The sequence below is a fragment of the Rhodococcus sp. Eu-32 genome (assembly GCF_003336925.1).
GTDB classification, from domain to species: domain Bacteria; phylum Actinomycetota; class Actinomycetes; order Mycobacteriales; family Mycobacteriaceae; genus Rhodococcoides; species Rhodococcoides kyotonensis_B.
Genome location: NZ_QGNK01000017.1, coordinates 1 through 56,497, shown reverse-complemented (window position 1 = coordinate 56,497; position 56,497 = coordinate 1). Strand labels below are relative to the sequence as shown.

The window sequence follows — 56,497 nt, the reverse complement described above, 5'->3', positions numbered from 1 at the left end:
CATCAGGTCGAACGAACCGGTACCGGCCGAGTCGTATTCGTTCGTCTGGGCAAAGAACCGGTGAACCAGGGTGTCGATGAGCAGGCCGCCCATGCCTACGCCGTTAGCGTTTTTCCATGCTCGGGCCATCCTCGCGAGATGACGCATGTTCGTCGAGGTGCGACTGTTGCACTCCCTTGTCGCCTCGATTTCGGCACGAGGCTTGGTGACCTTCCAACTTTCTGTCGCCGTGTCCGGGTAGTCGAAACTGCCGTCATCGTTCGCGAACGCCGGCTGGACCTCGAACTTGAAGGCGTTGCTTTGGAATTGCACGCGCACGACGCACTGATCGACGCGGATGTCAGTGTTCGAGTAGCGCGCCTTCAGATCGTTCCGGACGCGTTCCAACACTCTCCGCGGACCAGACTCGCTGGCATAGTCGCCCCGGATGCTCGGAGGAAGGATGTAGATCATGTCGAGATCGGAGACGCCTTTGATGGCGGTATGACGGCCGTAGGAGCCCACCATCAGCTTGTGGCCGGTGTCACCGTCTTTGGACCGGAAGTCCTTGTTCAGCGACTTGGTGATCTCGTCCCGGCGCGAACCGACCGTGGTCGCCGTGTCGCCGACCTTAAGGTTCGCAATTAGACCGTCGAAGACCTCGGATGTTTTCACTGCCGCACCTCGCCGCGATTGAGGCGAAGTGCTTCGGGGAGGAAGAGATCGATCTCCCGGGGTGTGAAAGTCATCTCTTCGTTGTGTTTGAGTCCCTCTTGAGCGCGCGTGTAGGCCTTTGCGGTCGTCCTCGGCGCATTAGCGTACGCGGCGCTCGTTGCCTCCTGGAGCTCGTCGCGCCGCGTCCTTGCTTGCTCATCGGAGATGCCACCGGACATCAGGTCGGAGATCAAGGAGATATAGGACTCACGGGCATCCCAGAGCTGGGTGGCAACGCCGCGATGGGCGTCGGACTCGTCCGCGAACTTGAAGGTTTTCGCGCCGAGGCTCATCCAGGTCACGAGAAGCGCAATGGACGACGTCGTCAGGCTGGCCAGGACCGGGTTTCCGAGAAGGCCGACCACTGCAACCAGGAAGGTGCCTGAGCTAATAGCCGTAAGGGCGACAAGGACCCCCTGCTGCAACCGGTGCTTCGTGAAGCAGATGTCAGCCTGCTTCTCTCGGGTCTTGTGACTGTAAACCACGCGTCCGAATGCTTCTCGCACCTGAGCAAGCAGGTATGGATCCCGTCCAGTCTGGCCCGTACTGCCAGGCGCTGTCTCGTCCGTCACGCTTCTCCGATCTTCGTCATCGGGCCGGTGCATCCCCTGTAGGTACCCGCCGATGTATGCCGCCGCCGTACGGCGCCTTACGACGTCGCAGCGGGCATTGCCAAGTATGCCCACGACCACCGACACGAAGGAATCCTGGTGCCGTCGCCAACTTGTTTGACCGACAAGCGGGCATCTAGCAGCCGCAGGTTGGCGGTGCAGGAGCGCCTGTTCGTGGCGAGTTTGATTCCTACTACACCGCTCGTTACCGCTGCGCTGGGTATCGGTTCCATTGTTGCGCAGCGAGTTCGGCGTGCCGATGAACCATCGAATAGCTGTATCCGAGCATCTCCGCAGCGATCGGCGGAGGAACGTGGATGACGAGTTCACGCAGCGCCGCTCTGCGGGCTCCGAGAAGCGGAATGCCGAGCGCCCGGAGACGATCGGTCACCGTGCCGGGATGAAGATGCCTGCCAGTAAACCTGCTGGGGAAGAGCCAACCGGTGTCCGTGCCGGTAACCAAGGTGGTGCGAGTTGCGATGTGCTGCCGGAGAAGTCGAGCGAACGGCTCCGGCACAGACACAGGCTCGGTACCGAGTGCGATCTGCAGCCCGTGTCCGGCTTGGGTGACATGTTCGGCGCGTAGCGCTGCGATTTTCGCGATTGGTTGTGCGTAGAGCAGCAGAAGAACGCCCGCGACGCGGTAGGGAAGGGATTCGCTTGTGCCGATGAGTAGTTCGCGGATCCAGTGCAGGCGCTCGTCCTGGGTGAACGTCGCTGGCGGTTCTGGCTGTCGATGTCCGATGGTGACGGTGCGGTTGATCCGTGCGGCTGTGGCCCACACGAAGAACGTCCGGACGAGGTGCCGGGTGGTGGGGCCTTCGGCGAGCCAGTGGTCGACGTCCTGTTGCGTGCAGGTGGTGGCGTCACGTCCGTGGGTGTCGTGCAGCCAGGTGAGGAATTTGATGGTTTCGGTGATGTCCTGCTTGGAGGCGTGGACAGGTCCTCGGGTGGGCTTACCGGCGGCGGCGATGCCGCGGACGCGTTTGAGGTGGTGCCAGGTCGCGAACTGTTCGGCGTAGCGGAGCACCGAGGTGTGTTCGATCGCCGTGAGCTTGTGGTCGATCCAGGCTTCGAACAGCGCGAGATAGCGATCTCGAGGTGGCAGCAGTTCGTGGTGCTCGAGCACTCGGCGTAGGTGTGCGGTCTGACGGTCGTTGCCGACGGCGTCGAGACCCTCGTGCGTCAAGGGGATGTCTCCTACCGAGAGGCCGATCAGTAGGTCTTGCACCGTCGTCGATCGTTTCCAGGTGTGGACGCTTTCCGGCCGGTCCGCTGCGCAAAGGGCCTCGACCAGTGCGCTCATCGCGACTGGGTCTGCCGCATCGTGCAGGACCAGCGTGGTGAGGTCGTTACGAAGGGCGCAGCGTGCGCAGGTCCCGTGACGGTAGTGCTCGGCTTCGACACCGCATGTGGCGCAGTGAAAGTCGGTGTTGATACCCGCGCAGTCGACGCATACTGCTCGGTCCTCGTCTCTGCCCGGGAGCATCCGTTCGAAGCCGCAGCCGCCGCAGAATCCGTAGGTGCGGACCGCAGCGTGAAAGCAGGTTCCACAGATCGCGCCCTCCGGCCAGCGCGCACGGGGTTTCCCGGCCTCGCGGCCGCACCTGTCGCACACGAACGAACCGTCAGTGCGGGGTCGGCCGCGAACGGTGTTGCGGGGATTGACGTCAATCGCCATCTCGGATCACCCTCGCTCGCCTCGGCCGCACAGTCCTGTTGAGTTCGACGACGTTGGGGGAGGACGTCGATGATACGGCCTTCTTCTTGCGTGCATCGGCCGCGGTGACGGCGACGAGATCGTCGACGCCGCAGCCGAAGATGTCGCAGAGTGCAGCGAGCATCTGCAGGGACACACGTTCCGGACGTTGGGTGACGAGGCGATACACCTGCGGTCGGGAGAGATCGATGCCGCGCTCGAGGAGACGCGGGATCAAATCGGTGCTGTTGTGCATTCCGTTGGCTGCCATCAGTTCGGCCAGCCGCCAGGTGTAGTCGACGGTGCGTTTCACGAGATCTCTCCATCCTCTGCCAGGTCGAGTGCGTCGGCGACGGTGGAGTCGAGCACCCTGCGCAGTGTTCGGGTGCGGTAGTCGCTCGAGACGCAGGTGTACAGCGAGGTGGTGCTGGCGTGTTCGTGGCCCATCTGATGTTGCACGAACAGCGGATCCCAGCCGTCCTCGATCAGATGTGTGGCGTACGACCGGCGGAGGGAGTGCAGATCGAGGCCAGGGGAGAGGCCGAGCTCGGTGCAGTATCGCCGGAATCGGCGCAGAAGCGTCGATTCGGCGACGAGCGTGCCGCGTTCACTCGGGAAAAGGTCGAGTCCTGTGTCGAAGTAGGGCTGGCCGTGGGCGAGCCAGTCGCTGACGATGTCGGGCGTCCAGTCGAACACGGTCAGAACGCTGCGTCGCTTCGTCGGTGAGCCGCGTTGTGCTTTGCCGTAGCGCACGTGCACCACGCCGAAACGCCCGAATTCACGAGCTTGGGGGTTTCGGGCGAAGTCGATTGTCTGGATGTGGCGGAGTTCGTTGAAGCGCAGCCCGTAGGAGTAAGCGAGTTTGAGCATCACCGCATCGCGGTAGGCCGGCAGCCAACCTTTGCGCCGCGAGGCCGCGACGAGCTCGACCTGAGTGTCGGCGTGGTCGAACAGCGACTGCAGTTCGGTCTTGGTGAACGCCCGCTTGCTGGGCCGCGATTCGTTGGCCTGGACGTGTGCCGCGGTGTTCCACTCGAAGAACACCTGCGCGGGATGCGTCCCGAAGCGCTGCTCACACAATCGGTCCCACCCGTAGTCAGGGTTGCTGATGTAGGAGCAGAACAGCTTCAACGACGTCTGATAGCTGCGAATTGTCGAGTGAGCGACGCGGCGAATCGAGCGGAGGTCGCCGAAGAACTCCTCGACTAAGCCTGGTGTCCATCTCCAGGGCAACTCGTTCGTGTAGTCCAGGAAACGTCGCACCATCTGCTGACGTTGCTCGATGGTGTGGAGTTGCAGATTCCGGCACAGCTGCTGGTTGCGCCACCCCGTCAGCATGTCCTCGACCGTCTGCTCCTCGGGATGGAGCGGCGTTACCGCCCCGACCAATATCACGCGACCGCTACCGTCGACCCCCAAGAGATGCCCCCACATCCGTGTCTTATCCGACGAACGAATGATTCACCGGATGCATCATCGCTGTCAATAGCGTTGGAGACAAACAAGGTTCGGAGAGAATCATCTGTGCCAGATCACAGTACGACCCCGCCACGATTGACGTCCTACCGTAAATATCCTGTATGCAGTTGCTGTACAACATGTTTGGAGTAGACTAGCTGGCCAGTCGGTTGATCGGTCGACGCCGAGATGATGCATCTGATGCAATATGCAGTCTTTTAGTTGACATAACGATTATTATCGGCATTTAACCATTACGAATTACAGCAGGTGAGAGCACTCGTCGCTGTGTGCCAATCAGTCTGTAAGCAGCCAGGTTAAGCCATCTCGTCGAAAGTTCGGCGTCACGTTAGACGGCGCGTCTACGACTCTTAGATCTCTGCGCGCCAGCGCTATTGACGTTTATCGATCATCTGATGCATGATTCGATCAGCTTGTCGGTCGGAAGGGCGGTGCAATGGTCGAACGGTGGACGGTGCCCGGTAGCGCCCCGGCCTTGTTCCTTGCCGGGACCTCGAGGTTGTTACGGCCGGATGAGCAGGTGTTCGAGGCGATGCTGGAGGGTTGGCGTGACCAGCAGCTGAGTAGAAATCTAGGCCGGTCGACGATCAAGCCGCGACTCGATCTCGCGCGACGGTTTTTACGCTACACCAACGACTTTCCGTGGAACTGGCGACCGATGGACGTCGACGAGTTCTTCGCCGACCTGCGGGGTGAACGGCGAGCCCACTCCACGCTGCGGTCGTACCAAAGCTCGCTGCACATGTTCTGCGACTACATCGCCGACCCGCGCTATCACTGGACGACAGTGTGCGAGAACTTGTTCGGTACCCACCCGGCCCAAGTGTTCTTCGAATGGAACACAGCCACCCACACGACCGACTACGAGGGCCGGCCGGCCCGGCGCGCGCTGACCAAGCAGGAACTGCAGGACCTGTTCGACTACGCCGACGACCAGGTTCAGATCGCCCGACGCAGCGGCAACAAGGGCTGGTTCGCGGCACTGCGAGACGCCGCTGCACTGAAAACGGCCTATGCGTGGGGACTGCGTCGCCGCGAAGTCGCGATGCTCGATCTCGCGGACTTCGGCAGCAACCCGCACGCGCCCGAGTTCGGCGTCTACGGCGTGCTGTACGTGCGGTGGGGCAAAGCCGGCAAGGGCAGCACCCCCAAGCGGCGGAGCGTCCTGACTGTCTTTCCGTGGTCCGTGCGCGTGATGAGCCAGTGGATCGAGCAGTGCCACGACCTGCAGAGCAGCGGCGCACGCAACAGCGCGTTGTGGCCCAGCGAACGATCACCGCGCGTGTCAAAGGAAAAGCTGGGTGCCCGCTTCGCCGAATACCGCGATGCTCTCGGTTATCCCGACGAACTGACATTGCACTGCCTGCGACACTCCTACGTCACACACCTGATCGAAGACGGGTACGACCCACTGTTCGTCCAGCAACAGGTCGGGCACTCCCATGCCTCGACGACGGCTCTCTACACCTCCGTCTCCTCGGACTTTCGCACCCGTACGCTGCGAAAGGTACTCGACGACAGCATCACCCGCGCTCTGGCACTACCGGATTCAGGAGCCGACTCATGACCCCCACTCGCCGCCTCGACTATCACTGGAAGCTTCGCCAGCAGATGGCCGCACATCAGATGTGGAAGACCACCCAGCTTGCGCCACTGCTCCGTGAACGCGGCATCGACCTGTCCGCAGCACAGGTCTACCGGTTGGTCACCGACAAGCCCGAACGTTTGTCGATGAAAGTGCTTGTGGCACTGTGCGATATTTTCGACTGCAGCCCGAACGACTTGATCACACCGGAGGTGGTCACCGGCCGTGTGCGCAGAACAGCCGGCACGGCTGCCGCCACGGTCACCGCCCTGGACTCCGAGCTGCGGCCTGAACGCGCCCGCATCACGGACCCCGACAGGTGAGCGCCGCCCGCGCGCCGCGGCGCCGCATCCAACAGCCCGACCCGGCCAAACACCCCCGATGCACGCGCTGCCGCGACCACTATCCGGTTGCCGCGCACTGGCCCGAAGGCCCGGTATGTTGTTACTGCTACCAAGCGGCGAAACGCATCGAGGGAACTTGTACCGGATGTGGGCACACAGGAATGACGCCCGGTCTCGACGACGACGAAGGGCCGTTGTGTTTGCGTTGCAGCAAGATTCCGCTCGATCTGACATGTGGCCGCTGCGGGGAGGAAACGTGGCTGGCCAAAGCTGCTACCTGCTGGCGGTGCCTACTCGACGACATCGTTCGTGATTTGTTGTCCGGACCGAACGACGTCGTTACCGCGGAACTGGAACCGCTCGCTGCTGCGATCATCGCCATGCCCCGTGCCAACAGCGGCGTCACCTGGATTCGGGCCAACCCGCAGGTTCGGGAACTCCTCGGTGCCCTCGGAGACGGCGCACTGGCCCCCACACACGCAGCACTCGATGCGTTGCCCGGTGGACGGTCGGTGGAATTTCTTCGGGCGTTGATGATCGAGCACGGCGTCCTCCCACCGCGGGACAGGCTGCTGGCCAACTACGAGAAGTGGGTGACCGACAAGCTCGCGGCGCTCACCGACAGCGATTCTCGGCAGATCATCGAACGGTTCGCCCGTTGGCACCACCTACGCACCCTGCGCGCGCACGCCCGCACTCGAGAGGTCGACGCCGGGCCGTTCTTGCGAGCAAAGCAGTCCACCTCGATGGCGATATCGTTCCTCGCCTGGCTCGGCGAACATGACACGAGTTTGACCGGCTGCACCCAGCACCACATCGACCGCTGGTATGCAAGCGGGCCGTCGACTCGGCAACACACCGAACGTTTCCTGTACTGGGCGCGAACGAACAAGCTCACACCACGCCTCGACATACCCCGACACGCCCGCGGCGCCCACGAGCTGGTCAGCGAGGACAAGCGGCTGCAAATCATCCGAACATTGCTGTTGCACGACGACCTGCCCACCAGCCACCGCATCGCCGGATGCTTGCTGACTCTCTACGGGCAATCGATCAGCCGCATCGTCAACCTCACCATTGACGACGTCGAGATCACCGACCAGGGTGTCCGACTGAAACTCGCCGATACGTGGATCGAGCTACCCGAGCCGATCGCAGCAATTGTGCAGTTGCACATGGCAAATCGTCCCAACATGAATACCGCGACCAACACGAACTCGAGGTGGCTGTTTCCGGGCTTCATGCCTGGCGAACACCTCAACCGCCAGACCATCATCGACACGCTTCGACGAACCGGTATTCCGGTGCGCGCAACCCGCAACACCACCTGGCAGCAGCTCGTTCGCCAGGCACCGCCGCAAGTACTCGCCGACACACTCGGCATCAGCGCAGCCACCGCCATGCAGCATGCCGAGAAAGCTGGTTCCGACTGGACGCGGTACGCCTCAACGCGCTCTCCTGAACCAGGCCCAGCTCAATGCTCTGATCGGCTGAGTAAGAGCGCCGAAACCTAGTTCGATACTTCGAAAAGCTCGCCGTTACCGGCTGTCGAGTCCGTCTGCAGACTCAATGAGCATGCGACCGACTTCCCGAGCCCAGGACGGTGGAAACTCGAAGACACGACGCTCAGCGAACCCGCCACCTGCATCGGGTTGATACAGCGACAGTTCGACGTTGTCCTGTTGCCCAGTTTCGGAATGAGAAACACCAACAGACCACACACCATCTGCGGTGGTAACGGGAACTGGTCCGGTGTATTCGCTCATGCCCCAGAGCCTATCGCTCGCAATCGACGGGCTGCGACCAGGACTTCCGAAGCTTCCATAGGACGCACCAACCACGCCAAATACGGCAAGACGTACCGCCCAAGACTGTCCGTCCTCATGATTCCGGCCCATGGTCAGCACCGCCCTAGGGGTCGCGCTCTAGCCTGCAAGCAGTCGACTCACTGAACTCGTCGCGGTCGTATACGTCGCGTCACCGGTATTAAAATGTTGCGGCGCAACATCTTTGACGCTTGGTTGTCATAGTCTCGGCATGTCAGCCGAGATCGACATGGCGCTGATCGGTCGCTGCTCGGCGCGACTGGTTTCCGCGAAGCCGGTATCGATTTCTCCAATACCCACCTGCTACCACTAAGCCCATACGTAAGGCCATACCTATGGGCGTGCCCACGGCCTTACGACCGCGCACGACATCATCGATGCATCTGGAGGTCGCTGCCGCCCGGGGCTGCCTGACCCTCGAATCGTCACTGTGACGCTTTGAGGCCGAGTATGAGGATGCCGATCCGCGTTGTGTTGCAGCGCTCTTCGCACCGATCGGGCGCCGAACCTGTTCAGTGCGTCAGCGTCACCGAACGACGGCCGGTGTCTGAGCGCGTAGCGGTCAGGTGTCCGCTGTTCCGTCTTCGGGACATGCTTGCGATGTCGCGAGCAGCGCGCGGATCTGTGTCGGGGTGAGCTCGACGGCCGTGTCCAGGGCCGATCAGCCCTGCGCGGTACGCCTGGTTCATCGCCTCCCGGTGCGCCGTGTAGGCGCGTGCGGTGTGCGCGATCAGCGGAGCCACTCGTAATCTGTCGATCCGGTCGTTCAACCGCCCGAACCTGTTGTCGTTCATCGATACTCCTTGTCCAGGCCTACCGCATATCAGCTCGTCGAGGGCCCCTGTGTGGTCGCGGTCGAATAGACCACTACACCGGCCTCCTTTACCCAGGTCTCGTCGTCACCACCGAGGTGCTCGATCAGTAGCTCGACCGTCGGAATATGTTCGGCAAGTGGATGATCGAACGCAGCGCGAGCGTTGCGCGCGCAGATGGTCCGATCGAATCCTGGCGTGTAGAGGGCGTCGATGACGAAGCCGGGAGTGAAGCGTCCACCCATGGGGTCGCCGCCGCCCACTGCGGCGACGCGGCCACGCCACCACCGGGTCAACGCCCGCACTCGGGTGATGTCAGCGGGCGCTTCGACGTCGAGGATCGTGAACTTGTCATACCCGGAGGATGCGAGGTCGCTCAACAGCCGCGGACCGAGCCCGGGCCAGCTGAATGTTCCTTCCAGCACGACGTTTTCGCCTCTGCTGATACAGATGTCGGTGATCGCATCGAGTAGTTTCGTCGATTCGCTGTGTACCAGGGTCGCGAGTTCGCGCGGCAGTACCCGATATCCGTCGGACAGCGTGCGGGCGAGCAGGTCGTCATAGACGCCGGCGTCGAGGGCATCACGCAGGAGGTAGTCCTTGACGCGGTCGGCGTCCAACACCCGCCACCCCCGGCCTGCGAGGTGGCGCCGTTCGATACTCGACGACTTACCGACTCCGGGCGGGCCGGCGGTCGCAAGCGCCAGGCATTGGCGGCCGATACTGACCTCGGTCTGCTCGGACAGGTATGCCTCGACGATCCCGTCGCGGGTCCGTCTCCGCGGAACCGGATCGAAGATGTTCATCGAGGCGCGTAGTCCGTCCTTGTCCAGCACCCCGCCCGGTCGGCACCACGCCTCGAGTTCTACGGAGACCGATGTTGCCGAATCAGCGGGCATTCGCCTGCGCACGTCGATCAGCGGTGGCGTCGAGGAGGGCCCGGTAGTCCTCATCGCTCAACAGCTCGCCGGCGCGTTCGATCTGATCCCAGCTGCCGCGGACGTAGCTGTCCCCGATCGGATCATCGACAGCATCGTGCCCGTAGGTGTAGTCCCATGCGGTCAGTTCGGCCATCATCGCGTCGTGATCGATGAGTTGGGCGGCGTGCTCGAGAAGCACCTCGCGTGGGCTCCGCTGACGCGCCCAGGGCTGCAGCCGGAGCTTTTTGACGATGCGGCTCACCTCCGGCTGGGCGACAGAAAGGTTGGCGGCGATCACTCGCTGCGGGATCCCGGCGTCGGTGGCTTGCGCGACCGCTCTAAGCAGTCGCAGCTGCAGCAGCTCTCGCTGCGCGGGAATCGACCGAAGATCGCGCTCCAGATCGGGCATCAATGCCATCGCTACCACCTCCACAAGGCCTTATACAGAATTGTATCACCATAGAAGGCCGCGGCTCCGTGCCCTGTCTGCGGGCGGTGGCGCCGTTCTCCCCCATCCCACTGAGCAGGGAGTCGTCGCCAAGGACATACGCGACAGCGAGCACTTCCCGGCCGACCACACGTACCGGTAAGGGTCCCACCCGTCGCGGCGCGCCTGCAGCGCGCGCCCGACGATGTATGCGGCGAACAAGACCGAACAATTCACCTCGGCACTCGCCTCCCGCGATCTGATCGGGCAGGCGAAGGGAATGTTGACGGAGCGCTACGAGATTGACGCCGTCCAGGCGTTCGAATTGATAAGAAAGCTCTCGCAGGACGAGAACATTCCCGTCGCCACCCTCTCAGCGGAGATGGTGCGCCTCGGGTCGGAATCGGCGACACCTCACACCTCGTAGCGCCGACGCTCGGCCGCGCTGCGGCAGGGCAGATCGATACTAAAACTAGTGTCGGACAACCAAATCAACGCGTCTAGTGGGCTCACGTGGTAGGCGAACGTGTCCAGCTGTCGCGCCATGGGTCAGGGGTTCAGTGCGGCACGGCGTCGTCGACTCTGGTTCCGTACATGCGGCGCAGACGCGGCAGGTACTGGTGCATGTGTGCCGCGTAATCGGCGTCGCTGCAGACCATCGGAAGCACCGCGGTCAGCAGGAGATGGACGTGATCGAACCGCACGGGTAGTTCACTCGGTGCACCGCGCGGGGTGGTGAACCCGGCGAGCGCGTCGACCAGGACATCGGCCACCTCCGTGAGGCGGGCGTGTACCGAGGTGTCTTCTGTTGGTGAGCCGTCCAGGTCGGTGTTCAGTAACGTCATGAAGTGGCTACGCCACAGACCGTAGATAGTGAAGTGACCGGGCGCGGCTGGGGCGTCGGCGGCGTCGAGGGCGTACATCGCCCGCACCACCGCATCGGTACCCGCTTGCTCGACCAGTTCGTAGAGGCACGCGGCGATTGCGGAGACACCGGTGTCGCGACTTCGTGGAAACTTCTCGCACAACTGCTCGACGCGCTCGTATCCGGTGCGGCGGATAGCTGCAGCGAGTTGGACGCTGTTGCTGTGGATGCGCACCACGCGGCCTTTGTGGATTCCAGCGCGTAGGGCGACCGTCGTCGGGGACAGTTTTTCGATCCCGTCTTCGAGTACGACGTACGCTGCCGATTCGCACACCAGAGTGCGTACCGCTGCCCGCGATTGTCGAGGGGCTCTCTCCGTCATGCTCTGCCACCCCGCTCGGGGCGCGGGCCACAGACACTGCCGGCCACCGGACGGCTGCACCGTGTGACGGCGTCGATGCACGGCCGTCTCTGTCCCGGCGCCCTGCGTGTGTGCTTCACAGTAGGCCCCGATCGACAGCGGAATCGGTTCGTATCGAACAGAACCTGCAGTGCGGCGGTCACCGCGAACGGCTCGGCCGGGTCGCTGCACCTGTGGCCCGGGGTCGTCGACGCGTCGACACCGCATGCAGTACCTCGCCGACGATAAGAATCGGGACGCAGACGGCGACGACGATCACGGAGGCGACGACCATCGAAATCAGAATCGGATACACCTAGGTGAGCTCGTCGTCGTCGGCGAAGACCAATGTTCCCGAGTGCAATGCCACCGCCCATCTACGCGGTGTGGCCCAGTCCCGCCCCAAACCATCATGGACCGTGCTCTGGTCACCGAAATCCTCGACGATCTTCCCCGCCACCGCCGCCTCGTCGCCGCGCCGCAGTTGTACGGTGTCACCAACCTGGCGATCCGTAGTAGAGGTGTTGTTGTCATCTGTCATAACTCATTGGAGCAGATGAGGCACCGCCAGCGGATGGCGACCACGCCGCGCAGCGACACTGTTGGCTTACGCGGCGCCCTCGCGGCAGTGGATTTTCGGTGCGGTGGCAGCGTCGATGCGGTGCTATTGCTGTCTGCGGTCGGGGCGATTCGCAGTGCAGGTTGAATTCCCGGCGAGGGGCGGGAATTCAACCGACGCGCGCCCCGACAATCCCGTCTACACTGTCCTTTCATCGGAATCGATGTCCGACATGGACCCAGACCCTGTCCATGCCGTGGGAACAAGCCCGGCGGTAGACAGATGGGGTCCCGGGCTTGTTCCCACCCACGTCGATGTCTGCGATACCTGTGCCGGTGCGTTCGCGTTGCGCGTCGACCCCGAAGGTTCTCGGTTGCGGTGCCCGTTTCGACCCTTGCCGTACCGAAATCTAGCCGAGGGGATGCGGCGCGTGGCCGCTCAGGCGTGATCAGCGACCCACGAACGTGTCACAAGAAGGATCAACAGGACAGATCGGAAGTGGACCGAAAAATGTTCGCGGACAGTTTATTCGGTGCTCGGGTGCATCCGTTCGAACATGACGTCGAGATCGCCCGTAGTGCTCTGGCGTAGTACCGCGACACGGCTGGTATCGAAGGTCACCGCGGCGAGTTCTTCCAACTCGATGGCGTGCGCTGTGCACAGCGAGGATTCGGTGTCGCTGTAGCAGATGTCGATGGCGGCGGGCGGCGTGAAGCGACCACCGAGGCTGTGGGTTCCCTCTACCCACTGTCGACGGCCTGACCACCAGCGCGAGAGGGCTTGCTCGTGACAGGTGCGTCGGTCGGCGTCGATCGCGATGACTTCGATCGAGCGGTAGTCGGCTTGGGTGAGTTCGGCAGCGAGCCTGGTCGGCAGTCCTTTCCAGCTGAGTGTGCCCTCGATGACGATGTTCTCACGGCGGCTGGTGCAGATACGTCGGATCTGGTCGATCAGCTGTGTCGATTCGTGATGCACCAGAGCCGCCAGCTCGCGCGGAGCGACCGCGTGACCGTCTGCCAGAGGTGTGGCGAGGATGTCGTCGTAGATCCCGTCGCGGATTGCTTGCTCGATGAGATGGTCTTTGACGATGTCCGGATCCAGCACACGGAATCCAGCCAGGTCGTCGCCGCGAAAGCGGTGGAGCGCAGTAGTCTTTCCTGCTCCCGGCGCCCCGGCAGTGACGACCGCCGAATAGCCGTCGCGCGGCGGGTTCTCACGGTCGAGGTAGTCGGCGATGACGCGTTTGCGGAACGCGAAGCGTTCGATCTCGCCGGCGTAGAGCACGCTGCTGTTGTCGCTTGCGTCGGTGTGCAAGCGGCCACCGGGAACGGACATGGCAATGAGTTGCGCGGCAACGCTGCCACGCAAACTGGGGTCGTCTGTCACCTACGCGCTGGCCGCCTTCTCGAGATCGCTGCGATGCCGTTCAACCAGCCGGGCGAACTCGTCGTCGGTGATCCGGTCGCAGTAGTACGCCTGCTCGATGTCATCCCAGTCGCGCGCGGTGTAGGCGTCGGTGGCGACGCCGTCGACGTACTCGACACCGCCGAACTCGTACTTCCAGCCCAGCAGGGTGTCCATCATCGCCGCATCGTCGATCAGCCCTGCGGCGCGCTTGTCGATCACCTCGGCGGGAGTTTCGTTCAGCAAGGTCGGATCGGCCGCGAAGCGGGTCAGGATCCGCTGGATACTGGTGGTGGAGACGTCTGCGACGACAGCACTGATCTGTCGGTGTGTGAGATGGTGATTGCGCGATGCCCAATAGATTTCACGGTTCAGCTCAAGGGTGTCGATGCGGCGGCGCGCTGCTGCCTGCTGCAGCCTGTGCTGCGCCGTGTGGCGTTCGACTGTCGTCATCGCTACCCACCTTCTGGTTCAAAATGGATCACTACTGATGAGGATACGTCCGAGGATGTGCATCAGTCGAGCCGCACCCTCGCGAGTCCAACCGGGCGGCCCCATTTCGTACACAAGTCGCGTAACGGTGCCGGGGATCGTCAATCGCCCGTGCAGAGGAGGAGCAGCCGGCCTCCCCCTCAGACGGCCGACCACCCCTCCGCACTGTTAGATGCAGCGAGGAAACAATCGGTTCCCGTGCGTCCGAGAAATTTTCAGAACATCGCCAGTTGCTCGGCGGCCGGCATCGTTCGAGTGCGGCCGCGGGCGCGTGCTGCCGGGCGTCGAGCAGGCGGCACCGGAGCGGGCAGTGCAGCTGGAGTCTCGGTGAGCCCGATGCCGGCGCGGTTGGCCAGCACCGCCCGCACGTAGAGGCGGCGGGCGTGTTCTCGGCGGCCGTCCTCACTGTCGCGGCCCTGCCACTGCGTCTTCCAGGCCGTCGAGCCTGCTTGCGGCGTCGCGAGTGCGCGGTCGGTGAGCCGGTCGAGTAGAACATCGATCTTGTCGGTCAGAGTCTGTGCGAGCTCGTCGAGCACTGTCTCCGGTATCCCGGCGACCGCGGCAGGCTCCCTCTCGCTCATGACCGCATGCTAGATCGCCCCGCCGACACACACTGTCGCGGCGCGCCGCCCGGGGTCGGGCCGGTGGACGGGTCGGAGCTGGCCCGCTCACCGGCTGACCGTCAGTGATCGGCCGTCTCCGCTCGGCCACGGGAGGAGGTGTTCCGCGCCGGTACGCGGCCGGTTCCCCCTTCAGGATCGGCGTGCGACAGCGCGAGCGCCACCGCAGTGAAGCGTACGATCTCCTGCTGCAGCGGCGGGCCGATCAGGGTACGGATTCGCATGGACACGAGTATGTGACCTGGCACCGACACCAACGCCTGCAGTGTGTGAATGTCGACGCAGACGGAACCAGACGGTCGGGCGGTGCGTCCAAATCGATGTGGAGGACGACCCCGAATATCGGCAAGCCTTGCTCGAGTCCGGGCACGATCCCGACGACCCGCGCGTGCGGACGGCCATCGCCGACGTCGTCGGACTGCTCAAGCAGATCGCCGAGGAGGAACGCTCCGGAGCCGATCCCGTGATCCCCCGCGCCGAGCAGGAGTTGATGCACGACACCATCGCCCGAGCGCTCGACCAGATCCGGTTAGAGTCAACGGCCCAGATCGCCGACACCCCGCGTTCGGACTCGGGTGTGGGCGTCGACAACGGGGACAACCATCGACCGCCGAGGTCGAGCTGGCATCGAGGAGCGTCATGACCGCGTTGATCGTCCTCACCGTCGACTTCGACGAAGCCGACTATTCGGTCATGGCGACCCTCACCGACGGCGGATGGGTTCAGCGCCTGGCCTTGACCCGGGGCGGTACCAACGCGTGGAAGCTTGGCCAGCATCCGAGCGAGGTCATCGACGATGCGTTGTCCCAGTGCACCATCGCTCCCGGTCGCCTGCTCGGTGTGTTGACTCCGCCCGAGCACATCATCATCACCCACCCCCAGTACTGGGCCGCAGGGTGGATCGACGATGCACTGGGCGCGGTCACCGGTGCCGCGTATCCCCCGGGCGCGGTCTCCGTCCACGCCCGGCCGACACCACGCTCCCGCTGACGATGCGACCACACGGTTCCCATGCTCGTCGGCGGGAACCTCTCGGCGCCCGCAGCATCCAACTGACGAACGACACTGCTTCCCCTCAGGTCGCGGCAGAACAGCCCGCGATGCTCGGACTCCCACCCGGCACACCCTGACCACGTACACGCCGCCGCACGGGACACGCTCGCCTTGGCGCACAGCAGGCTCTGTCGACGTTCACCGCCGCCGAGGACGCAGCCCTCGTCGCCCTGATTCACACCTACAGCTAGCTCGTCCGCTGACCTCGTCCCCCGCCCTCTCGGGCGTCGACGGAAACACCCGCTCAGCCACGTGCAGACGGCAGGGCCTCGGATGTCAGTGGTCGGGTGGGCCGGTGTCGAGAACGTCGGCGAGATAGTCCTCGTCGAACTGCTCCCGTCCGACGTCGTCGACCACGAACAGTGACAGCGGCGGTTCGGGTGGGGTGCGGGCTTCCTCGCGGGCGGCGAGCCATTCCCGCCAGACGATGCGTTCGGCGCGGTGCCGCACGACCCGCGCCCGCACTGCTGCGGTCAGACCGTGGCGGTGGCCGATCTCGTCGAGATCCGCCGCACCGATCACCACGACCGCAACGTCCAGAACCAGCAGCCCGGCCACCCGCAGATCACCGAGTGCTTCGTAGCCGCTGGTGCGTCCGATCCCGACCGCGGTGAACAGCTCCTCCGCCGTCATCGGAGTCTCGGTCGCCGCCACGGTGTCGTAAAGCATCTTCTGCCGCCAACCGAGCACGCTCCACGCCGGATGCACCGACTCCACCTCGAACTCCGCTGGACCACCGCTGCGCCGCTCAAGATCGTTCTGGGCGGTCTTGGTCGGGACGAGGGCGTAGCGGTCGGGGTTCTGGCCCACCCCGCGTTCGATCAACAGCAGGGGCGACCCTTCCATCTCCCGCAGCCGTTCGAGCACCGACCAGACTGTCGATTCCGGAAGCATTCCCGCCGCGATCGACAGCGACCGCCCTCCCACTCCGACCGTGGGGATTCCTTCGACGATCTGACCGGACACCGCGGCCGCCCATGCCAACGCTTGGACCACTACGTGTGTGGTCCACCGGTCCCGGCGAGAGATGAATTCGCGAGCGACCCAGGTTTGAGCGTGGGTAACCCAGGACCGTAGAACCGGATCGCCGGTGCCCCCTGTGTGCTTTTGCTTGTGCCCAGCATCCCGGACTGGATCGGGGAGGGTCGATGCGGCCCAGTCGAGGGCGGCGGCGGCGTCGCGGCGGATCGCGCGCGCCGGTTCGGCGTAGTGCGCGTACGCCGCGCGCAGGCCCGCCCAGTCGGGCGCGGCGGCGCGGGCGACGATGTCGTCGGGCGAGCCGCCGGCGAGGACGGCGTGGGTGATGACGGACTGGCGGGCCTCCGACCGGGACGGCCAGCGCGTGCGGTCGCGGCGGCCCGTCGCGGCGAACTCGGTGACGGCTGTCGGCGGCGGTGTGGAGCGGCAGAACCGCGGGTGCAGCCGGGTATCGCCGCCGGTGCCGAGGATGCGTTCGGTGACAGTGTCGGTGTGAATGTGTGCGGCGACCGGGTGCCTGATCGGCGAGCTGCTGCCACCGAGGAGGGCTTCGAGGCGGGTCAGGGTGCCGGGATCGGAGCCGACGGTCAGATGATCAGCGGCCGTGGCCGGGTCCAGATCGGCCAGCCGCCGGTGTCCGCCCTCTTTGCAGGCCGAGCCCGGGACGGTGATGCAGCCCGAGGCCGGGTTGGTCATCGGCGTGATGTCCAACGTGCGAAGCCGGGCGGCGAGCAGGCGCAGTAGCGGCCGAATCTCCTCGGCTGTGACGGTCTTTCCCGGTGCCAGCGGCACCAACACGTGCCGGCCACCGGACGTCGACACGTCGACGACAGCGCGGCCACCGCACTCTTTGAGCCACTGCAGCATGCGTGCAACGTCGTCGACGACCGCTGCCGCGCCGTGAGTTTTGGCGTCGAAGTCGAGCGCCAGAATGCGTGCTCGACCGTGCGTGAACAACGGCACAGCCGCCGGTAGAGCTGGGCGTTTGGTCGTTAACGGTCCCGCTGCGCCGTACTTCTTCGCGACCGGGTCGTACAGCCGCATCGACTGCCGCGCCGCCATGGGCCGCGCGAAACGCCGCCACAAACGGTCCGGTGTGGTGTCGGCAACATTGCCGACACGAGCATTAAATCTTGTCCTTGCTTCAGGGTGCGATGTACCCTGAGACATGTCCGCCAAGACAGTCCCTTCGGGAGTGCAGTACACAGTCCGCGAGAGCTGCTAACTCTTTCGGCACAGCATGAGCCCTGGTTACTCCGGCATGAGTGCCAGGGCTTTCTGCTGTTTGGTGCTACTGCTTGCGAGTATTTAGTTGCTTAGGTGCGACTAATCAGCACGCGTCAGGCAGCTCCTCCTGTCCAGACATCGGCGCCAGGTGCGTCAGACCTGTGTCTGCGGCAATCAGCGCAGCCAGGTAGTCGTTCTCGGTCATTCCCTTACGCCTCGCAGCATCTAGAGCTGCAGTCTTGAGCGCGGGAACGACTCTGCATTTTGCAACAACGCGGTCCCCTTTGCTGGGGCGACCGCGTTGGCGCGATGACATGGTGGCCATGGCTGCTTATTCTGGTACCCGAAACTCGAGACTCGGTTCCCGACACGCCGAGAACCGAAAAATTGGTTCCAGAAAATGCGGCGCATCTCATCTAGTGGACCTCGACCATCAACGATTCCAACCCACGAAACACGATGCTTTCGCGCCACACCGGAGCATGGGATGCAAGATGCAGAGTGGGGAACGCGTCAACCAACCTCATCAGTGCGATCTCACCTTCCATGCGCGCAAGCGGCGCACCGATGCAGTGGTGAATGCCATACCCGAACGCCAGATGTCCTCGGGTCGCGCGGGCAGGATCGAACTCAGTCGGATTAGGGAATTTCGCGTCGTCGCGGTTTGCCGCCGCAAGACTGATCATGACGACATCCCCCTTCGACATCTGGACGCCTCCGAAAGCAACGTCCGATAGCGCCTGGCGCAAGGTCGTTGTCGGAAGGGAAGGTTCGTAGCGAAGGGATTCTTCGATCGTGCTGTTGAGCTTGACCGTTCCGGCGACGAGTTGTTCGAAGCGCTCCCGATTGCTAAGCAACGTGTACGTCGTGTTCGCAATCAGATTCACCGTTGTCTCGTGACCGGCGATTAATAGCAAGGCGACCGTTGACATGACTTCGCGCAGTGTCATCTCACCGCGCTCGCGCGCCTCCATGAGGACGGATAACAAGTCGTCCTCCGGGCGGCGGCGACGCTGCCTCAGCAACGGGTAGATAATGCGAGCCAGCGTTAATGCCGCTCGTCGTAGGTCATCTGGGTCGGCCACGATGACGTCGGAGAGGACGCGTGAGCATTCGCCGATTGCACGGTGATGTTCGTCAGGAACGCCCAGGATGTGGCAGATTACCTGAACCGGCAACGGAAAGGCGAAAGCCTCGACTAGATCGAAGGGCCTGCCACCGTGCGCACGCGCGCGGGCCTGCGCAACTAGTTGATCGGCGTACGTCTCGATCGTTGGCCTCAACGACCTCAATGTGGCTGGCGTAAAGGAGTTCTGAACCACGGCACGCAAGCGCGTATGGTCTGGCGGTTCTGCGGCCAGCATGTGAGAGACCATCCACGGTGCGGTTTGTTTCCGCAGCCAGGACCGCATACGAGCCGAGATACTCCCCGATTCGCCGCCAGGTGCGGCGCCAGCCATCGTGTCCTGTGTCTTCACAAAGTTGCGATTGTTGAGGGCTTGCCGGGCAAGGTCATAATCGGTGACCATCCATCCGCTGACACCGGTTGGCGAAGTGAATCGATGGACAGGCCCGTGCGCTCGGAGCTCTGAGTACAGAGGTTGCGGATCCTGAAAGAATGTCTTGTCGAACGTCACATGCTGGTACAAGATATCCGCTTCCGTTTCCTAATAGTGCGTGCCGAACTGCGGAGATTCAACTGTCTACAGTAGGACCCGACAATGACATGGGGGGCGCTGATCGTCATCTGCCACGGTCGGGGCTGTAAGGAGGCTAGAAGGTGACTCGGAAACGAGCAAACGATCCGAACAAACCCGAATGGCTGTTGATCGAGACCTTCGACGAGGACGCTTTACCCTCTGTGGTGTCAGTGGGATCGGTGCCCAATCGGTTCCGGCCGCTGTCCTCGTTGTTCTCACGCAACGAAGCTCGGGCGAAAGCCGTTATCGAGCTCGTCAAGCGGGTCCGAGACACAGGCCGTGGCATCAACGAAGAAGGGCACGGTCGGCGCATAATTGTCGACCCGTTGTTCCTTGAGAATCGCCTGCATGGGGCCTGGGTATGGATGAACAGTGCGGAGATTCCGGTTCCAACGCATGCCGCCGCCGGTGCCTGGATCATCGACCTAACCACTCACAAAGCACTGGGCAGCACCGAATGGGCTGAGATGGCCGACATCCCCAGCGAGCACCGAGGTCAAGAGCGGCATATGGGCGCGATGTTCGGCCAGGTAGACATCAAAGACGGCGGTGAGAATCGGGCGCTCAGCCTGATCGAAACAAAGCCGATCGGTACAGACCTGCAAGGGGACTGGAACGTCCGTCGCCGCGACGGAAGCAAGTGGCGAGCTCACTTTTCACTTCGCATCCTTGAGGTCGAGCGAAGCGGCGAGATTCATCGCTGCTCCGTCGGCCTGAGTCAGAATCTCGGGGAAATTGGCCAAGGCTCACCGGAGCCATTGGAGTCCATCGAAGGGCACTACCTGCGGCTGACGCGGCCGGACAACGAGCACGCCGCCATCGTCAGCCCCCGAAACCTCAACTTCATCCGCTGGGTGACCGAAGCCTCGGAGTTTGTTGCCTGGCGGGGCGTGGCCGGTGAGCCGACTCCAGGAATTCATCCGGAGGATCTAAAGGATGCCGTGGATCTCATGCGTCGTGCCGAAAACATCGGTCGCGCCGAGGGCCAGATTCGTTTAATGGGGTCAGATGGCGAGTATCTGCAGGCAAATCTGGTTATCTCTCCGGTCGCGCTCCAAGAAGACGTCCACGCGGCGTTCGTTTTGATTCGGCTTTAAACGATGCTTGTACGCTGTCCGAACGAACAGCTATAGTCCGAAAAGCGCTCCCCGGATTCCGGGGTTCATTCCCGCTCCCGCGTAGTAGGGACGGTTGCACTAAAGCGCGTGGTTTCTTCATGCCTGTGCAACCGAGGGGAGTGTCATGTTTGTGTCGTCGTCAGGATGCGACGCCGGGTGGTCGTTTCCGAGTTCGCTCGTACGCCGCTTCGATCTCTCCAACTGTCCTATCCAGCGCTTCGGCCAGCTTCGCGGCCACGTCGGGACGAAGCCGGGCTACCTCTGCACGTTCGAGCGCACCGAGTGCCGTCGTGGACATTCCAACGGCTTTCGCGAGTTGCGGTTGCGTCAGACCCGCAAAAACGCGCAGATCCCCAAGGTGCCGGTCGTTCTCGGCCACGACCACAAGATCGCTGATCGAAACACCCATAACTGCTGCGACTTTCAGCAGGGTGTCCACCTGCGGTGTCGCGCTTCCCGTTTCCCACGCGTAGACCGCTCCGACGCTGATGTCAGCCGCCCTCGCAAGGTCTGCGCGAGAGGGAAACCCTGCCCGTTCGCGGCAGCTGACGAACTCGTCGCGCGAGAACCCTCGCAGTATGCGCCTGCTCACTGGCACCGCGCTCTGTCATACCTCACGATTCATAACTTTGCCCGACTCCCGTGGATGTAGTGACAACATAAGGGCATAGCATTAGGGTATAGATTGAATATTCGAGTTCGAATCAACTTTGATGGGGGTGTCGAGCGTTGCGACCTAAGGCATTCAGGCGCCGGTCCGCCGACATGCCCACGCGAACCTCCGTGCTGGATGCCGCGACACCCGATCGCAGGCTGCGCCTAGCACGGTCCGAGCGGTGGCGGGTGAGTCGTTATGCCGGACGGCTTTCTCGCCACCGCATTCTCCAATTTCATGCCCATTTGTCGCTACCGCCGAGATTGCGAGCGCCGCCTGAATCGGCAGAGCCTTCGGCGTCAACGTTGATTGCCGTCGCCGCAGACGCCGAAGGCCCCTTACCTGTCAACCCCTCCAGCTCCCGATCGCGCTGGTTACACGCGCCAAACGTGTATCCAAACGCACTTCAACGGTCGCTATTGAAGGACGACTATGTCATCTTCTCATCTGAGCCCCCTGTTACACATCTACGACGGGCGTAACTCGAAACTGTGTGGCGCTTTGACGCCCGACAGCTTCGGCATCCTGGCATGTTCTCTGTCAGCCGATACTCACTCCGTTCATCAATTCCTGGACGACGACACCGGCGAAGTGCTTGTCGAGTGGTCTCATCCCTCGACAGCGACCGTCCTCCCCTGCCGGCGGGCCGCGTAGCCGAAATAGAGACTCGGCTGCACACAGCCCCCGTGTGTGGCCGTAGGCCCGTGGTGACCGGCGTCCCCGGTCCGGTCCAACACGGGCGCGCGTGACCGCGTGGGGCCTGTGTTCTTTCGGCACTCCGGCTTGTCGCCGAAACGCAGGCTTCACCGGTCACCCAAGTAGCCGAAAGGTTCTACGGCAGAAAGGAGTACAGGTTTCCGCTGACATCGCCCATTCGCAGTCGCATTGAGCTGGACGAGTGGCGATTGGCCCACATCATGTCCACAAGGTGGGGCGGGATCGAGGCCCGCATGCCCCGATCCCGTCCGCCCTAGGACTCAAAACCTCGCTCGTACAGCAACTCTCACACCATCCCTACGCAGCGCAGACCCACAACAATTTCTAGCCATCATTCCGCCCGTCTCGTCTCGAAAGGATAGTTTGTTGAACGACAACAACTCTCAAGGAAGACACCGCACCGTCGCGGTCGCCACCCGCTCGACAGTGGTAGCCGCCGCTGCCGTCTCGGTCGCGGTGGCATTCACCGGTCACGCACTCGCCGACGATGTTCAACCGGGCCTGTCCACCACGACACCCCAGCAACCGGGCCTGTCCACCACCACTCCCGCACCTGCCCCGGCCACCGAACCGGAAGGCGGGTACATCGACGGCTTCACACCGCGCTACGACTACGGCGGCCAGACTCGCACCGTCGAGGACTACAACGCCGGACGCCAAACTCCCTCGTACCAAAGCGAACCGGTCTACTACGACTCCGCACCTGCCCCGGTTCAAGGGCCCGGCATCGAGGCCGAGACCGAAACGACCACGCCCGCACCGGCACCCGCGCCTGCACCGACGGTGAAGAAAACGAAGATCGTGCCGATCCAGACACCGGAGAACACGGTTCTGGTCGGCGCTGACGTGATTCCGACTCCCTACGGCGTCGACCCCGTCTTCGCCCGCCAGGTCTCCAACACGTTCTCAGCCCTTGCCGCCGACGGCGGCAACCTGCTCGTCGACAATGGCCTGGCGGACGCACCGCGCGCGGACCGCATCGCCGTCGGCACCGCGGGCGGAGCCGTCACGGGCGGTCTGGTCGGACTCGGTGCCGGTCTCGTTCCTGGCACCGCAATTACTGCGGGAGGCGCGGCGATTGGTGCTGGACTCGGTGTGGCCGCAACACCGCTGTTGACTCCAGCTGTCGTCGCGGTCGGCCCTGGCCTCTTCGTCTTTGTTCCTGGGGCCGCAGCGCTGGCCGGTGCGGGTGTGGGAGCAGCGATCTCAGCCCCTATCGTGGCGACTACGACCGTCATCGGCGCCGTCACCGGCGGTCTGATCGGCGGTGCCGCTGCAGGCGGTGAAGCAATCACTGTCGAAGAGCCAGCGCCGGCAGCAGCACCGGCGATCGAGACACTGCCGGTGGGTCCGTCAGCCGATCAACTGCCGATCATCCCGGCTTCGCTGACGACCAGCCCGTCTCCGGATCTGCTCGCGCAGGCCAGCACCGCCGTCGAGAACGCGGCACCGGTCGTGCAGCAGGCCATCAGCGATACCGATGCTTGGACCGCACCGGCCCGCACCGCTGTGGAGGGGTTCACCTCCACGGTGCTCGAGCAGCCAACGGTCGCGGACGCTGCGGCCGCTGCTGGACCTGCACTCGGACAGGTCGCAGACGTCGTCACCGGCGCTCTCGCCGGGCTCGGGGTAGCGCGAGTCTGATCGCCGGGTGCGGCCGCACACCAACTGCCTCCCGTGCCTGTGCGGCCGTATCCGAAGGTTCGACTGCCACCAGCCAACCCAGTGCATCTCTACTTCTCGACGTGAAAGGAGAACTGCCAGTGGCTTTCTCGACCACCGAGGACGAGCAGTGGTTCACCGCTCTCCCCGCAGATCTCATGGACGTACCCGACGCGCGGAGCTCGAACGCCGCCGCGGCCTCTCCTACCGATGACATCGACGAAGAGGAGCCCGCCGAGTTCGACGATGAGAGGGTGGTTGCTCTGCCTCCCCCGGCTGCGGGACCGCAGTGGGCCGCCGCCCTGGACAACTACCGGACGGGCGCGGACGCGGGGTCGAGCGCGAGCGAGGAACGCGCAGGCACGCCTGCCGCGCAGCGGTCGTGGCTTCGCCGGCACCGCTCGTCGATGGCGGTCACCGGCTCGATCGCCGCACTGATCGCCCTCGTCGGCGGTGCGGCCCTGATCCTCGACGGAACCGGCCAGAATCATCAGAACGCCGCTGCTGCCGTCGAACCGACTGCGCAGCCGATGGCCGCGAAGACCGGGGACACCAGCACCGCAGCCGACAGCACGGCGGCCAGCAGCTCGGCCACGCCGCCACCGGCGGAACAGTGGTGCTCAGGCCAGAGCGGCGGCACGCGTGCGCTCGCCTCGTCGACGCAGGCCGACCTCGCCGCGATCGCACGGATCGAGGACGCCTACTACCTGACCCGCGACATCGACGCCGTCAACGCCCAACTCGGCGGCGGCGTAGTGGTCGAACCGGGAGACTTCGCCGCGGCGATGGCCGCCATTCCCGCCGGCACCGATCACTGCGTCCTCACTTCCCCGCTGACTCCCGGCCAGTACCGAGTCACGGTCATCGAACGCCGACCCGGCGGTGAAGAGAAACGCTTCACCTCCGCCATGACCGTTCAGCGCAGCCCGGACGGGACCACCTCGTCCATCGTCGGGATCGGCCAGGTACCCCAATGAGCACCGCCGCCGGTGGACCGGCACCGTCTTACCTGGACTGGCTTATCGCCGACACGAGGCAGTCCGCCGCCGATCCCGCGGCCACCGAGGTCACGGACACGCCCGCCTCTACTGTTCCCCGCGTATCGGCCGCATCGACGCAGCACGGCGATAGAGCCGGTAGCTCGGTGACCGTCGTCGCCGGTGCACACGGCGGGTCCGGGGCCACGATCACCACTCTGTTGCTCGCGATGGTCGCAGCAGCCGACTTCCCAGCAATGAAGACCGATGCAGTGGGGTCCGCGGGACCGGTCATCGCACTCGACGGCACCGCTGTGGGCGGCGACCTGGTCGTCAGAGCACCGGCACAGCACTGCCACCCCTCGTGGTGGCAGCACTGGCTGGCCGGGGGCGACGACCCCGCCGCCGACACCACTGCGCTGCCTACCTCGGGGTGGACGGTTCTCGGCCGCGACCGCACTCTCGGCGAGACCACATCACCGCTGTCCGGCGCCATCACGGCCTTGAGCAGCCGCTCCCGGTCGGTGATCGTCGATGCCGGCGCAAGTGTCGGCTCACCGTGGTTCGACGCTGCAGCCGATCTCGCCGATCACATCGTCGTCACCATCGACGACCGCCCCGGCGCCGCGAACGCCTCCCGCCCCGTCCTGTCGATGCTCCGTCGACGCCTGGGCAGCGAAGAAATGGGCCGCACGGTGCACCTGGTGGTCACCTCCCAACGTCCCGGGGTCGATCACGTCACCGGCCCCCTCGCCGACGCCCTGTCCGGACGCGTCGCCGGCGTTCACCACCTGTCCTACGACTCCGAAATCGCCGCCGGTGTCGGTATCGACCCCTCCCTGCTGTCTCCGCGCTCGTTCACCGTCGCCCACCACATCCACACCAGCACCACCAGCAGAGAGGCCACCACACGATGAGTCATCGCCCCTTCTCCCACGAGAGGTACGACAGCACCGTTCACACCTTCGGCCGCGAGGCGTACAGCGCATCCGCCACAGCCGCTGTCCGCAACATCGAGTACCGCACCGACCCCGGCGTCAGTGAAACCGAACGGATTCACCGAACCCTGTTCAGCCACTACAGCTCCGCACATCCCAGCGTGCCACTGCCAGCTGTCGACAGGTCTGTCACCGCATCGTCGATCCCACCTCGCACGCCTGCAAGGAGCATCCGATGACCAGGACCACCACCATCCCTACGACCACCAGCGCCGCTGCCCGCACCCGGGCGGTGTGGGCGCGCGCACTGACGACGATCACGCTCGCGGCGGCCGTGTCGGCCGGCAGCATCGGTAGCGCAGCCGCGGCGCCGCTCGCACCGACGCGGCCACCGGCCTCCGGCTGCGACGTGTTGCACGTCTTCGGCTGGCAGGGCACCGGAGAGTCCGGAGACGCCGATGCCACCGATGTCGATACCGGATTCCTCGGTACCGCCATCACCATCCCCCTGCGCCTGGCGGCCGACGAGATCGGCCGCACTCTGGTGCCGTACGCGGCGAGCTTCGGCGGCAAGCCCGGGGACAGCAGCGACCTGCCCTACGCCCAGTCCATCGCCGACGGGGTGAGCACAGGCCTGGACTTTCTCTCCGACTACGCCGCCCGCTGCCCGGGCTCACCGGTCGCGTTGACCGGATACTCCCAAGGCGCGCAGATCGCCTCCGAGATCGCCCGCGCCATCGGCGCCGGAGACGGCCCGATCCCCGCGAAAGACGTTGCCGCAGTCGCATTGTTCTCCGACCCCACCCGGCCCGCGTCGTCGCCCGTGTTTCCCGGCTCGCCGAACCCGACCTCCCCGGCCGCCCCTCCCGGCGTCCCATCGACCGATCTCGCCGGTCTGACCGTGACCGCGGCCGCGGCCGACGGCGGCGGCATCGCACCCACCGACACCACCGCCTCGGCGTCGGCGCGCATCGGCAGCAGCTCCCCTGCTTCTGGATCCTCCTCGTCCGGATCGTCGTCGACGTCGAGCTCGTCGGCGTTCGGGCAACTCTCGGGCCGGGTCGCGCAGTTCTGCACCCCCGGCGATCTCGCCTGCTCGCTGCCCGCGAAATCCACTCTCGCGCAGGTGGTGACCAACATTTCCGGCCAGCTGCACCTGCAGGAGCAGGATCCGCAACGCACGTTGATCGACCTCGCCGGTGCGCTCGGCGGCGCGTCGCTGCGCACGGCCGCCGATGTGGTGAACGAGGACGTCGATTTCACAAACGGGCGCTTCCAGGTCACCTCGGGCGGCGAGACGGTACTCGGCCGGCTGGCCGAGAACTCCGCGCCGTCCTCCGACACCCCGGAAGCGGACGCGAAGATCGTCCGCGCCGTCGTCAAAGCCGGGGTCATGGGCCTCGGCGCCGCAGTGACCGTGGCGAAGAAAGTCCTCACCCCCGCCACCATCACCGAACTCGCGACCGTCGGTTTGGCGAACCCACCCGCCGCCTTGGCCTCGCTCGGGGCGAAGGTCGGCGCCGCGGTGGTGTCCCTGTTCCCGCCGGCCACGATTTCCTCGGTCCAGCGCAAGATCTACCACGAGATCACTCAAGGCATCGAGGACAACACAGGCCTGCTGACACTTGCGACCGATGTCCGCTACTGGGCCACCGTGCGCCTGCACGGCACCTACGACCAGGTCCCGGTCACCGATGACGGGCAGACCCCCGCGAAGTTCACCGTCGAATGGTTCACCCGCCTCGCGAACGCTCTCACAGACGACAGCACAGAGGCCAACACCGGCACCTCGACTCCGCGTAGCGCCACCGCCCCGTCGACGACACGGCCCGGTGCGCCCACCACGCCCGCCGGGTCGCCCAGCGGTTCGTCGTCGACGAGCGGTACCGCAGCACCTGGTGCGCCGACCTCGCAGACAGTGCCCACGATGGCGCCCCTGACCACGCCGCCGAAGGCCACCGGCGCCGCCGATTCCGGCGTGCAGGAGTGAACGCCGCTCCCGTCCTGCACTGACCCCGCACGTACTCACCTGATGCACCACACAGACGACCGAGAGGGGGACCGGAGATGTCCAGTAGCGGCGAGGGCACCGGCGCGGCGACGAAAATCGTCGCGGTGGCTGCAGCGCTGCTACTGGGCGCTGTGGTGTCGGTAGTGGTGCTGTTCGTCTCATCCGGGCCCGACTGCACCGCCGAAGGTGGCCCGGAGGTTTCCGGGGAGGTCGGGAGCGCAGGCGGCGGCACGGCAGGTTTGAACGAACGCCAGCTCGCCATCGCCAAGCAGTCGGTGGCGATCGGTGAAGCGATGGGCGTTTCCGAGCAGGGCATCATCGTCGCCCTGGCGACGCAGTCGCAGGAATCGAGTTTCCGGCTGCTCGCGAACTCCAATGTCCCCGATTCGCTGAACTACCCGCACGACGGGGTGGGCTCGGATCACCTGTCGGTCAACAGTTTCCAGCAACAGGTCACCATCTGGGGCGACACCGCGGCCCTGATGAATCAGACGACCGCGAACCGGTTGTTCTACGAGCACCTTCTCGCGGTACCCGGGTGGGAGTCGATGCCCGTCACCGTCGCTGCCCAGACCGTTCAAGGCTCGGCGTATCCCGACGCCTACGCCGACGACGAAACCCTCGCCCGCACCCTCTACGCCCAGTTGAAGGGCGCCGGTTCGGAACTGTCGGCCACCGACAAGCAAATCCTCGCCGACGCCGGCAGCACAGCGACCGCCGACGCCACCGCGGTCGCCCTCGGCGGATCCGGAACTGGCTGTGCCGAGGGGGTATCGAACCCGAACGGCCCCGCCTTCACCCCTGGTGGACCGTTCGGGCAGAACGTGATCGCTGCGGCGATGCGCTGGCTCGGCACCCCCTACGCCTGGGGCGGCGGCAACACCGGCGGTCCCACCAATGGAATCAGCGACGGCGGCGGCGCGGCCGACGCGAACGGGGACACCGGCAAGGTCGGTTTCGATTGCTCCGGACTGACCCTCTACGCGGTCTTCCAAGCCTCCGGCGGGGCGATCAGCCTCGATCACTACACCGGCGACACCTCGACCCCCGGCCAGCTCTACGACCCACGCGGACAGGACATTCCGGAGGGTCAGAAACAGCCCGGCGATCTGATCTATTTCGGATCCGGTGGCAACACCCACCACGTCGGCATCTACTACGGCGTCGATGGCGGCACCGAAATGTTGCTCAACGCCCCGCAGTCCGGGGACGTGGTGAAAATCCAACCCCTGTCCGATTTTTCAGGAGAAACGATGTACGTCAGGAGATTCGGATGAACACCAGAACACACCGTCCGATCCACCGAGCAGCAGTGGTGGCCACCGCTCTCGCCGCCCTCGTCGTCGCCGGTTGTGGAACATCCACCGACCCCGCACCGCCGACCACCACCGCCGCTCCCGCCCCGACGTGCAGCGCTGGCATCGACCAGTTCAGCCGCGCGGACTTGTGCGACCCGGAAGCAGTGATGACCGCCGCCCTGTCGGCCCTGTACTCCTACCACCCGGCCACACAAACCCAGAAAGGCGTCGACATCGACTCCGCCGCAACCTTGCTCGACCCCGGCTATCTGGACCGCCTCGGTGTCTCCTACTCCGCTCTCGCCCCCGTCACCGGTAATACCTGGGAGCAGTGGAAAGCCGAGGGCGCCACGGTCACCGCGACCGCGGTCGTCGCGAGCGATGATCACCCCGCCGACACGGGCTCGGAGGTCGCCCGGGTCGTCGCGGTGCACCAGGCCGTCGTCGATGCCGCCGGCACCGAGACCGAGCAACTTCCCCCGCTGACGATCTACACCACCGCCGCCCGCACCGCCTCGGGCGGTTGGGCCGTGAGCGGGGTGAACGTGCGATGAGCATCCCCCACCTCCGCGGCAGCGACGACCACACCGCCGCGCCGCATCCGATGCCCCAACCAGGCACAGCCGCAGGCGAAGTACCGGTGTGGCCGGGCGCGATCCCCCGCACACCGCACTGCGCGGAGCATCCGCTGGTGTGGCTGCTCGGCGCGCACGGCGGCTCCGCTGTCTCCACCCTCACCGCCTCGCTGGAATGGGCCGGGGATGCACAGCGCCGCTGGCCGTCCGGCGGATACGGCGATTCTCCGCTGGTAGCGGTCGTCGCCCGCGCCGACACCGCAGGTCTCGCCGCGGCGCACCGGGTGTTGATGGCGCACCACAACAGGGAGGTCCCCGAGCAGATCCGGCTGTTGGGTCTGATCACCGTCCCCTACACCGACCGGCCCCGTAGCCGCGACATCACCCGCGAGCTGGGTCGCGTCGAATCCCTCGCCCCGGCCGCCTGGCGCCTCGGCTGGATCGAACCCTGGCGGCACCTACTGCCCGCCGAACTGCCCTCGTGGGGGCCGCAGTCAGTCCTGCCGACCGACAAACGCGCCCGCAATGACCCCCGCGCCGTGCCGGTCGCCCCGATCCGCGAACACCTGCACCCCGGACTACTTGCCGCCGCAGCAGCCGCACTGAAACCACCGTGATCCCCGCAGAGCGCCGCCCGTTCCACATCCGATCGCACGCATCCTCACGAAAGGCCATGAACACCATGCTCGTTCACACCCTCTACACCCTCACCGACACCGCCCTGGCCGCCCGCACCGCCTCCGCCCCGGACGTGCTCGCCCAGGTCGGTCCCTCCGGCGTACAGGCCCCGCCCGGGGAAGCGAAATACCAGATGCTGATGAACATCGCCATGTGGGTCGGGGTCGCTGTGCTCGCCGTCGTCGGTGTCTTCGCCGGCGTCAAGTTCGCGATCGGGCATCAGGACGGCACCAACACCCGCGGCCAGCAGATGGGGTTGGCGGCGGTGGCGATCGGCGCAGTGTTCACCGGCAGCGCGACGGTCCTGGTCAACCAGCTCGCATTTTGATGTCGTCGACGGTGTACGCCCTCGGCGCTGCGGTGCTGGCTCAGATCCCCACCGGGGACGACCGCATAGACCCGCCGGCGGAAGTGACCGCGCAGTTCGAGCAGCTTGGCCGCTGGTTCTTCTGGGGCGTGACCGGTGCGCTCGCGGTCGCCGGGGTTCTGGCTGGTGTGTACCTCTCGGTCGCCTACCACGATCACGGTCGACTCGGCGAAGGCGAGAAGAAAGTCGCGCTCGTCGCGGTGTGCGCCGTGATCGTCGGTACCAGCGGCGGCTGGGCACCGATCCTGCTCTGACCACCCCGGCCAAGCCGCGGCCTCACACTCCGAACCCGAATCACGTCCACGACTTCTCGACAGGAACACACATGAAGCAGCGCAACAGTTTTCATCCGTACCGCCAGCGCGCCGCCGTCGCTGTCTCAGCTGTCACAGCGGTCGCTGCGATCGCCGGATGCGGCAGCAGCGGCGACGATGGCGTTACCGGCACCGACAACTCCCGGCCGGTCGACACGGCCGCGGTACCAGCGCAGGTGACCTGGCGCCCGTATCAGGGTGTTCAAGTGCCCTACTCGGACGTCGACGGACCGACTGACAACACCACTTCCGCGGCACCTACCGGCTACTCCCACACCCCTCAGGGCGCGGTCCTGGCCGCGATCCAAGGACAGACCCGGCTGGCGCTGGCCCCGGATTCGTCCTGGGCGCAGGCCACCGGGGCCCTCGTCGCAGCCGGAGCCGGCCGCGACTCCTACGCAGTCGCCCGCGCGGGCGCCTCGATCACCGCACCTGCCGACCCTGCGACGACCGCGGCATTCACCGGGTTCCGAGTCACCGATTACCGCGACGAACAAGCCGACATCGATCTCGCGACGACCATGCCCGGCGGGCAGCTCACCACGGCCGCGGTGACCGTGCTCTGGCGCGGGGACGACTGGAAAATCGCCCTCCCCGCACCCGACACCGGCGGTGACGGCATCGGCTCCGACACCGATACCGCGTGGGACGCCCCCGCCGACACCGACCCGGTGCCGCTGACCTCCCTTGACGGCTTCACCGCTTTCGCTGCCGACACCGACTGACTACTGACTCCCAGCGGCCCGAAGCGACTGTCTCCCAACGGTTCCCGAATTCTTCGAAAGGTCACCGAATCCGCGATGAAAGACTCACCCACCACCCCCGATACCGAGTCCTCCGGTTGGCTCGATACGCATCCGAAAGCCAAGTGGCTGGCCACCTCGCGCACCACCGGCTACTTCTCCGCTGCGGTCGTGGTCCTCGTGGTGGTGTTGGTGACGATCATCGTCATCCGTGGCCGCGGCGAGGACACCCCCACTGCTACGCCGCCGTCGATCCCAGAGGCCACCTCGACAACCACTGCCCCACAGCCTGATCCGGGCAGTGTCGGCGGTTTCGGACCGTCGATCGCGGACCCGTTCGGGCGTGAGATCTCCGTACCGGCCAACGAGCAAGGCCAAGTGCTCCCCCAGACCGACCCCGGGGAGCGGCCCGCGTTCACCACCGGAACACCGGTCCCGGCGCCGCAGGGCATCAAATGGGAACGCATCGGCGCGACAGTGGCCCCGTTCTCCACCTCCGACGGGCCCACCCACATCGAAGGGCGCCTCGCCTACGGCTTCACCCGCACCCCGCAAGGTGCAGCGTTGGCCGGATGGCAGATCACCGCACGGATGCTGCGCGGCATTGAGGACACCCGCGAGGCGTATGCGAAACAGATTGTTGCCGATCCTGGGAGAGCAGAGCGCGCTTTGGCGGCACTCGACCGTACTGACCCCGCCAAGTCGGCTACTGGGAAAGCACTGGTGTTTCCCGACGCCTTCCAAGTGACGTCATACAGCGGCACCACCGCTATCGTCCGGTACGCGACGCCACTGAGTTCGGGTCGGTGGATGCAGGGACAGGCGACCCTCGAATGGTCCGACCAGATGTGGAAGCTACGGGACACGCCTCCGCCCGCGACGACGCAGATCTCGACGTTGAACGGGTGGACCCGCTGGTGAGCGCCCGTCGAGCGACTACCAGAGGTTTAGTCGTCGCTGTTCTCCTCGCATTGTCTGCACTGCTGGTCGTGCCGACGGCCTCGGCTCAGCCCGATGATCGGGGAACCGGAGAGCAGGCCCCAGCTGACGAATCTGCTGACGACGGGTTGTTCGGAATGTGCGACAACATGTCCGACACTGTCGGCAGCATCGGACCAATCCCCGGAATCCTCGACCTCGACACCATGTGCACAGCCGTCGCCACAGTCGCAGACCCCGGTGCGGCCGTGGGCAAGGTGACCGAATGGGCGGCGTCCGGGGCGGTCGGGGAGGCCGCGCAGGCGTTCCTCGAGGGGTTCGGTGAAGCGATCAATCTGATGTTCACCTGGTGGCTGAACATTCCCCTTCCGGATCTGGCCGACCCAGCCTCGGTCGGGGCATTCCACGGCTACCTGTACTGGATCACCGCGTCGGTGTTGGCGGTCTCGATCGCGACCTCGATGGTGCGTCTGGCGTTCGCGCACGCCGCTGCCCGCAACGAACGCGCCTACGAATCGGCCCGCCTGCTGGTGCGGACGGTGTTCGCGGCGTCGACGTTCGCCCCGGTCCTGGTCGCCGCGCACGCCGGGTCGGTGGCGATGGGCCGCTGGCTCGTCGACGACGCCGCCCGCGGCAACATCGGCGACGTCCTGGGCAACCTGCTCGACGTCTCCCAGATCTCCGGGGAACTCTCGGCCGGACTGATGTTCATCTTCGGGATCCTCGGCATCATCGGCGCACTGGTCCAAGCGGTGTTCGTGGTCATCCAATACGCGTTGATCATCGCCGTCTGCGGGTTCCTGCCCTTCGCGGCCGCCAGCTCGGGCACCGAGGCCGGGGAGCAGGCGTACAAGAAGATGACCGGCTTCGCCCTCGCCACAGTGCTGTTCCCGCTGCTCTCGGGCGGTGTCTACGCCCTCGCACTGTGGACCGCAGGCGGCGACGATGCGATGTCGCGGCTGTGCGGGATGGCGCTGCTGGCCCTGTCGTGCCTGTGCCTGCCGGTGTTGCTGCGACTGATCATGCCCGCCGTCGCCGCCTCTGGCGGTGGATCGGGTGCAGCCGCGCTCACCGGAATCGGAGTCGGCACCGGGGCTGCGACCGGCGCGGTAATGCAGATGACCTCCTCCCAGGGCGGCGGCAGTTCCTCCACCACCGCAACGCAGTCCGGTGGCCGCAGCCCCGATTCCCCGACCGGCGCAGCCCCCACACCGCCCTCCGGCGGCGGCGGACAGACCGGCACCACCGGAGCCGCTGGCGCTGCCGGCGCGCCGGGTGCCGCTGGCCCCGGCGCAGCAGGCACCGGGGCGGCAGGAGCCGGGGCAGCGGGTGCGAGCTCGGGGGCCGCTGCCGCGGCCGGACCGGTCGGAGCTGCGGCGGCCGGGGCGAAACAGGCCACCGCCGCGATCGGCTCGGCAGTTCAGACCGCCGAACGCGCCACCGGAGCCGCCGCAGGAGACGGACACCGCGACGGACAGGGAACCGGAGGCCGCTCCTCGTGAACACGCCGAGCCCCTCGACCACAGCCGCACAGCACATCCCCGTAGAGACCACCGAACAGGAGCACAGATGAGTCCGCAGACCGAAGAACGCGTGGTCCGCACCTACGCGGGATGGTTCAACGAACGCCGCGTCTTCGCCTTCAACCTCACCCCCATCGCCTTCGCCTCCCTGACTGTCATCGTGGTCGTCACCTTGGGCATCATGTTCACTGCCGGTGTCCCGGCCGCGCTGACCATCGGTATCCCGCTGGTGGTGGTGTGGCTGCCGCTGATCATCAGCACAGGCGACAAATCCGCCTACGAAGCATTGTTGCTGGGCCGCCAGTGGGGCCGTCAACGCCGCACAGCGCAGCACATCTACCGGGCCGGGCCGCTGTCGAATCAGGCCGGCGGGCGTTCCCGGCTGCCTGGTATCGGCGCGGACACCGAATTGTGGTGGGCGCTCGACAAGTTCGGGAACCGGTTCGGTTTCGTGCGGATGCCCTCCACGCACCAGTACACCGTCACCTTGCGGTGCCGGGTCGGGGGCGCAGCCGGCAACGATCAAGAGCTGATTGATTCGTTCGTCGGGTCGTGGGCGAACTTCCTCGCCGGTCTCGGCCAGGTCGGCAGCATCGCCGCGATGTCCGTCACGGTCGAAACGTTGCCCGAAACCGGGGAACGGGCGCAGGCGAACCTCGCTGCGATCATCGACCCCGGCGCACCGGCTGAAGCATTGGCGATCATGGCCGAACGCATCGCCGCGGCCGACAACAGCGGCTACCGAGTGCATTCGCGGATCTCGATCACCTTCGATTCCACCACCCCCGCCCAACGCAAAGACCCCATGCTCGCCGCTGCAGTGATCGGCAACCAACTGCCCGTCTTCTACGGCCAGCTCGCACACTGCAACGTCACCGCCCTACCGATGTCCGATACCGAGATCTCCGCGACCGTGCGCCGCGCCTACGACCCGGCCGCCGAACCCGACATCGAAGCCGCCTTGGCGCGTGGGGACTACGTCAGCGACTGGGCCGACGCCGGACCGATCACCGCCGAAGAAACCAAGGACACCTACCTTCACGACTCGGGCTGCTCGCGGGTGTGGGTGATGCGAACTCCCCCTTCGGGTTTCCCCACCGAACGGGTCCTGTTGGGACTATTGGCGCCGAACTCCTCGGTGCCGCGTAAACGCATCACCCTGATCTATCGCCCCTACAGCCCCGGTGATGCCGCGAAAACTGTGGAAGGGGACTTCAAGTCCGCTGTCGGCAAAGTCAACACCGCCCGCGGAATCGCCTCCGCGCAAGCCGGTCTCGAACTCGAAGCCAGCTCCGCCGCCCGTGTCGCCGAAGCCCGCGGCCACGGTTTGGTGCGGATGTCGATGATCGTCACCGCCACCTGCTTGGACGAGAATGACCTCGACGCACTGGAGCCGGAAATGAAAGCCCTCGCCTCCGGAGCACGCCTGAACCTGCGGCCGGCGTATCGGCACCAAGCCGCAGCGTTCCTGTCCGGTCTCGCACTCGCCGGTGTGCTGCTGCCCGATCACGCCACCATCCCCAAATCGCTACGCGCATAACCTGACCCGACTCGACCACCGCAAAGGAGCTTTCATGATCGCCGCCACACCACCCCCCGGCTCGACGTCCGATACCGCCCAGGACACGGGGGTGTTCCTCGCCGCTTCACCGCTCATCGTCTCCGCCGAGCTGCACACCCGCGAGCGCACGCACCGCCCGAACATCGCGCGTCCCGCCGCCGCGGGTGATTCCGGGTTCCTCGGCCGCGCCTTCCGGCACGTCGACGATGCGGCGGTGCTCTGATGGCCGCGCTGTCGGGAAAGCTACTGATCCGCCGCCGGATCGCGGATCTGACCGGGGCGAGTGAGCCCCGTCAGGTCCGCTCGACACGTCAGGTCACCGATCCGATGAAACGGGCGCGTGAGCGCCGCGTCGCCGAAGCCAAAGCACGTAAGAAGCAGGAGAGAGCGGACGCGATCGCCGCCCGCCTCGCACGTGACCCGTCGCGCACCGATCGGGTGCAGACGCCGTGGCGTAAGGCGTATCGGCTCAAGACACGGGGTTTCGCCGGCCGCGGCGGTGGACGGATGGGCGTCGTCGAGCATCCACCAACGTTCCGTGCGACGACCGATCAGGCGTGCGGGATGTGGCCGCACTACGTCGGTACCGGTCATCCGCAGATCGGCACACCGCTCGGTGTGGATCCCGACAGCGGCCAAACCGTCTGCTACGACCCGATCTCCGCGGTTTACCGGGCGCATCTGCAGAACACCCCGTCGGCGTTTCTGCTCGGGCTGCCCTCGCTCGGCAAGTCCACCGTCGCTCGGATCATCGTCGCCGGGGCGATCGCACAGGGTCAGATCCCGATCATCCCCGCCGACCTCAAACCCGACGAAGCCAAGCTCGTCGAATCGTTCGGGGCATCGGTGACCCGCCTCGGGCACGGCGAGGGCTACCTCAACCCTCTCGCCGTCGGGGCGCTCGGCTCGATCATCTCCCTGCTCGACGACTTTCCCGACGTCCAACGCAAGGTCCGCGCCCAGGTGTTTCAGCGCCGCCGCCGCCTCGTCCTCGGGCTGTGCGAGCTCGAGCGCGGAGGGGAACTGAACCAGAGCGAACTCAACGTCGTCTCCGCCGCCCTGCGCGAGCTCGACGCCGACCCCCGCTTCACCGCCGACCAGCCCCCGCTCCTCGGCGATCTTTACTCGCTGATCGAGCACGGCTCGGCCGAGCTGCACCGCAAGACCCTGACCACCGGAAACCCCGAGCGCTACCGGCAGAAGGTCGAACCGCTCCTGGAAACCCTGATGGCCCTGTTCGACGGGGAGCTGGGGGAAGTGTTCTCCCGCCAGACCACCGCCCCCATCGATGTCTCCGGCGATCGCCCGCCGGTGGCGGTGTGTGTCGACATTTCCGGGATCGGCGTCGACGACCCGAAACTGGAAGCGGCGATCATGCTCGCCTGCTGGTCCGATGCGTTCGGGGCGATCGAGGCCGCGCACGTCCTCGCCGACGTCGGGCTCCGTCCCCAACGCAACTTCCTCGTCGTCCTCGACGAACTGTGGCGTGTATTGGCCGGCGGGTCACGGATGGTGCTGCGCGTCGATCAGCTCACCCGTCTGACCCGCACCATGGGCACCGCCCTGCTGATGATCACCCACACCGTCAAAGACCTTGAGGCACTCGATTCCGACGTCGACATCTCCCGCGCCAAGGGGTTCATCGAACGTGCTGGCGCGGTCATCGTCGGCGGACTGCCCGATGCGGAGATGGACAAGCTCGACTCCATCGTCCCCTTCACCCGACAGGACCGAGAACTGGTCTCCTCCTGGTCCACCCCGGCCGGGTTCGACGACAACGGCATCGAACAAGCACCGCCCGGGCGCGGAAAGTTCCTGCTGCGCATCGGCACAGCGCGCAGGCCGGGGGTGCCGTTCAACACCATCATCACCGCCACCGAAGCTGCCCTGGGCTACCACGACACCAACACCCGATTCGCCGGTGTCGCCGCCCAGAAAGCGGCGGCATGATCACCGCAGCAGTCCTGCCGGGCCGGGCGGCCACCGAGACAACGCAGGGGCAGCGATGAGAGGCCGCACGTATCCAGCAGAAATCCGTCACCGTGCCGTCGAGCTCGTCTCGGAAATGCTCCCCACCTCACGCTCGACGTGGGCAGCGATCGAACGCGCGGCCGCGCACATGGGCCTGCATCCGAACACCGTCCGGTTCTGGTACCGCAGGGCCCAAGGCGTCACGGACGAGCGGCCCCTGCTCCCGTCCGAGCAGTCCGACGAAATCGCCCGTCTGCGAGCAGAACTCGCCCGAGCCCAACAGCTGAACGCCGAGCTGATCACCGACAGCTCACACCACCACCCCGATCACCACATCACCGCCACCTGGAACGAAAGGACCGCCCTGTGAGCACTGGCCGCGGAGCCCGAAACCCACAATCGGGTCTCGACCCGACGCTCGCGATGTGCGGGGCCGCCGCTGTGCTCGCGATCGGCGCGTACGGCGGGATCGAAGCCGCCCTGCACCTGGGCAGCCCCCTCTCCGGAATCGACCAGAACATTCCTGGTGGCCCGATCACCCTGATCGAAGGCCTCACCGACGGTTCGGTGGTGTGGTCGACCGGCGCAAGCGTGATCACGGCGTTCCTCGGGATCCTCGCCGTCGCCGCGGTCGTGCTGGGCACCGCATGGCTGCTACGCCGCCGCAGAAAGATCACACGCGTCGACGACGCGGGCCAGTACCTCGGGCGGCCGCGAGAAATGAAGCGGCTGACCGACAAATCCCTGCGCGCCGAGATCGCCCGCCTCGGAACAGCATTGGACGACGATGAGGTGCCCGGCGGCACCCTCGGACGGATGGTGTTGGGGCCGAACCGATTCGGCGTCACCCTCTACCCCGGCCCGGAGGATGTGTCCACCCACATCTGGGGTCCGCGCGTCGGCAAGACGACGTGCGTGATCATTCCGCAGATCCTCGCCGCCCGCGGCGCCGTGCTGACCACCTCGAACAAACGCGACGTCGTCGACGAAACCCGCGCCTACCGCGCCGAGAAAGGCGCGGTCGCGGTGTTCGACCCGCAAGGTGTCGCGCTCGAGCTGCCCTCGTGGTTCTACGATCCATTGTCCTGGGTGCGTTCGGCCCGCCCGTCCGCGACAGCCGCCCTCGCCGCCGACAGCGACTCCGAGGACGCTGCAGCCAGACGGGACGCCCTGGCCGAGCTGCTCGGCGAGGGGTTCGTGGCCCGAATGCATCACTCGGCGCAGGAAACGAAGGCGGCGATGTTGGCGAACATCTTCGCTACCTCCTCCGCGGGTGAGAACGCGCGCCGCGATCCGTTCTTCGATCCGATGGGCGAACGCCTGCTCACCGGGTTCCTTCTCGCGGCCGCGGCCGGCGAGCTGCCGTTGCCGATCGTCTACACCTGGGCCACCGACGTCGGCGACCGGACTCCGATCCGGCTGCTCGAACGCCATGGCTTCGACGTGTGGGCGGCGGCGATGGAAGCCCAGTACACCGCCCCGGACAAGCAGCGCGGCGGCGTGTTCGCGACCGCCGCGAACATGGTCGGCTGCCTCGCCTACGCCGAAGCGCACCCGTGGATCAGCCGCGTCGGTGAGCACGACACCCGCCCCGAGTTCGATCCGGCCGCGTTCGCCGCCGAATCCTCTCCGACCTTGTATTCGCTGTCGATGGAAGGCGTCGGGGAGTGCGGCGCCCTGGTCACCGCACTGACCGTGGCCGTCACCGATGCTCTCGTCGACGCGGCCACCGCCACCCCAGTCAGTCTCGACCCCCCGATGCCCGCGGGTCGGTTGCGGGTGCCGGCGACCTACGCTCTCGACGAAGCCGCCAACGTCGTGCGGTGGAAGGATCTGCCGAACTTCTACAGCCACTTCGGCTCTCGCGGCATCCTCGTCTCGACGATCCTGCAATCGTGGTCCCAGGGTGAGGAATGCTGGGGCCAAGGCGGGATGCGCAAACTGTGGGGTGCCTCGACGATCCGCGTGTACGGCGGCGGCGGCTCGACCCAGGACGGCCGCTTCCTCGACAACATCTCCGAAGCGCTCGGCGATCACTGGGAGATGACCGAGACCGTCTCCGCCGGCCGCGGCGGCTCCTCCCGCTCGACCGCCCGACAGCAGATCCGCACCCTCACCAAAGCCGATCTGGTCGCCATGCCCGCCGGACGAGCCGTGCTCGCCGAAGTGTCCAAATGCCCGGCCGCGCTGGTGGAAACCCTGCCCTGGTACACCGGCCCCTACGCCGAAGCAGTGGCCGCGGCGAAGATCCGCGCCGGGGAGGACCCCACCGTCACCGCTCTCATCGACGACCCGGATCCCGCCGATCCGGAATCGCTGCTTCCCGCTCCGAAGACGCGACTGCCGCGGGCGTCGGGCGTGAGCTTGGGGAAAAGCGCATGAGCGGCGACGAGTTCGACATCGACGCACCAGAATCCACCGAACCAGAACCCGCCGACCCGCCACAGGAACCACACACGGGTGCATCGACGCGGCCCGAATCGATGCCTCGAGAAATGATCGACGACGCCGTGGATTGGCGTCTGCGGCGCGAAGCGAACCGGATCGCCGAGGCGTTGTTCGAGGAACGACTCACCCCTGAGCTGCATCAGCAGATGCTCGACGCGTCGCGCCGCCGCATGGACGCGCAGTTGATCATCGACCTGCGCGCCGAAGAAGACGCGGCGGCAGCTGCGGAAGAGGCCGCCAGGAATCCTCCGAAGCCGGTCTACGCCAACAAGTTCGAGTTTTTCGACGACTTTCTCAGCGATGTCTACCGGCGTGAGGTGACCACGGGAACCCAGAAATCGTGGTGCCTGTCGTGGTGGAAACACACCGAGGCAGTCCTCGTCGTCGAGGCGTTGTGGCGGTCGTGGGAGAAGCTGCGCACCGACCCGGGAACGGGGTTGTCGGTGTGGAAGAAAGACCACGCCGATCACCACATGAACGTCTTGTTCGACTCGAACGGGACGTTCGCAAAATGCTCGGTCCGAAACGGTCACTACCTGCTCGACCCGCTGCCGTCCGACCCGATTCCCGCCGCTCTGCGCGGTGAAGTCATCGACGACCCACCTTTTGCCGAGACCACACCCACCCAACCTGCTCGAACCTCCCACAGCAGGCCTGCACAGCCGTAACAGTGCACCGCCCCGGTGCGCGGAACAACCGTCGTACAGCCGCCCGATCCTCACCGCCTGGAGACCAATCGAATGAGCACAGAACACGCCGATATTTCCCGTGAACACTCCGCAGCGCTCCGCACGATGCTGCACGTGGCGATGCAAGTAAGTGAGCAGCTCACTCGCCGGCGAGAGCAGCGGATCCGTGACGCCGCGGCCGCCAGTAATCGCCGCGCACGCGAACTCGACACCCGCCTCCGCGCCGAACAGACCTCCGCCGAGACGGCGCTGCGAGCAGTGCACCGAGACCGCTGGTGGAGCGCCGCGCAGCCGGAGCAGATCACCGAACAGATGCGCCTCGCGCACACCTGGAAAGACCGATCCCCCGCCGCGGCCGAAGCAGCCACTGTCATCGACGAACAACTACGCACCCGCTACGCGATCACCCGCAGCCGCGAGAACCTGGACATGATCGCCGTCAGCGCAGCCGTGCAGCGCGACATCTCCATCCAACAGCGACGCGAGGCCGCCGCCGCGCAGTACACCACCGACGGATTCACCGTCCTGGACGAGCAGCCACGCGGACCGGGCTTCGTCGCCGCCCGGTTCCTCCGCACCGGAGCCGCGTTCGACCATCCGGTCACCGACGACGTCATGCGCCGCGATCCGGACAAGTGGGCTGTACACCTGACTTACTCCCCCAGCAGCGATACCTACCTGCCGACGTACTACTGCACGAACGCCGACGCCCTGCCCTACCTGAGCTACGAGCACCCCACCACCGAGCGCCAGTTCGACGAGATCTACCTCGACAGCGCCCCCGCCGACCGGCTCGCGGACCTGCACTACACCGCCGCCGACTACGCGAAAGACAACGTGCGCGAGCGGATCCAGGAACGCTTCGGCGTCGACGCGGCCACGATCGACGCCGGTGCCCGGACCGCGCCGCTCGGCGTCATCCTCGACCGCGTCGAACAGGCCCGCAGCAACCCCGCCGCAGCGCAGACCGAAGCCGCAGCCGTCGACCGCGCAGCAGTGATCTCCGACGTCATCGATCCCGCCGGCGAACTCGACCGCGACCAGCTCGCCGCCGCCTGGCAGTGGCACACCTCAACCAACCCCCGCACCGCTGAACACCAGCTCTACGGCGGCACGGCAGGCTCCCGCGACGGGGACGCGTTCGACCACTACCTCACCCACGTCGCCGCCGACTGGGCCCGCGAACACCAACCCGAACTCCTCACCGACGGCGAGCCCGGAGAGCGCCGAGAAGCGATCGCACAAGCGTGGATCGAGAACACCGGCAGTGACTATCCCCGCCTGGATCCCGATGCCACGCGGGCGGTCCTGGGCCCGATACCGCCGCTCACGCACACCGATCTCGATACGGTGCTCGACTGGGGCGCGCAGCATGTGCCCCGCGACTTCGAGCGCTACGCGAAGTACACCGGCACAGACCAGACGACCGCCGAGAACGAGATCCGGTTACGGTTCGACGTCGCTCACGCACGCGCGTGGGCCAACGATCACGCACCCGCCCTCGCAGCGAGCTACGCGCAAGCTGAGGCATCACCGGACCGCGCCGCCTACCTCACTACCCGCGGGGAACTGATCGACGCCTGGAACCATGCCCAGCGTCCGATCGGGGCCGAGCTCGCGGCAGAACCCGAACAGACCCGGCCCACCGGCGAGACGGCATCCGAACAGGTCGTCGCCACCGCGACGCAACCGGCGTACGACAGCATCGAACGCCGCGACAACGACACCGCTGCGCTCCGCAGAGCAGGCGTCGGTGCCGACGCCATCAACGCCCACCGGCTCACCGACCTCAGCAACGCCAAACCCGTCACCGACATCGACTTCGGTACACCGTCTGGAGCAAAAGCCAGCAAAGGCGACCGATCCGGCAGCAAGAACACCAGCCGTGACAGGGGCAGCCGATAACAAAGGCGGAAACACTGCACCCATAAACGATCCGAACAGTCCTTTGTCTAACTGCTCTTCATCAGGGAGGCCGACCAAGGGGCTAATGTCCCCCGGGCTCTTCCTTCGGAACTCCCGAACGCGGACGTCCGTAGCGCCCGTAGTTATAGGTGCCGTACTCCCATAGTTCAGGTGGGGGTACGGCAAGCTTTTTGTGAGCTTGTTCGACTGGTGTCGGCTTACGAATAGTGACTCTAGGACGTCTCTTTTTGCCTACCCATGCCGAGAGTCGTGCATGTCCGCCGTCAGAAAGCGTTATTGCGTCTACGACCTGCCAAGACACGATCGCGTTCGGATCGAGCCGTAACGGCAACGTGGGTCCGTGCGTCGGTACGAGCAGCGTCTCCGTGAACCTGATGCGGCCGTCATAGTGATGGTCGGTCTGCTGGATCAACTCAAGTTGGTGGACGGTGATAGCAGTACGTCCACGATTTTCTGCCTCCACCAGGAGTGTCCACGACGTATAAGGTTCATCGCGATACGCCTCCAACGCCGACGTATCAATGGCGATAGCCCGCAGCCGAACTCTCGCACCCGACCGCCGAAAGACAGTCAGTGTCACAAGTAGCGCAATGAGGGCAATCAATACTGAGACGGCGGCCGCGACCGTACCGTACGTTGTTACATCCCACATTTCGTACCGTCCTCTGCGGGCTTATGACCAGATGGGTAGGCGACGTCGACTACCGCGACTAGTCTCCTTGTCAGTGATGTTCTCACCCCTACAGTGCGGATCAACGGTCAACGTGAACCGGACCGACATATGCGAACCACAAAGCATGCACCACCCCGGCTTCAATGAAGCAGCCGTCTTTTCATCAGTTGCAGGATCAGCAAACGGCTAGCGTTCGTGTCCTCGCCGGTCCGAATCACGCGACACAGCATCGGACGACGCTGTTGTTTCTTGAGGGCTCGGCTTTTCTCTCCACTGTTCCTCAAGACCTTGCGTAGCGATGTCGGTAGTCCGCTGAACCTTCCGCTCTTCCTCCGTTAATTTCCGATACACCACGTGAACACTATCCCCGCGCGCCGCGGATCTAGCCTGCTCGTCTGTGCCTCCGATGAGCTTCGACATTCGTAATGCTTCGACGATCTCGGGATCCAAGTCCGTATCCGTCGACGTCGGCCGTGCGGCAGCAGCCGTTCGCGATTCACCGCGCACCAGACGTGAAATCCGGAGCGCGTCCACGACGTCCGGGGACAACTCTTCAGCGGCTGCGTATTCACCGTGAAAGCGCGGCACAGCGGTACGTTCCTGCGGCTCCATCAGCGCTGTCGATGCACTAGAGAAAGTCTGCTCACGCAAGGGGAACCGAGTGGACAGGTCTGCGTGCAGTGTCTCGAGCTCACTGCTGCGCAACGCTACGAGCTCGTCTGCGCGTGCGAGGTCGCCGGCCGCCCGGCGTGCATCAGCGATCGCGTCCATCGTGCGCATCAACTGGCGCAACAGGAGTACTTGGCTTGCACCGGAACTCTGGATCTGCACCTGCATGAGAATCAGCGCTGCACCGCCGCCGCTGAGCCGCTTGTCGACCCGGGGTGCGCGTTGGTGCGCGGGAACCTGCGCCGCATGCGCCAGCGTCCGTGATGCGGCCGCCAACGGGCCCGGTGTCGCCTCGACACGGGTCGACCATGCAGCGAAAACACCCGACGTGCGGCCGGCGGCACGTGCCCATTGCGCGTGATCGTCGACCGGAATCGAGGCGAGGTAGGTGTTCCATTTCTCGATGTCCTGCGCGGCCCGGGCCACGAGCTCCGGATCGATGTGTGCGCGTTCGCGGCCGTTCCTGACTGTCACCGCCGCACCGCGGCGGGAGGCGTTCCACTCGCTCACGGCCGTTGTGCGTGCGTCCGCGCTCTGGTCCCACTCGTCCCGCAACCGGGGCAGTGTCAGATCCTTCGCGAGACGGCCGCCTCCGAACCACACCGGTTTGATTCCTGCTGCGCGTTGGGCTTTCGTCGGTGCCGCCCCGACCGAGTAGCCGACCACTCCTGCATCGGTGCTGCCCTTGTCGTATCGCGGGCGCACCAGCAGGCCGCTACTGCGTAGTCGGCGCACGAACTCTGCTTCGGTCTTCGATGCTGTTGCCGCTGCCCGGACCGTCCGTTCGAGGCTCACCCGCACCGGTTCCGCGAGACCGTCGCGCTTCGCTTTCTCCGACTCGCCGGGCTTGAGACCGCGGGTGCCCTTGTCCATCTCGCGGGAGGTCAGGATCACCAACCCGTAGCGGTGTTCGAGGGTGTTGCACGCCTGATGGGCACGCTTGTAATCGTTGAACGTGTTGACCTTCGTACCGTCCTCGCGGACAGCGGAGGCCGCGATGTGGATGTGGTCGCCGCCGGCTTTGGTTTTGCCGTGCCGGATCGCTACCCAGCGTGCCGGTGCGCGCGGTGAGTCTGGGTCGTCGAAGTCCATCTCCTTCATGAAGTCCGCTGCGATCGCCGCCCACTTCTCATCCGACAGCTCGCCCTCGTCCGGGTTCAGCGACAGCGAGCAATGCCACACGTTCTGATCCGAGGTCGCATCGGCCAGCGCGACAGACCGGGACGCACCGTTGTCGAGCGCGGCCGCCATCGCGCGCTTGTTCGTCACCGCCACCTCGGTACCGAACACCACGCGCGCTGTATCGAGCTTGCCCGCCAATTCGATTGCGTCGTCGTGAGACAACTTCCCCGACGGTGCCGCGAACATGATGGCTTCGTGGCCGGCGACCACGTGCGGGTTCTCGTGCTCGTTCGACTTGCCCGGACCGGCGAGATACACCACCAGTCCGGTCATCTTCGCGCCGCGCGTGATGTTCGGAATCAATGCCCGACCAGATCCCGGGGTAGGCGCTCGATCCGATCGAACACCCGACGTACCGCGTCGACGGCCGCAGCTGTTTCTTGGGGCACTTCACACGTCGCGTTCGCGACTTTGGCGAGCTGATTGAGGTTGCGACCGACGGCAGCGATGAGCTTGGTGACCGCGAACAATTCCGTCAGATCCTCACGCGACACCGATGCACGCGGAGCCTTGAGTGCCGAGTCCGCGAGCAGCCGCGCCACCGTCACACCCTGCACCCGCGCAGCAGCCTGCACTGCGAGCTCTTGCTCGTCTGTCAACTTCACGACATGGCGGTGGATCCGGCCGCCGACGACGTTCGACTGACGGGTGCGTAGCCACCTCGACTTCGTCTGCCCCGTCTCACTCATCACCCGCTCCTCACGTCCTCGAACGTCCATTCGGCCCAGCGCAGCGACCCCACACCTGGGAACCCACACGAGCCAGTGTGGCAGGTGCGCGCCGAAATCGCCAGATTTAGGGCACCCAAGTAATAGCTTGCTCCGCCCGGGGCACGACGGTGGCACGCGGAGCCTGCGGAGTGGGTCACCTTAGAGACGCCAGGACGAGCGCAGCGAGTTCCGCCACACATCACAAGCTGGGGCCCACCGTAAAATGGAACAAAGCGCCAAAACGGAAGGGGCAAAGTGGAGGTTGATTGGCCGCGACTGGGGCGCGACAAGTTCGACTATGTCGTCGAAGCGCTCGTGCGTAGGCAGTGGGACGGCCTAGCAAATGTGACGATCCCCGACGGCCGCGGAGGCGACGAAGGCATCGACATCGAGGTCCGACGCGGTGACCATCTCAGCATCTACCAGCTCAAGTTCTTTGAGGACGGTTTTTCCGGTGATCGCAAGACGACACGGCGTCGACAGATCAGGAACTCATACATCCGCGCAACCGCACTACAACCGGACAAATGGTTGCTGGTAGTACCGACGAAGCTCACCCCCGGTGAACGTCAGTTCGTCGAGGACTTGCAAGAGCAGGGAGGGCCCGAAGTAGTCGTCTTCGATCGGGTCGAACTCAACAACTTGATGATCAACTTCCCCGACGTCTACAACTACCTCGGCCGCGATCAGATGGAGGCCAACGCCGTTCTCTTCGGCCGCGAAACCGACTCCCTTTTCAACGGCATTGCCGACCTATCCGAGCGAACCCTTGCCCTCGGTCGCTTGGCGGACAGCAGTGTCGATCCGTACTGGGGTATCGACTTCACGCGCACAGACGGAGTGTTCAGTTACGAACTAGCGCCGAAAACGGCTGATTCCCACACCAAGAGTCCCATCCGATTCACGGTCACAACCCGGTTCGGGCCGGAGCAAGCCGAACTTGCCAAAGCATTGCGCGCCACCATCGACTTTGGATCATCCGATCCCGTGCTTCTCCCCGCCGACGTCGTGCACAGCCTGAAAATCGACGGCCCAGATTTCATCGCCGGCACAGAAACCAACGTGAGCGTCCAGTTGAACCCGCACAGTTCAAGCCCACATATCGGCGCAAGTGTCCAGTTCCAGTTCGACGACGAGGAAGGCAACAACCGTGGACGGTACGAAGGCACCGTCACGCACATCGGCAACGGGGGAATCGGCGGCGCACTCGAGGTCGACTTTTTCAACGGCCACCACACCGTCCGCATCCTCCACGCATTTACAGACACCACCGAACCCATAGAGGTGACAAGCAAATTCCATCTGCGGAAAATAAGTCCGTCCGACGCAGTAGGCGTGATCGACATCGCGTACCTACTTCGAGCACCCGCAGGCACCCTGAAGGTGTTCTTTGAAGACGACTTTCTGATGTCGATGACTCACGATTCACCGACAACCCGCATTGATCCGGATCTCGAAATCATCAGATCCATCGCCGACGACCTCGCAGTGGTACAACGACACTGCAAGCAGGTATTCAATCTGCCGGACACCGTCACAGCGAAGGAACGGATAGACCTTCGAGTAGCACGCTTACTCGTAGACGGCCACGCGGTGGAGAGCCCCGATCTCAGCCGAATCACGCTTACCCTCAACGGTGACGACACACCCGAACTCCGCGATGCATTGACTGGTGCTAGACAGTCACTTCGCCTTGAAGGCACGTCGTACGAATTCAGCATCGGCCGAAAGAAATTGGACGTGGGACAGGTGTTCATCTCGGATCCAGAGACATACGTGATCGATCCATCCCCGGCACTGGAAGCCCTCGACAAAAACGAAGCCGAGGACACCAAAATTGAACTCGCCCCCGGAACCACCCGCTACTTTCGATGCATCCTCGCTACCAAAGAAGAACCCGCCCTGTTTCGAGACCCACCCACCCCATGGAACCTCCCAGGGATCGATCAACCTCTAACGCCAATCGATCGTTCGAAGCCCTAGCCACCCACCACCAAGGAGCTACGCCTTTATCAAGCAAAGGCATCGAGGTCGAGTGCGATCTCGACGCCGTCTTTCTCGACGACGATCTTCGGGTGCACAGCACCGGTAGCGGCGAGGTACTGCCGCAGCGTCGACAGCAGTAGGTCGTCGCGGCTTTCGATCCGCGACACCGCACCCTGGTTCGTTCCGAGCAGTTCGGCCATCTCCACCTGTGTGAGGTTGCCGGCCTTGCGGATATCGGCAAGACCTTCGGCGTGGACGCGGTTCATCGCTTCGCGTTCGGCCGCGAACTCTGCCACCGCCTCCGCGATCTCAGGCTTGGTGCGGAGTTGTTCGATCCGCTCGTTGGCGCGCCGGAACGTCTTCTTCTCGCTCATCACTGCTCTCCTTCTGTCTCACGGATCCACCGCTCGATCGCGACGTCGGCCCTCGCGCCGACACCGTCGTAGAACACATCCCCCATCCGCGCCTTGTCGGTCGCGAACAGCGCCACCACCACGGTCGTGCTGCCGGGTGGGAACCAGCAGATCAACCGCAGCGCGATCTGCGCGTCGAACGGATGCGCGGTCCGCCACACCGGAAATTTCTTCGACTGCCGCACCCGTTTGAGATCGAGCCGATCCTCGGCCGGCGGGCCGTCGAGCTCGCGGAGTTGCACCAACGCATCAGTGACCCGGGCCAGCATCCGCACCGACGCGGCATCGCCCGCGTCGGCTTTCGCCTCGACACGATCGAGCCAGTCGAAGAACTCTTCCGGTGCATCAACATCCACCACGTGAGTATACCGCCCAAGGCATATACCGTACAAGGTATATGCGCGGTGAGGTGTGTGCATCGGACGGCCGAATTCGATAGCGTGGTCACCGGATTCGGACGTCATGCGGGACGCCCGAGGCCGCGACAGATACAGCACCCACCACGCCTCTACTGGCGTCGGTGGTGTGTTTCCTTCGTAGCCTCGAAAGGCCCTGCCATCATGAGCACTGCTGCACTCGATCCGACTTCTGTCCGCGCCGCCGCCCAGGCCGCGTTGGCGAACCGTCTGGACTACATCGACCGCATCGTCGATGCACAGAACACCCGCGCTGAGGCCGCTGAGAGACTCGCCGCCGCAGCCGAAGCGGAGAAGAACGCTGCCGCCGCCGAAACCGCTGCGATCAAGGCCGCACTCGACAGCGGATGGAGCGCAGCCGAACTACGCACCGCAGGCCTGAAAGTGCCCACCAGCCTGGTGAAGAAGACAGCAGCAACCGCCGCCGGCAAGACTGCCGCGCCGCGCAAACCTCGCATCCCGCGCCCGAGCACCGATACCGGCGCAACGGTCAGCGTCAACACCGACAATCCCGCCGGCGGTGACGATTCGCCTCCTGGCAGCGGCGATGGCCACGACACGGCCGAGAACCCGGGTGCACGCGAGTTCGCGCAGGCACGGTGAACCAGACGATGACCACCGAACCCGCTGATTCCGCTACCGATCCTGTTGCCGACACGGGCGACGGACATTTCGCCGTACCGCCGCGGCATCCACACCGATCGGCACTGCTCGGTGTCGAGATCGCCGCGTTGGATCAGCACGGCGATCCGGGGTTCGTGCATACGCGTGGCTACTTCTACACCCACACCACCGCGGCCCGGTTCGCGGTGACGCAGGCTGACGCGGTGACCGCGCTGCGGGAGGTCGACGAGGTCGCGGTGACGATCACCAGGCAGGGTGAGGGCTACACCGACACCGATGTTCTTGTGGTCGGTTCGGCCGGCGAGATTGCGTGCGCGTTGGCGGTGATTCCGGAGTACATCGCGGGTGTGCGCGGCGCGGAGTTGCCGGCCCCGGACTATGTGCAGTCGGCGGTCGCGGTGGTCACTGCTGCGTGGCCACCGCTTCCTGCAAGCTACTGCCCCGACGATGCGCTCGAAGTTCATGTGCGGTCGGTGCGGCCGGATCCGTTACCGGAGTCGCGTGTCGTGCTCGGTGATTACCCCGAGGTCCTGGCGAGCGAGGTTGCGGGTGAACTGGTCGAAGCGTTGATTGCGGCGGCGCCGGACCGGATCGAGGGTGCGATCAACGAGGTGTACGTACGCTCGCTGCTGGTCGTCGCTCACAGTGTGGGCCTGTCGGACACCGATACGGCCGCGGTTGAGCGGTACGAGAAGATCACCCGGCTGCGGGCCAATGTTGCCGGGTTGGATCCGGTCAGCGATGCCAGCGAGATCGCCCTGTTGAATGCGCAGCTGGAGCCGCTGTTGGCGGCAAGTCGCCGCGCGGCCGGGTCCGTGGACGGTGCCGCATGACCGCCGAATCGGCCGGCGGTTTGTCGTAAGTCGATCTGGCGGAGGTGGCGGTCCTCGCCGAGCTGTCGTCGCCGGAGGCGGTGGCGGCGTTCGAATTGCTGCGGGCCTCGCTGCAACTCGACACGGTGCCGCGGTTCGTGGAGTTGTTGGCGACGATCAACAGGTTGTCGGGTCCGGATTTCGCGGTGCGGGCATCGCTGGAATTGCTCGACGCGGTCCGCGATTCCGACGATCTCGATCTGGTCGAGTTGTTCGCGCCGTCGATCGACGATCCGATCGGTGCACTCTCTCTCGCGCAACTGCTGCGGACGTATCAGGGCTTCGTCGACTGACAGAACGAGCCAGCGCACTGAAGTGAGCGCCTGCCCCACAGTTGTCGTGGGGCAGGCGCTCACCTGTAGGTGCTTGGCCCGGCGACAGCATCCGGCGGCGCTGATGGGGCCGTGTGGTCGCGTGTTAGCGTCGGCGGATCGTCCAGGGCTGGTTCCTTCACGTGCCTCGGCCCTGGACGGTGTCGGCGGCTATACGGCCGGCGCGGTGTGGGTGTGTGGCTGGTCGGTGACGTGGGCGAGTCGTGAGATGACCAGTAGTACGAGGTTGACCCCTGCCAGGAACGCCATCGCGAAGGTGATCCCCAAGCGTGCAGTCGGCGCCGAGGCGATGTAGGCGACGATGTATGCCGCTGCGAGGCAGAAGATCAGCGCGGTGACGAGGAAAATGGTGATCGACAGTGCGGTGCGGACTGTCGGTGTGATGGTCATGTGTTCGGTCCCCCCGTGGACGTGTCGAGCGATGTGGTTGTTCAGGTGCGCGGCCAGGCGTGCACGAGTTTCTGGGTGTCGCGGTGCAGCTCGTTGAGATTGGCGACGATGTAGGTGAGCCAGTTGGCGACGGTCGGCGGATTCGGCACGAGCGTCGACGGTCGGGCTTCTTGCTCCTCGGTGGTGAGGTCGTCGAAGTCGTCCGGATAGTCGGTCTCGTCGGCGACGACGACGGTGGCGATCGGGTTGTTGTCCGGGAATTCGTAGGTGATCGTGAATTCGATCCTGCGTTGCGTGGGATCGGTGAAGCCTGCCCCGAACAGCGGTCGGTTCCACTTTTCGCGGTCCCAGGTGATGACGCCGGAGTCGATGGCGAAGCCGAGGTACCAGTGCGGTTCGAGCCTTTTACCCGCGTCGCCATCGATGCCGATGATGTCGTCGGCGTTCCATGTGTCGGACGCGTCGAGTCGGTCGAGGTGCAGGGTGAGCAGATCCTCCGACGTCTCGCTGTTGCCGGCGGTTGCGGGGTCGGTGGTGCTCATGACTGAACAGTGTCCCATCTGCTGCGGATCGTGCCCTGCGCCGGTCATGCGTCGCGCTGGTCGCTGCGGGCGTGCGGGTTGCGGAATGTGTTGAGCCGGTGCAGTGCCGCGCGGCGCTGGCGGCCGAGCTGCACCATGTGCTCGAAGAGGTCTTCTTCGGGAAGTTCTTGGGAGGCGGTGAGGATGGCGGTGCCGGCGGTGTGGAAGCCACGCCGGTATGCCTGGGAGATGACGAGGTCGGCGTAGTGGGTGGCGGTGTGGCCGTCGGCGCCGGCGGTGACGATCCCGAGGAGTCGTTTGCGTAGGGGTCCGTCTTTGTCGCCGTCTGCTCCGGCACGCAGGAGCGCGCCGCCGACGCTGGCACCGTCGTGGGGTGTTCCGTCGTCGACGAGCTGGGCGATGACGGTGAACAGGCGCCGGTGGGCGGGGTCTTCGAAGTCGTCGGCGGTGAGGGTGGTGGTGATGCGGGCGATTTCGGTGGAGGTGAGTTCGCCTCGGTAGCTCCACATCAACGCGCACAGCAGCAGCGCTTCAGGGTCGAGCGCCGGGTCGTAGGCGGCCGCACTGTCGTCGTAGTCGGGTTCGACGGGCGCGAGGTCGGCGCGTGCGCACTCCCCTGCAGCTGCGGGGTCGTTGCCGTCTGCGGGTACTGCGCGGAGTGCGTTCATGGCGGGAGCTTTCCGTGTCGACGGGCGGTCTGTCAGGCCGCGGGCAGCGGACCGGGGCTTGCACTGTTTGCGTTCGGTGTGGGCTGACGCGACTGGTGTTCGGTCTGCGTGTGGGTGGCGGTGAGTTCGGTTTCGAGCTGGCGGTCGATGTAGTCGGGATCGGGGTTGTAGACGGGCACGGTACGCATGGCGTGGGTTCCTTTCGGTCTGGTCGGTAGTGGGTCAGGCCGCGGCGAGGGCCTGCAGTCGGTCTTTGCGGAATCCGGACCAGTGGGTGTTCTCGTCGACGACCACGACCGGGGCCTGCTGGTAGCCCAGCTCGAGGACGTAGGTGCGCGCGGCGTCGTCTTCGGTGATGTCGACGGTTCGGTACTCGACACCGCGCGAGTCGAGTACCAGTTTCGTAGCCACGCACTGCGAGCATCTCGGCTTCGTATAGACGGTGATCGGCATGGGTGCCTCCATATCGGGTGTGCGGGATTGACTTCATTCTATCGAAAAACCGACTCGATTTCCATACTTATTCGACTACGTCGAACGCTCGAATATGTTGCTATCGTTGCCCTTTCGATCACTTCGCAGATACTTAATTGCTGCGAGCAGGGACGCCGTTCGGACTGTTCCCGGGTGGTCTGTCGGTGTTGCTCTGCCCCTCGTTCTTTCGCCGTCATCTGGCGCGTGAGGAGAGACGGCGACGCGCGGGCACGGCCGGTCAACGCCTGGGCCGAAACAGTTTTCGCGCTGGGAGCGGAGCGAGTGTGGTTGGCGGGAAAAGTGTTCGGAGCCTGTGGCCGGAGCGGAGCGACGCCAGGGGTTGATCCGGACGTGCACGGGTGGTGCATTCTCGCCGGTAGCCAGATGGTCGCAAGAACGAATTTTCTCTGTCGTGTGTGGCGGAGCGCAGCGGAGCTCGACAGTGCAGCGGAGCTCGACAGTGCAGCGGAGCTCGACGTTGAAGCGGATTCATGGTCCGGGTCCGGGTGTGGGTGGGCCGGTAGTGTGCCGGGTATGGAGCGATCGAACGTCGAGCACGTGTTGTCGAGAGCGGTGGTCAATGCCGAGGCGCCGCCGTCGGATCTGGCGCTGGACGCGATCGTTGCGGGGATCCCGGTCGACGAAACCCGTCCGCCGGCGGCCGACGTCGATGTGTCGTGGCGGGGGTCGGGTTTTCCTGTCTGAGCGCAGTTCTCGGTGAGCTGAGGTAGTGCCTGTCCGGCGGCCGCCAATCGGAAGCGCCTGGCATTCCGGTGGCGATGTCGGTGTGAGGGCTCGATGCCCGAAGCACCGGCCACCGCGCCGCGACCCGGCTGCCGGGCGCGGCCACCTCGTAGTGAGGGGCCGCGCCCGGGCTGGTGTCAGCGGTAGCTCTGGACGCGTCCGATGTGTTCGGCGACGTAGGCGGGGGTGATGGCGTCGGCGATGGTCGCGACGTCGCGGGGCGGCATTCCGGCGCCGATTGCCCTGGTCAAGAGCTGGGTGAAGCTGGGCACCGGCAGGCTGTGATCCTGGGCGACGGTTTCGACTTCCTCGATCGCGGCGTTCACTGCTGCACCGTCGCCGGTGCAGTACAGGAAGTATGCGGCAATGCTGAGGGCCTGCATTCGGGCCTGCCCTGACAGCCGGGCGGCGATGTAGGTGAAGACGTCGGCGGCGTCGGAGTGGCCGTGGACGGCCATGGCGAGGAATGCGTCGCGGACTTCGAGGTGGCCGGTGGCGAATGCGAGACCGACGCGCGCGGTGAGGTCGCGGCTGGGAATCTCGCGGGCGTGGATGACGGCGGCGAGCTCGTCGAACGTGACGGGGAGGAAGTCGTCGCCCATCGTGGCGGCTGCGGCGAGCGCGACGGATTCGGGGATCGCGGCGTCGGCGGGGGCGAATCGGGCTGCGATGTCGGCGCGACGTCCCACGATGGTGCGTCCCTCGATCGACTGGGCGATCGCGAGGTCGCTGGTGGCGGTGTCCCCGATGATGCCGTCGCGCCCGGTGTCGAGGTCGGTGTAGGCGGCTCCTGTGGTGAGGGTGTAGGTGTGCAGGGCGCGGGCGACGTCGATGCCTCGGGCGGTGAGTTCGGCGCGGTGGGCGTCGAGTCCTGCGAGGGCGGCGGCGGTGTCGGTGATGTCTGCGACGGCGATGAGCATGGCGCCGGTGACGGGGTGGCCGTCGACGGTTTGGCGGGCGAGTGCGGCTGCGACTTGTCCGGCTCCGGGTTCGGCGTCGCGGGCGTCGAGGCGGGCGGTGGCGGCGATGGTGTGGCGGCCTTGGTCGTCGGCGGCGACGGCGATCGTGATGACCGAGTTTTCGGGGGTGAATCCGAGGATTGCGGGGATCGCGGCGAGGGTGTCGGCGGCGGTGGCGAGGGAAATGCGGTGTTGCGTCATGATTGTCGTGCCTTTCGGTGTTGGTTGAATCGGGTTGTGAGGCTGTGGTTTTCGGTTAGGTGCGGAGTTCGCGGCGTGCGGTGCGGCGGTCGCGGCGGGCGCTGGCGCGTTTGACTTCGCGGCGGCGCTTGGGCTTGCCCTGCCGGTGGATGATGATGTCGATTTCGTCGGCGGTGGTGGGGTGTTGTGCGCGCATAGGGTGACCTCTCGTCGGGAGCCGGTGGCCGGACCTTCGCCCTGCCAATTTCTTTTGCCGTGGTGGCTGGGGAGAGATAGCAGCGCACGGGAACGGCGTCCGGCCCCTGGGACGTAAAAGTTTTCAGCCGCAGGCGTTTTGAAAAGTTTTCGGAGCCCGAAGGGCCGGAGCGCAGCGGAGTCAGGGGTTGGTAAGCCGGGCCCGGGTGATGCAAGCTCGCCAGAAGCCACCTACGTCAAAAGAAATTGATTCTTTTCGACGCTTTTGAGAGCGGAGCGCAGCGGAGTTCGATTCGGGGCGGCCCGTAGGGGCGCGTGTGGCCCGTCAGGGCCTGTCTGCGAACTGGGGTCAGTCCCGGTGGGACGCCGGCGCCGCCGTGAGCAGAGTGCTCGACGGCGGCGCGGTGTGGGGTACGGCTGTGAAAGTTATTGTGCGGGAGCGACGGAGGGTGACCGCGCTCGGCGTCGCGGTAGCGCTGGTGTTCTAGTTGTTGTTTGTTGCGGTGTCGGGTTCGGCGAAGATCGCGCGGACCTGGAGCAGCCCCACCCACAGCACGGGCGCGGCGAGGGCTGTCAGGATGATGCGAAAGACCCAGTGCGTGAGGTTGTGTGCATCGTCTAGCTGCATCCACGCCGCGACGAGACTGACGACGAAGCCTGCGAGCACGAGCAGCAGGCCGTAGGCCCTCGCTTTCCGCTTCATCTGGCCGGCCGTCATGGTGAGAGCACCGGCTGCGATTGCTGCGAACGCGATGATGAAAAGCATGTGTTCGATCCCCCCTTTGTTGCGGTGTTGATGGTTCAGTCGTGACCGTATCGGCGGTGGGCGTGTTGGGTGCGTGCTGTATTGATCTCGGAGAGGATTTGGGTCTCGATGGCGGCGCTGGCCCGGAAAGTGGCAGCGCCCATTCCGAGGATGAGCGCGAGGGTGGCGAGCATGCCTAGCCAGATTGCGAAGGCTGTGGACTGGTCGAGGCTGGTGATGAACGTCAGGGTCAGCGCGCCGAGGAGGATGAGTGTCCCGAGGACTGTCACGCAGATTCGGGTGATGGCTTGTTTGTGTTGGTATAGCTCGAGTGCGGATGCTCTGTAATTGTCTGCGCGTTCTTCGGTGTAGTCGCGCTGCATTTCTGCGAGGTGGTGTGCGTGTTGGCGGTTCAGTGTTGTCAGGTTCATTGGCTCCCCCGGCTGTGCGTAGGTGGTGGTCAGCGTGCGTTGTTGCTTGTGACGTGGGGTGCGATGACGATCGCGAGAAGGGCGAGGATGCCGGCGACTGCGACGGCGACGTTTCCGAGGAACAGGTAGAAGGTGATCGGCTCGCCCACTGGCGGGGGGTATGCAACGCCTGGGTTCGGTGTGTGGGTGGTGTAGGTCAGTCCGATTGCTGTGGTGATTGCGAGCCAGAGAGCGATGTGAAGTACCCCAGGTTTTGTTCCTATGCGGTTACGAGGGCCGGGGTGGCCGACTCGCTGGGTTGTGAGATGTCGATCAGGGTGGTCTCGTATTCAGCCGGGGGCATGTAACCGAGCGCTTCGTGCAGACGCTGATGGTTGTACCACCACACGTATTCGAGCGTCGCGAACTCGACGTCGTCGACCGTTCGCCACGGTCCACGCCGGCGGATCAGCTCGGTCTTGTAGCTC

Annotated in this window: 62 protein-coding genes and 1 pseudogene (1 of these 63 cut by a window edge); 31 read left to right on the top strand and 32 right to left on the bottom strand. The window is 65.2% G+C overall.

Translation table 11 applies throughout. The features are described from left to right. The 5 genes from DK926_RS19605 to DK926_RS19585 form a co-directional block, all read right to left on the bottom strand. A protein-coding gene (locus tag DK926_RS19605; protein WP_114331814.1) for a nucleotidyltransferase crosses the window boundary here: on the bottom strand, positions 1-654 show its 5' portion. The gene continues 648 nt to the left of window position 1, outside the view; the window shows 654 of its 1,302 coding nt (coding positions 1-654); the start codon lies at positions 652-654; its stop codon lies beyond the left edge, outside the window. Further along, positions 651-1,265 (bottom strand): SLATT domain-containing protein, encoded by a 615-nt coding sequence (locus DK926_RS19600; RefSeq protein WP_243636909.1) that lies wholly within the window; start codon positions 1,263-1,265, stop codon positions 651-653. The genes DK926_RS19605 and DK926_RS19600 overlap by 4 nt, the downstream gene beginning before the upstream one ends. Positions 1,266-1,509: 244 nt before the next feature. Then, positions 1,510-2,610, bottom strand: a complete 1,101-nt coding sequence (locus tag DK926_RS19595; protein ID WP_347812649.1) for a recombinase XerD — start codon at positions 2,608-2,610, stop codon at positions 1,510-1,512. A 364-nt stretch (positions 2,611-2,974) separates the two neighbouring features. Beyond that, positions 2,975-3,316 carry a helix-turn-helix transcriptional regulator gene (locus DK926_RS19590; protein ID WP_114331813.1) on the bottom strand — a complete coding sequence of 114 codons (342 nt, stop codon included), beginning with the start codon at positions 3,314-3,316 and terminating at the stop codon, positions 2,975-2,977. Beyond that, positions 3,313-4,422 carry a site-specific integrase gene (locus DK926_RS19585; protein WP_207890871.1) on the bottom strand — a complete coding sequence of 370 codons (1,110 nt, stop codon included), beginning with the start codon at positions 4,420-4,422 and terminating at the stop codon, positions 3,313-3,315. Before DK926_RS19585 ends, DK926_RS19590 begins: the two co-directional genes overlap by 4 nt. A gap of 496 nt (positions 4,423-4,918) precedes the next feature. On the opposite strand from DK926_RS19585, the gene DK926_RS19580 reads away from it, so the two are divergent. From DK926_RS19580 to DK926_RS19570, 3 genes are all read left to right on the top strand, one after another. Beyond that, complete coding sequence (locus DK926_RS19580; RefSeq protein WP_114331812.1) at positions 4,919-6,049, top strand: site-specific integrase; 1,131 nt, start codon at positions 4,919-4,921, stop codon at positions 6,047-6,049. Continuing rightward, positions 6,046-6,390: a helix-turn-helix transcriptional regulator gene (locus DK926_RS19575; RefSeq protein ID WP_114331811.1), complete on the top strand. Its 345-nt coding sequence runs from the start codon at positions 6,046-6,048 to the stop codon at positions 6,388-6,390. Before DK926_RS19580 ends, DK926_RS19575 begins: the two co-directional genes overlap by 4 nt. A 614-nt stretch (positions 6,391-7,004) precedes the next feature. After that, complete coding sequence (locus DK926_RS19570) at positions 7,005-7,925, top strand: hypothetical protein (protein WP_125833432.1); 921 nt, start codon at positions 7,005-7,007, stop codon at positions 7,923-7,925. Positions 7,926-7,949: 24 nt separating this feature from the next. Here DK926_RS19570 and DK926_RS26480 read toward each other — a convergent pair whose 3' ends face one another. The 4 genes from DK926_RS26480 to DK926_RS19555 form a co-directional block, all read right to left on the bottom strand. Continuing rightward, entirely contained in the window at positions 7,950-8,177 is a 228-nt protein-coding gene (locus tag DK926_RS26480; protein WP_125833431.1) for a hypothetical protein, read from the bottom strand. A gap of 572 nt (positions 8,178-8,749) precedes the next feature. Then, the gene (locus DK926_RS19565; RefSeq protein WP_114331809.1) at positions 8,750-9,031 is read right to left on the bottom strand and encodes a hypothetical protein; all 282 of its coding nucleotides are present in this window, start codon (positions 9,029-9,031) and stop codon (positions 8,750-8,752) included. Between the two features lie 29 nt (positions 9,032-9,060). Then, positions 9,061-9,948: a zeta toxin family protein gene (locus DK926_RS19560; protein ID WP_114331808.1), complete on the bottom strand. Its 888-nt coding sequence runs from the start codon at positions 9,946-9,948 to the stop codon at positions 9,061-9,063. Beyond that, the gene (locus tag DK926_RS19555; RefSeq protein ID WP_347812648.1) at positions 9,938-10,378 is read right to left on the bottom strand and encodes a hypothetical protein; all 441 of its coding nucleotides are present in this window, start codon (positions 10,376-10,378) and stop codon (positions 9,938-9,940) included. Before DK926_RS19555 ends, DK926_RS19560 begins: the two co-directional genes overlap by 11 nt. A gap of 232 nt (positions 10,379-10,610) precedes the next feature. On the opposite strand from DK926_RS19555, the pseudogene DK926_RS19550 reads away from it, so the two are divergent. Continuing rightward, positions 10,611-10,823 (top strand): annotated as a pseudogene (locus tag DK926_RS19550) (ANTAR domain-containing protein); the annotation flags it as partial. A gap of 130 nt (positions 10,824-10,953) precedes the next feature. Here DK926_RS19550 and DK926_RS19545 read toward each other — a convergent pair. The 6 genes from DK926_RS19545 to DK926_RS26755 form a co-directional block, all read right to left on the bottom strand. Further along, on the bottom strand, positions 10,954-11,643 hold the full coding sequence (locus tag DK926_RS19545) for a hypothetical protein (RefSeq protein ID WP_125833430.1): 690 nt from the start codon (positions 11,641-11,643) through the stop codon (positions 10,954-10,956). Positions 11,644-11,977: 334 nt separating this feature from the next. After that, on the bottom strand, positions 11,978-12,202 hold the full coding sequence (locus DK926_RS19540; protein ID WP_114331804.1) for a hypothetical protein: 225 nt from the start codon (positions 12,200-12,202) through the stop codon (positions 11,978-11,980). 543 nt (positions 12,203-12,745) lie between these two features. Then, entirely contained in the window at positions 12,746-13,606 is an 861-nt protein-coding gene (locus tag DK926_RS19535; RefSeq protein WP_114331803.1) for a zeta toxin family protein, read from the bottom strand. Beyond that, a complete protein-coding gene (locus tag DK926_RS19530) occupies positions 13,607-14,077 on the bottom strand; it encodes a winged helix-turn-helix domain-containing protein (RefSeq protein WP_114331802.1) in 471 nt (156 codons plus the stop codon). Positions 14,078-14,331: 254 nt separating this feature from the next. Beyond that, a complete protein-coding gene (locus DK926_RS19525; RefSeq protein WP_114331801.1) occupies positions 14,332-14,697 on the bottom strand; it encodes a hypothetical protein in 366 nt (121 codons plus the stop codon). 101 nt (positions 14,698-14,798) lie between these two features. Further along, on the bottom strand, positions 14,799-14,960 hold the full coding sequence (locus tag DK926_RS26755; protein WP_165839625.1) for a hypothetical protein: 162 nt from the start codon (positions 14,958-14,960) through the stop codon (positions 14,799-14,801). A gap of 98 nt (positions 14,961-15,058) precedes the next feature. Between DK926_RS26755 and DK926_RS19515 the strand changes: the two genes are divergently transcribed. Beyond that, positions 15,059-15,379: a hypothetical protein gene (locus DK926_RS19515; protein ID WP_114331799.1), complete on the top strand. Its 321-nt coding sequence runs from the start codon at positions 15,059-15,061 to the stop codon at positions 15,377-15,379. Next, entirely contained in the window at positions 15,376-15,726 is a 351-nt protein-coding gene (locus DK926_RS19510; RefSeq protein ID WP_114331798.1) for a hypothetical protein, read from the top strand. Before DK926_RS19515 ends, DK926_RS19510 begins: the two co-directional genes overlap by 4 nt. Before the next feature lie 339 nt (positions 15,727-16,065). On the opposite strand, the gene DK926_RS19505 is transcribed toward DK926_RS19510, so the two are convergent. Continuing rightward, positions 16,066-17,829 (bottom strand): hypothetical protein, encoded by a 1,764-nt coding sequence (locus tag DK926_RS19505; RefSeq protein WP_114331797.1) that lies wholly within the window; start codon positions 17,827-17,829, stop codon positions 16,066-16,068. A gap of 581 nt (positions 17,830-18,410) precedes the next feature. After that, positions 18,411-19,631 carry a cytochrome P450 gene (locus tag DK926_RS19495; RefSeq protein ID WP_165839624.1) on the bottom strand — a complete coding sequence of 407 codons (1,221 nt, stop codon included), beginning with the start codon at positions 19,629-19,631 and terminating at the stop codon, positions 18,411-18,413. Positions 19,632-19,774: 143 nt separating this feature from the next. On the opposite strand from DK926_RS19495, the gene DK926_RS19490 reads away from it, so the two are divergent. Continuing rightward, on the top strand, positions 19,775-20,791 hold the full coding sequence (locus DK926_RS19490; protein ID WP_125833429.1) for a GAF domain-containing protein: 1,017 nt from the start codon (positions 19,775-19,777) through the stop codon (positions 20,789-20,791). 160 nt (positions 20,792-20,951) lie between these two features. Here the strand turns inward: DK926_RS19490 and DK926_RS19485 are convergent, their stop codons facing one another. Continuing rightward, a complete protein-coding gene (locus tag DK926_RS19485) occupies positions 20,952-21,404 on the bottom strand; it encodes a helix-turn-helix transcriptional regulator (RefSeq protein WP_114331794.1) in 453 nt (150 codons plus the stop codon). A gap of 1,146 nt (positions 21,405-22,550) precedes the next feature. On the opposite strand from DK926_RS19485, the gene DK926_RS19480 reads away from it, so the two are divergent. The 19 genes from DK926_RS19480 (at position 22,551) to DK926_RS19395 (ending at position 42,783) form a co-directional block, all read left to right on the top strand. After that, positions 22,551-23,828, top strand: coding sequence for a hypothetical protein (locus tag DK926_RS19480; protein ID WP_125833428.1), 1,278 nt, complete (start codon positions 22,551-22,553; stop codon positions 23,826-23,828). A gap of 119 nt (positions 23,829-23,947) precedes the next feature. Further along, positions 23,948-24,823, top strand: coding sequence for a hypothetical protein (locus tag DK926_RS19475; RefSeq protein ID WP_114331792.1), 876 nt, complete (start codon positions 23,948-23,950; stop codon positions 24,821-24,823). Continuing rightward, positions 24,820-25,740, top strand: coding sequence for a hypothetical protein (locus tag DK926_RS19470; protein WP_114331791.1), 921 nt, complete (start codon positions 24,820-24,822; stop codon positions 25,738-25,740). Before DK926_RS19475 ends, DK926_RS19470 begins: the two co-directional genes overlap by 4 nt. A 256-nt stretch (positions 25,741-25,996) precedes the next feature. Continuing rightward, entirely contained in the window at positions 25,997-27,751 is a 1,755-nt protein-coding gene (locus DK926_RS19465; protein WP_114331790.1) for a cutinase family protein, read from the top strand. Positions 27,752-27,828: 77 nt separating this feature from the next. Then, the gene (locus tag DK926_RS19460; RefSeq protein ID WP_114331789.1) at positions 27,829-29,049 is read left to right on the top strand and encodes an NlpC/P60 family protein; all 1,221 of its coding nucleotides are present in this window, start codon (positions 27,829-27,831) and stop codon (positions 29,047-29,049) included. After that, the gene (locus tag DK926_RS19455) at positions 29,046-29,624 is read left to right on the top strand and encodes a hypothetical protein (RefSeq protein WP_114331788.1); all 579 of its coding nucleotides are present in this window, start codon (positions 29,046-29,048) and stop codon (positions 29,622-29,624) included. Before DK926_RS19460 ends, DK926_RS19455 begins: the two co-directional genes overlap by 4 nt. Continuing rightward, positions 29,621-30,262, top strand: a complete 642-nt coding sequence (locus DK926_RS19450; protein WP_114331787.1) for a hypothetical protein — start codon at positions 29,621-29,623, stop codon at positions 30,260-30,262. Before DK926_RS19455 ends, DK926_RS19450 begins: the two co-directional genes overlap by 4 nt. Before the next feature lie 56 nt (positions 30,263-30,318). After that, complete coding sequence (locus tag DK926_RS19445; RefSeq protein ID WP_114331786.1) at positions 30,319-30,651, top strand: hypothetical protein; 333 nt, start codon at positions 30,319-30,321, stop codon at positions 30,649-30,651. Beyond that, positions 30,651-30,944, top strand: coding sequence for a hypothetical protein (locus DK926_RS19440; RefSeq protein ID WP_114331785.1), 294 nt, complete (start codon positions 30,651-30,653; stop codon positions 30,942-30,944). The genes DK926_RS19445 and DK926_RS19440 overlap by 1 nt, the downstream gene beginning before the upstream one ends. A 71-nt stretch (positions 30,945-31,015) precedes the next feature. Continuing rightward, positions 31,016-31,729 (top strand): hypothetical protein, encoded by a 714-nt coding sequence (locus tag DK926_RS19435; protein WP_114331784.1) that lies wholly within the window; start codon positions 31,016-31,018, stop codon positions 31,727-31,729. Positions 31,730-31,804: 75 nt separating this feature from the next. Beyond that, positions 31,805-32,668, top strand: a complete 864-nt coding sequence (locus tag DK926_RS19430; protein WP_114331783.1) for a hypothetical protein — start codon at positions 31,805-31,807, stop codon at positions 32,666-32,668. A gap of 167 nt (positions 32,669-32,835) precedes the next feature. Then, on the top strand, positions 32,836-34,188 hold the full coding sequence (locus DK926_RS19425; RefSeq protein WP_125833427.1) for a hypothetical protein: 1,353 nt from the start codon (positions 32,836-32,838) through the stop codon (positions 34,186-34,188). Between the two features lie 67 nt (positions 34,189-34,255). Next, complete coding sequence (locus DK926_RS19420) at positions 34,256-35,749, top strand: SCO6880 family protein (RefSeq protein ID WP_114331781.1); 1,494 nt, start codon at positions 34,256-34,258, stop codon at positions 35,747-35,749. Positions 35,750-35,783: 34 nt separating this feature from the next. Further along, on the top strand, positions 35,784-35,993 hold the full coding sequence (locus tag DK926_RS19415; RefSeq protein WP_114331780.1) for a hypothetical protein: 210 nt from the start codon (positions 35,784-35,786) through the stop codon (positions 35,991-35,993). Continuing rightward, entirely contained in the window at positions 35,993-37,720 is a 1,728-nt protein-coding gene (locus DK926_RS26750) for a hypothetical protein (RefSeq protein WP_165839623.1), read from the top strand. Before DK926_RS19415 ends, DK926_RS26750 begins: the two co-directional genes overlap by 1 nt. Before the next feature lie 55 nt (positions 37,721-37,775). Continuing rightward, complete coding sequence (locus tag DK926_RS26745; RefSeq protein WP_165839622.1) at positions 37,776-38,111, top strand: transposase; 336 nt, start codon at positions 37,776-37,778, stop codon at positions 38,109-38,111. Continuing rightward, on the top strand, positions 38,108-40,123 hold the full coding sequence (locus DK926_RS19405) for a TraM recognition domain-containing protein (RefSeq protein ID WP_114331778.1): 2,016 nt from the start codon (positions 38,108-38,110) through the stop codon (positions 40,121-40,123). The genes DK926_RS26745 and DK926_RS19405 overlap by 4 nt, the downstream gene beginning before the upstream one ends. Next, entirely contained in the window at positions 40,120-40,857 is a 738-nt protein-coding gene (locus DK926_RS19400) for a DUF4913 domain-containing protein (protein WP_243636908.1), read from the top strand. Before DK926_RS19405 ends, DK926_RS19400 begins: the two co-directional genes overlap by 4 nt. A 72-nt stretch (positions 40,858-40,929) precedes the next feature. Then, complete coding sequence (locus DK926_RS19395; protein ID WP_125833426.1) at positions 40,930-42,783, top strand: hypothetical protein; 1,854 nt, start codon at positions 40,930-40,932, stop codon at positions 42,781-42,783. A gap of 880 nt (positions 42,784-43,663) precedes the next feature. Here the strand turns inward: DK926_RS19395 and DK926_RS19390 are convergent. Both DK926_RS19390 and mobC read right to left on the bottom strand, forming a co-directional pair. Continuing rightward, entirely contained in the window at positions 43,664-45,631 is a 1,968-nt protein-coding gene (locus DK926_RS19390; protein ID WP_114331776.1) for a relaxase/mobilization nuclease domain-containing protein, read from the bottom strand. Continuing rightward, complete coding sequence (mobC, locus tag DK926_RS19385) at positions 45,628-46,017, bottom strand: plasmid mobilization relaxosome protein MobC (protein WP_165839621.1); 390 nt, start codon at positions 46,015-46,017, stop codon at positions 45,628-45,630. The genes DK926_RS19390 and mobC overlap by 4 nt, the downstream gene beginning before the upstream one ends. A 276-nt stretch (positions 46,018-46,293) precedes the next feature. Here mobC and DK926_RS19380 point away from each other — a divergent pair, with 276 nt between their 5' ends. Beyond that, the gene (locus DK926_RS19380) at positions 46,294-48,021 is read left to right on the top strand and encodes a hypothetical protein (protein ID WP_114331774.1); all 1,728 of its coding nucleotides are present in this window, start codon (positions 46,294-46,296) and stop codon (positions 48,019-48,021) included. Between the two features lie 29 nt (positions 48,022-48,050). Here the strand turns inward: DK926_RS19380 and DK926_RS19375 are convergent, their stop codons facing one another. Next, positions 48,051-48,398 (bottom strand): helix-turn-helix transcriptional regulator, encoded by a 348-nt coding sequence (locus DK926_RS19375; protein ID WP_114331773.1) that lies wholly within the window; start codon positions 48,396-48,398, stop codon positions 48,051-48,053. Next, entirely contained in the window at positions 48,398-48,793 is a 396-nt protein-coding gene (locus DK926_RS19370) for a hypothetical protein (RefSeq protein WP_165839620.1), read from the bottom strand. Before DK926_RS19370 ends, DK926_RS19375 begins: the two co-directional genes overlap by 1 nt. A 204-nt stretch (positions 48,794-48,997) precedes the next feature. Between DK926_RS19370 and DK926_RS19365 the strand changes: the two genes are divergently transcribed. The 3 genes from DK926_RS19365 to DK926_RS19355 are packed head-to-tail and all read left to right on the top strand — an operon-like array spanning position 48,998 to position 50,642. Then, positions 48,998-49,456, top strand: a complete 459-nt coding sequence (locus tag DK926_RS19365; protein WP_114331771.1) for a hypothetical protein — start codon at positions 48,998-49,000, stop codon at positions 49,454-49,456. Between the two features lie 8 nt (positions 49,457-49,464). Then, positions 49,465-50,310 (top strand): methyltransferase, encoded by an 846-nt coding sequence (locus tag DK926_RS19360; RefSeq protein ID WP_125833425.1) that lies wholly within the window; start codon positions 49,465-49,467, stop codon positions 50,308-50,310. Positions 50,311-50,354: 44 nt separating this feature from the next. Continuing rightward, complete coding sequence (locus DK926_RS19355; RefSeq protein ID WP_243636907.1) at positions 50,355-50,642, top strand: hypothetical protein; 288 nt, start codon at positions 50,355-50,357, stop codon at positions 50,640-50,642. A 189-nt stretch (positions 50,643-50,831) separates the two neighbouring features. On the opposite strand, the gene DK926_RS19350 is transcribed toward DK926_RS19355, so the two are convergent. The 5 genes from DK926_RS19350 to nrdH are packed head-to-tail and all read right to left on the bottom strand — an operon-like array spanning position 50,832 to position 52,734. Next, positions 50,832-51,071, bottom strand: coding sequence for a hypothetical protein (locus tag DK926_RS19350; protein WP_114331769.1), 240 nt, complete (start codon positions 51,069-51,071; stop codon positions 50,832-50,834). 41 nt (positions 51,072-51,112) lie between these two features. Continuing rightward, positions 51,113-51,613 carry a hypothetical protein gene (locus tag DK926_RS19345; RefSeq protein ID WP_114331768.1) on the bottom strand — a complete coding sequence of 167 codons (501 nt, stop codon included), beginning with the start codon at positions 51,611-51,613 and terminating at the stop codon, positions 51,113-51,115. Between the two features lie 44 nt (positions 51,614-51,657). After that, on the bottom strand, positions 51,658-52,281 hold the full coding sequence (locus tag DK926_RS19340) for a DnaB-like helicase N-terminal domain-containing protein (protein ID WP_114331767.1): 624 nt from the start codon (positions 52,279-52,281) through the stop codon (positions 51,658-51,660). Between the two features lie 32 nt (positions 52,282-52,313). Then, on the bottom strand, positions 52,314-52,469 hold the full coding sequence (locus tag DK926_RS26740; protein ID WP_165839619.1) for a hypothetical protein: 156 nt from the start codon (positions 52,467-52,469) through the stop codon (positions 52,314-52,316). Between the two features lie 34 nt (positions 52,470-52,503). Continuing rightward, on the bottom strand, positions 52,504-52,734 hold the full coding sequence (gene nrdH / locus DK926_RS19335; protein ID WP_075838704.1) for a glutaredoxin-like protein NrdH: 231 nt from the start codon (positions 52,732-52,734) through the stop codon (positions 52,504-52,506). Between the two features lie 555 nt (positions 52,735-53,289). Between nrdH and DK926_RS26735 the strand changes: the two genes are divergently transcribed. Then, the gene (locus DK926_RS26735) at positions 53,290-53,460 is read left to right on the top strand and encodes a hypothetical protein (protein ID WP_165839618.1); all 171 of its coding nucleotides are present in this window, start codon (positions 53,290-53,292) and stop codon (positions 53,458-53,460) included. A 176-nt stretch (positions 53,461-53,636) separates the two neighbouring features. Here the strand turns inward: DK926_RS26735 and DK926_RS19325 are convergent, their stop codons facing one another. The 5 genes from DK926_RS19325 to DK926_RS19310 all read right to left on the bottom strand — a co-directional run. Beyond that, positions 53,637-54,659 carry a DUF4192 domain-containing protein gene (locus tag DK926_RS19325; protein ID WP_114331765.1) on the bottom strand — a complete coding sequence of 341 codons (1,023 nt, stop codon included), beginning with the start codon at positions 54,657-54,659 and terminating at the stop codon, positions 53,637-53,639. 55 nt (positions 54,660-54,714) lie between these two features. Then, positions 54,715-54,855, bottom strand: coding sequence for a hypothetical protein (locus DK926_RS26730; protein ID WP_165839617.1), 141 nt, complete (start codon positions 54,853-54,855; stop codon positions 54,715-54,717). 483 nt (positions 54,856-55,338) lie between these two features. After that, positions 55,339-55,620, bottom strand: coding sequence for a hypothetical protein (locus DK926_RS19320; RefSeq protein WP_114331764.1), 282 nt, complete (start codon positions 55,618-55,620; stop codon positions 55,339-55,341). Positions 55,621-55,655: 35 nt separating this feature from the next. After that, positions 55,656-56,030: a hypothetical protein gene (locus DK926_RS19315; RefSeq protein ID WP_114331763.1), complete on the bottom strand. Its 375-nt coding sequence runs from the start codon at positions 56,028-56,030 to the stop codon at positions 55,656-55,658. A 259-nt stretch (positions 56,031-56,289) separates the two neighbouring features. Next, a partial coding sequence (locus tag DK926_RS19310; protein ID WP_243636906.1) for an IS3 family transposase occupies positions 56,290-56,497 on the bottom strand: 208 nt, incomplete at its 5' end.

Coding starts and splice junctions, on each gene's coding strand:
- DK926_RS19450 (WP_114331787.1), top strand. CDS start 29,621: ATGAGCATCCCCCACCTCCGCGGCAGCGACGACCACACCGCCGCGCCG.
- DK926_RS19350 (WP_114331769.1), bottom strand. CDS start 51,071: ATGACCATCACACCGACAGTCCGCACCGCACTGTCGATCACCATTTTC.
- DK926_RS19460 (WP_114331789.1), top strand. CDS start 27,829: ATGTCCAGTAGCGGCGAGGGCACCGGCGCGGCGACGAAAATCGTCGCG.
- DK926_RS19470 (WP_114331791.1), top strand. CDS start 24,820: ATGAGCACCGCCGCCGGTGGACCGGCACCGTCTTACCTGGACTGGCTT.
- DK926_RS19560 (WP_114331808.1), bottom strand. CDS start 9,948: ATGCCCGCTGATTCGGCAACATCGGTCTCCGTAGAACTCGAGGCGTGG.
- DK926_RS26735 (WP_165839618.1), top strand. CDS start 53,290: ATGGAGCGATCGAACGTCGAGCACGTGTTGTCGAGAGCGGTGGTCAAT.
- DK926_RS19400 (WP_243636908.1), top strand. CDS start 40,120: ATGAGCGGCGACGAGTTCGACATCGACGCACCAGAATCCACCGAACCA.
- DK926_RS19425 (WP_125833427.1), top strand. CDS start 32,836: ATGTCCGACACTGTCGGCAGCATCGGACCAATCCCCGGAATCCTCGAC.
- DK926_RS19430 (WP_114331783.1), top strand. CDS start 31,805: ATGAAAGACTCACCCACCACCCCCGATACCGAGTCCTCCGGTTGGCTC.
- DK926_RS19575 (WP_114331811.1), top strand. CDS start 6,046: ATGACCCCCACTCGCCGCCTCGACTATCACTGGAAGCTTCGCCAGCAG.
- DK926_RS19340 (WP_114331767.1), bottom strand. CDS start 52,281: ATGAACGCACTCCGCGCAGTACCCGCAGACGGCAACGACCCCGCAGCT.
- DK926_RS19345 (WP_114331768.1), bottom strand. CDS start 51,613: ATGAGCACCACCGACCCCGCAACCGCCGGCAACAGCGAGACGTCGGAG.
- DK926_RS26730 (WP_165839617.1), bottom strand. CDS start 54,855: ATGCGCGCACAACACCCCACCACCGCCGACGAAATCGACATCATCATC.
- DK926_RS19320 (WP_114331764.1), bottom strand. CDS start 55,620: ATGCTTTTCATCATCGCGTTCGCAGCAATCGCAGCCGGTGCTCTCACC.
- DK926_RS19315 (WP_114331763.1), bottom strand. CDS start 56,030: ATGAACCTGACAACACTGAACCGCCAACACGCACACCACCTCGCAGAA.
- DK926_RS19395 (WP_125833426.1), top strand. CDS start 40,930: ATGAGCACAGAACACGCCGATATTTCCCGTGAACACTCCGCAGCGCTC.
- DK926_RS19465 (WP_114331790.1), top strand. CDS start 25,997: ATGACCAGGACCACCACCATCCCTACGACCACCAGCGCCGCTGCCCGC.
- DK926_RS19530 (WP_114331802.1), bottom strand. CDS start 14,077: ATGACGACAGTCGAACGCCACACGGCGCAGCACAGGCTGCAGCAGGCA.
- DK926_RS19325 (WP_114331765.1), bottom strand. CDS start 54,659: ATGACGCAACACCGCATTTCCCTCGCCACCGCCGCCGACACCCTCGCC.
- DK926_RS19435 (WP_114331784.1), top strand. CDS start 31,016: ATGAAGCAGCGCAACAGTTTTCATCCGTACCGCCAGCGCGCCGCCGTC.
- DK926_RS19595 (WP_347812649.1), bottom strand. CDS start 2,610: ATGAGCGCACTGGTCGAGGCCCTTTGCGCAGCGGACCGGCCGGAAAGC.
- DK926_RS19525 (WP_114331801.1), bottom strand. CDS start 14,697: ATGAGCGAGAGGGAGCCTGCCGCGGTCGCCGGGATACCGGAGACAGTG.
- DK926_RS19360 (WP_125833425.1), top strand. CDS start 49,465: ATGACCACCGAACCCGCTGATTCCGCTACCGATCCTGTTGCCGACACG.
- DK926_RS26480 (WP_125833431.1), bottom strand. CDS start 8,177: ATGAGCGAATACACCGGACCAGTTCCCGTTACCACCGCAGATGGTGTG.
- DK926_RS19365 (WP_114331771.1), top strand. CDS start 48,998: ATGAGCACTGCTGCACTCGATCCGACTTCTGTCCGCGCCGCCGCCCAG.
- DK926_RS19455 (WP_114331788.1), top strand. CDS start 29,046: ATGAACACCAGAACACACCGTCCGATCCACCGAGCAGCAGTGGTGGCC.
- DK926_RS26745 (WP_165839622.1), top strand. CDS start 37,776: ATGAGAGGCCGCACGTATCCAGCAGAAATCCGTCACCGTGCCGTCGAG.
- DK926_RS19440 (WP_114331785.1), top strand. CDS start 30,651: ATGTCGTCGACGGTGTACGCCCTCGGCGCTGCGGTGCTGGCTCAGATC.
- DK926_RS19375 (WP_114331773.1), bottom strand. CDS start 48,398: ATGAGCGAGAAGAAGACGTTCCGGCGCGCCAACGAGCGGATCGAACAA.
- DK926_RS19580 (WP_114331812.1), top strand. CDS start 4,919: ATGGTCGAACGGTGGACGGTGCCCGGTAGCGCCCCGGCCTTGTTCCTT.
- DK926_RS19510 (WP_114331798.1), top strand. CDS start 15,376: ATGACCGCGTTGATCGTCCTCACCGTCGACTTCGACGAAGCCGACTAT.
- DK926_RS19540 (WP_114331804.1), bottom strand. CDS start 12,202: ATGACAGATGACAACAACACCTCTACTACGGATCGCCAGGTTGGTGAC.
- DK926_RS26740 (WP_165839619.1), bottom strand. CDS start 52,469: ATGCGTACCGTGCCCGTCTACAACCCCGATCCCGACTACATCGACCGC.
- nrdH (WP_075838704.1), bottom strand. CDS start 52,734: ATGCCGATCACCGTCTATACGAAGCCGAGATGCTCGCAGTGCGTGGCT.
- DK926_RS26755 (WP_165839625.1), bottom strand. CDS start 14,960: ATGCGAATCCGTACCCTGATCGGCCCGCCGCTGCAGCAGGAGATCGTA.
- DK926_RS26750 (WP_165839623.1), top strand. CDS start 35,993: ATGGCCGCGCTGTCGGGAAAGCTACTGATCCGCCGCCGGATCGCGGAT.
- mobC (WP_165839621.1), bottom strand. CDS start 46,017: ATGAGTGAGACGGGGCAGACGAAGTCGAGGTGGCTACGCACCCGTCAG.
- DK926_RS19415 (WP_114331780.1), top strand. CDS start 35,784: ATGATCGCCGCCACACCACCCCCCGGCTCGACGTCCGATACCGCCCAG.
- DK926_RS19555 (WP_347812648.1), bottom strand. CDS start 10,378: ATGCCCGATCTGGAGCGCGATCTTCGGTCGATTCCCGCGCAGCGAGAG.
- DK926_RS19505 (WP_114331797.1), bottom strand. CDS start 17,829: ATGGCGGCGCGGCAGTCGATGCGGCTGTACGACCCGGTCGCGAAGAAG.
- DK926_RS19445 (WP_114331786.1), top strand. CDS start 30,319: ATGAACACCATGCTCGTTCACACCCTCTACACCCTCACCGACACCGCC.
- DK926_RS19420 (WP_114331781.1), top strand. CDS start 34,256: ATGAGTCCGCAGACCGAAGAACGCGTGGTCCGCACCTACGCGGGATGG.
- DK926_RS19545 (WP_125833430.1), bottom strand. CDS start 11,643: ATGACGGAGAGAGCCCCTCGACAATCGCGGGCAGCGGTACGCACTCTG.
- DK926_RS19565 (WP_114331809.1), bottom strand. CDS start 9,031: ATGAACGACAACAGGTTCGGGCGGTTGAACGACCGGATCGACAGATTA.